The 57,671-nt window shown below is 45.5% G+C and carries 57 protein-coding genes and 2 pseudogenes (2 of these 59 cut by a window edge); 20 read left to right on the forward strand and 39 right to left on the reverse strand.

From position 1 onward, the window contains the following. The 19 genes and pseudogenes from B853_RS10770 to B853_RS10865 form a co-directional block, all read right to left on the reverse strand. Positions 1 to 547: the start of a flagellar hook-length control protein FliK gene (locus tag B853_RS10770; RefSeq protein ID WP_038884886.1), read on the reverse strand. Its footprint begins 1,565 nt before the window's first position; 547 of the gene's 2,112 nt are visible here — the first part of the coding sequence; the start codon lies at positions 545 to 547; the stop codon falls past the left edge of the window. A 387-nt stretch (positions 548 to 934) separates the two neighbouring features. Then, positions 935 to 1,378, reverse strand: coding sequence for a flagellar export protein FliJ (fliJ, locus tag B853_RS10775; protein WP_010449614.1), 444 nt, complete (start codon positions 1,376 to 1,378; stop codon positions 935 to 937). Positions 1,379 to 1,384: 6 nt separating this feature from the next. Continuing rightward, positions 1,385 to 2,704, reverse strand: a complete 1,320-nt coding sequence (gene fliI / locus B853_RS10780; RefSeq protein ID WP_038884877.1) for a flagellar protein export ATPase FliI — start codon at positions 2,702 to 2,704, stop codon at positions 1,385 to 1,387. 3 nt (positions 2,705 to 2,707) lie between these two features. Beyond that, complete coding sequence (gene fliH / locus B853_RS10785) at positions 2,708 to 3,508, reverse strand: flagellar assembly protein FliH (RefSeq protein ID WP_010449618.1); 801 nt, start codon at positions 3,506 to 3,508, stop codon at positions 2,708 to 2,710. Positions 3,509 to 3,577: 69 nt separating this feature from the next. Continuing rightward, positions 3,578 to 4,630, reverse strand: a complete 1,053-nt coding sequence (fliG, locus tag B853_RS10790; protein ID WP_010449620.1) for a flagellar motor switch protein FliG — start codon at positions 4,628 to 4,630, stop codon at positions 3,578 to 3,580. Next, a complete protein-coding gene (fliF, locus tag B853_RS10795) occupies positions 4,623 to 6,365 on the reverse strand; it encodes a flagellar basal-body MS-ring/collar protein FliF (protein WP_010449622.1) in 1,743 nt (580 codons plus the stop codon). The genes fliG and fliF overlap by 8 nt, the downstream gene beginning before the upstream one ends. 15 nt (positions 6,366 to 6,380) lie before the next feature. Then, complete coding sequence (gene fliE / locus B853_RS10800) at positions 6,381 to 6,692, reverse strand: flagellar hook-basal body complex protein FliE (RefSeq protein ID WP_010449625.1); 312 nt, start codon at positions 6,690 to 6,692, stop codon at positions 6,381 to 6,383. Positions 6,693 to 6,820: 128 nt separating this feature from the next. Next, positions 6,821 to 8,226: pseudogene (locus B853_RS10805) on the reverse strand (sigma-54-dependent transcriptional regulator). Positions 8,227 to 8,263: 37 nt separating this feature from the next. Continuing rightward, positions 8,264 to 9,295 carry a sensor histidine kinase gene (locus B853_RS10810; protein WP_010449629.1) on the reverse strand — a complete coding sequence of 344 codons (1,032 nt, stop codon included), beginning with the start codon at positions 9,293 to 9,295 and terminating at the stop codon, positions 8,264 to 8,266. Between the two features lie 154 nt (positions 9,296 to 9,449). Beyond that, positions 9,450 to 10,916, reverse strand: coding sequence for a sigma-54 dependent transcriptional regulator (locus B853_RS10815; protein WP_038884880.1), 1,467 nt, complete (start codon positions 10,914 to 10,916; stop codon positions 9,450 to 9,452). 282 nt (positions 10,917 to 11,198) lie between these two features. After that, positions 11,199 to 11,609 carry a flagellar export chaperone FliS gene (fliS, locus tag B853_RS10820; RefSeq protein ID WP_038884882.1) on the reverse strand — a complete coding sequence of 137 codons (411 nt, stop codon included), beginning with the start codon at positions 11,607 to 11,609 and terminating at the stop codon, positions 11,199 to 11,201. Between the two features lie 12 nt (positions 11,610 to 11,621). Then, the gene (locus B853_RS10825) at positions 11,622 to 11,927 is read right to left on the reverse strand and encodes a flagellar protein FliT (RefSeq protein WP_010449635.1); all 306 of its coding nucleotides are present in this window, start codon (positions 11,925 to 11,927) and stop codon (positions 11,622 to 11,624) included. A 3-nt stretch (positions 11,928 to 11,930) separates the two neighbouring features. Further along, positions 11,931 to 13,949 carry a flagellar filament capping protein FliD gene (gene fliD / locus B853_RS10830; RefSeq protein ID WP_038884883.1) on the reverse strand — a complete coding sequence of 673 codons (2,019 nt, stop codon included), beginning with the start codon at positions 13,947 to 13,949 and terminating at the stop codon, positions 11,931 to 11,933. Positions 13,950 to 13,969: 20 nt separating this feature from the next. Next, positions 13,970 to 14,398 carry a flagellar protein FlaG gene (gene flaG, locus B853_RS10835; protein WP_038884884.1) on the reverse strand — a complete coding sequence of 143 codons (429 nt, stop codon included), beginning with the start codon at positions 14,396 to 14,398 and terminating at the stop codon, positions 13,970 to 13,972. 81 nt (positions 14,399 to 14,479) lie between these two features. Continuing rightward, positions 14,480 to 15,610 (reverse strand): flagellin, encoded by a 1,131-nt coding sequence (locus tag B853_RS10840; RefSeq protein ID WP_010449642.1) that lies wholly within the window; start codon positions 15,608 to 15,610, stop codon positions 14,480 to 14,482. A gap of 298 nt (positions 15,611 to 15,908) precedes the next feature. Continuing rightward, complete coding sequence (locus B853_RS10845; protein WP_010446726.1) at positions 15,909 to 17,042, reverse strand: flagellin; 1,134 nt, start codon at positions 17,040 to 17,042, stop codon at positions 15,909 to 15,911. 263 nt (positions 17,043 to 17,305) lie between these two features. Then, positions 17,306 to 18,445, reverse strand: a complete 1,140-nt coding sequence (locus tag B853_RS10855) for a flagellin (protein ID WP_038886649.1) — start codon at positions 18,443 to 18,445, stop codon at positions 17,306 to 17,308. A gap of 161 nt (positions 18,446 to 18,606) precedes the next feature. Further along, the gene (locus B853_RS10860) at positions 18,607 to 19,509 is read right to left on the reverse strand and encodes a Dyp-type peroxidase (RefSeq protein ID WP_038886648.1); all 903 of its coding nucleotides are present in this window, start codon (positions 19,507 to 19,509) and stop codon (positions 18,607 to 18,609) included. 42 nt (positions 19,510 to 19,551) lie between these two features. Next, positions 19,552 to 20,037: a DUF2919 domain-containing protein gene (locus tag B853_RS10865; RefSeq protein WP_038886646.1), complete on the reverse strand. Its 486-nt coding sequence runs from the start codon at positions 20,035 to 20,037 to the stop codon at positions 19,552 to 19,554. Between the two features lie 145 nt (positions 20,038 to 20,182). Here B853_RS10865 and B853_RS10870 point away from each other — a divergent pair, with 145 nt between their 5' ends. Next, the gene (locus B853_RS10870; RefSeq protein ID WP_038886645.1) at positions 20,183 to 20,536 is read left to right on the forward strand and encodes a DUF2956 domain-containing protein; all 354 of its coding nucleotides are present in this window, start codon (positions 20,183 to 20,185) and stop codon (positions 20,534 to 20,536) included. A gap of 1 nt (position 20,537) precedes the next feature. Next, a complete protein-coding gene (locus tag B853_RS10875; RefSeq protein WP_038886643.1) occupies positions 20,538 to 20,876 on the forward strand; it encodes a DUF4156 domain-containing protein in 339 nt (112 codons plus the stop codon). A gap of 37 nt (positions 20,877 to 20,913) precedes the next feature. Here B853_RS10875 and B853_RS10880 read toward each other — a convergent pair whose 3' ends face one another. Then, the gene (locus B853_RS10880; RefSeq protein WP_010449652.1) at positions 20,914 to 21,201 is read right to left on the reverse strand and encodes a winged helix-turn-helix domain-containing protein; all 288 of its coding nucleotides are present in this window, start codon (positions 21,199 to 21,201) and stop codon (positions 20,914 to 20,916) included. 246 nt (positions 21,202 to 21,447) lie between these two features. On the opposite strand from B853_RS10880, the gene B853_RS10885 reads away from it, so the two are divergent. The 4 genes from B853_RS10885 to B853_RS10900 are packed head-to-tail and all read left to right on the forward strand — an operon-like array spanning position 21,448 to position 23,891. Further along, entirely contained in the window at positions 21,448 to 21,798 is a 351-nt protein-coding gene (locus tag B853_RS10885) for an ArsC family reductase (RefSeq protein WP_038886641.1), read from the forward strand. Between the two features lie 18 nt (positions 21,799 to 21,816). Then, the gene (gene dapE, locus B853_RS10890; RefSeq protein WP_038886639.1) at positions 21,817 to 22,953 is read left to right on the forward strand and encodes a succinyl-diaminopimelate desuccinylase; all 1,137 of its coding nucleotides are present in this window, start codon (positions 21,817 to 21,819) and stop codon (positions 22,951 to 22,953) included. Between the two features lie 39 nt (positions 22,954 to 22,992). Further along, complete coding sequence (locus B853_RS10895; RefSeq protein ID WP_038886638.1) at positions 22,993 to 23,691, forward strand: M15 family metallopeptidase; 699 nt, start codon at positions 22,993 to 22,995, stop codon at positions 23,689 to 23,691. Then, positions 23,688 to 23,891, forward strand: a complete 204-nt coding sequence (locus B853_RS10900; RefSeq protein WP_010449659.1) for a DUF2897 family protein — start codon at positions 23,688 to 23,690, stop codon at positions 23,889 to 23,891. Before B853_RS10895 ends, B853_RS10900 begins: the two co-directional genes overlap by 4 nt. 60 nt (positions 23,892 to 23,951) lie before the next feature. On the opposite strand, the gene bamC is transcribed toward B853_RS10900, so the two are convergent. Continuing rightward, a complete protein-coding gene (gene bamC / locus B853_RS10905) occupies positions 23,952 to 24,968 on the reverse strand; it encodes an outer membrane protein assembly factor BamC (RefSeq protein WP_038886636.1) in 1,017 nt (338 codons plus the stop codon). A gap of 48 nt (positions 24,969 to 25,016) precedes the next feature. After that, the gene (dapA, locus tag B853_RS10910) at positions 25,017 to 25,895 is read right to left on the reverse strand and encodes a 4-hydroxy-tetrahydrodipicolinate synthase (protein WP_010449663.1); all 879 of its coding nucleotides are present in this window, start codon (positions 25,893 to 25,895) and stop codon (positions 25,017 to 25,019) included. Between the two features lie 406 nt (positions 25,896 to 26,301). Between dapA and B853_RS10915 the strand changes: the two genes are divergently transcribed. Together B853_RS10915 and bcp are read left to right on the forward strand one after the other, a co-directional pair. Next, the gene (locus B853_RS10915; RefSeq protein WP_010449664.1) at positions 26,302 to 26,844 is read left to right on the forward strand and encodes a glycine cleavage system transcriptional repressor; all 543 of its coding nucleotides are present in this window, start codon (positions 26,302 to 26,304) and stop codon (positions 26,842 to 26,844) included. A gap of 19 nt (positions 26,845 to 26,863) precedes the next feature. After that, on the forward strand, positions 26,864 to 27,334 hold the full coding sequence (gene bcp / locus B853_RS10920; RefSeq protein WP_010449666.1) for a thioredoxin-dependent thiol peroxidase: 471 nt from the start codon (positions 26,864 to 26,866) through the stop codon (positions 27,332 to 27,334). A 64-nt stretch (positions 27,335 to 27,398) separates the two neighbouring features. Here the strand turns inward: bcp and B853_RS10925 are convergent, their stop codons facing one another. Both B853_RS10925 and B853_RS10930 read right to left on the reverse strand, forming a co-directional pair. Then, positions 27,399 to 28,469 carry an AI-2E family transporter gene (locus tag B853_RS10925; protein WP_010449668.1) on the reverse strand — a complete coding sequence of 357 codons (1,071 nt, stop codon included), beginning with the start codon at positions 28,467 to 28,469 and terminating at the stop codon, positions 27,399 to 27,401. 1 nt (position 28,470) lies between these two features. Then, a complete protein-coding gene (locus tag B853_RS10930; RefSeq protein WP_038886635.1) occupies positions 28,471 to 28,707 on the reverse strand; it encodes a sulfurtransferase TusA family protein in 237 nt (78 codons plus the stop codon). Between the two features lie 269 nt (positions 28,708 to 28,976). Here B853_RS10930 and bepA point away from each other — a divergent pair, with 269 nt between their 5' ends. Genes bepA through B853_RS10950 form a run of 4 tightly spaced genes read left to right on the forward strand, consistent with a single transcriptional unit; the run spans position 28,977 to position 31,832 of the window. Next, positions 28,977 to 30,431 (forward strand): beta-barrel assembly-enhancing protease, encoded by a 1,455-nt coding sequence (bepA, locus tag B853_RS10935; protein WP_010449672.1) that lies wholly within the window; start codon positions 28,977 to 28,979, stop codon positions 30,429 to 30,431. A 16-nt stretch (positions 30,432 to 30,447) separates the two neighbouring features. Next, complete coding sequence (gene arsC / locus B853_RS10940; protein ID WP_038886633.1) at positions 30,448 to 30,798, forward strand: arsenate reductase (glutaredoxin); 351 nt, start codon at positions 30,448 to 30,450, stop codon at positions 30,796 to 30,798. Next, on the forward strand, positions 30,799 to 31,371 hold the full coding sequence (gene wrbA / locus B853_RS10945; protein ID WP_038886632.1) for an NAD(P)H:quinone oxidoreductase: 573 nt from the start codon (positions 30,799 to 30,801) through the stop codon (positions 31,369 to 31,371). A 20-nt stretch (positions 31,372 to 31,391) separates the two neighbouring features. Continuing rightward, entirely contained in the window at positions 31,392 to 31,832 is a 441-nt protein-coding gene (locus B853_RS10950) for a DUF2069 domain-containing protein (RefSeq protein ID WP_010449678.1), read from the forward strand. Positions 31,833 to 31,945: 113 nt separating this feature from the next. Here B853_RS10950 and B853_RS10955 read toward each other — a convergent pair whose 3' ends face one another. Further along, on the reverse strand, positions 31,946 to 33,223 hold the full coding sequence (locus tag B853_RS10955; RefSeq protein ID WP_038886651.1) for a DUF2066 domain-containing protein: 1,278 nt from the start codon (positions 33,221 to 33,223) through the stop codon (positions 31,946 to 31,948). Positions 33,224 to 33,457: 234 nt separating this feature from the next. On the opposite strand from B853_RS10955, the gene B853_RS10960 reads away from it, so the two are divergent. Then, positions 33,458 to 34,711 carry a uracil-xanthine permease family protein gene (locus tag B853_RS10960; RefSeq protein WP_038886630.1) on the forward strand — a complete coding sequence of 418 codons (1,254 nt, stop codon included), beginning with the start codon at positions 33,458 to 33,460 and terminating at the stop codon, positions 34,709 to 34,711. Positions 34,712 to 34,864: 153 nt separating this feature from the next. Here B853_RS10960 and upp read toward each other — a convergent pair whose 3' ends face one another. Further along, complete coding sequence (gene upp, locus B853_RS10965) at positions 34,865 to 35,491, reverse strand: uracil phosphoribosyltransferase (protein ID WP_005445324.1); 627 nt, start codon at positions 35,489 to 35,491, stop codon at positions 34,865 to 34,867. Positions 35,492 to 35,670: 179 nt separating this feature from the next. Between upp and purM the strand changes: the two genes are divergently transcribed. Both purM and purN read left to right on the forward strand, forming a co-directional pair. Beyond that, positions 35,671 to 36,711 carry a phosphoribosylformylglycinamidine cyclo-ligase gene (gene purM, locus B853_RS10970; RefSeq protein WP_128826878.1) on the forward strand — a complete coding sequence of 347 codons (1,041 nt, stop codon included), beginning with the start codon at positions 35,671 to 35,673 and terminating at the stop codon, positions 36,709 to 36,711. Positions 36,712 to 36,853: 142 nt separating this feature from the next. Beyond that, entirely contained in the window at positions 36,854 to 37,492 is a 639-nt protein-coding gene (gene purN, locus B853_RS10975) for a phosphoribosylglycinamide formyltransferase (protein ID WP_038882885.1), read from the forward strand. A 322-nt stretch (positions 37,493 to 37,814) separates the two neighbouring features. Here the strand turns inward: purN and B853_RS10980 are convergent, their stop codons facing one another. Together B853_RS10980 and lpcA are read right to left on the reverse strand one after the other, a co-directional pair. Beyond that, entirely contained in the window at positions 37,815 to 38,660 is an 846-nt protein-coding gene (locus tag B853_RS10980; RefSeq protein ID WP_038882884.1) for a class II glutamine amidotransferase, read from the reverse strand. Between the two features lie 61 nt (positions 38,661 to 38,721). Further along, positions 38,722 to 39,297, reverse strand: coding sequence for a D-sedoheptulose 7-phosphate isomerase (gene lpcA / locus B853_RS10985; protein ID WP_005436835.1), 576 nt, complete (start codon positions 39,295 to 39,297; stop codon positions 38,722 to 38,724). Positions 39,298 to 39,655: 358 nt separating this feature from the next. On the opposite strand from lpcA, the gene fadE reads away from it, so the two are divergent. After that, positions 39,656 to 42,100, forward strand: coding sequence for an acyl-CoA dehydrogenase FadE (gene fadE / locus B853_RS10990; RefSeq protein WP_038882883.1), 2,445 nt, complete (start codon positions 39,656 to 39,658; stop codon positions 42,098 to 42,100). A 105-nt stretch (positions 42,101 to 42,205) separates the two neighbouring features. Here the strand turns inward: fadE and B853_RS10995 are convergent, their stop codons facing one another. The 3 genes and pseudogenes from B853_RS10995 to dnaQ all read right to left on the reverse strand — a co-directional run bounded on the left by B853_RS10995 (position 42,206) and on the right by dnaQ (position 44,913). Further along, the gene (locus tag B853_RS10995; protein ID WP_038882882.1) at positions 42,206 to 42,469 is read right to left on the reverse strand and encodes a hypothetical protein; all 264 of its coding nucleotides are present in this window, start codon (positions 42,467 to 42,469) and stop codon (positions 42,206 to 42,208) included. A 465-nt stretch (positions 42,470 to 42,934) separates the two neighbouring features. Continuing rightward, a pseudogene (locus B853_RS11000) lies at positions 42,935 to 44,181 on the reverse strand (TIGR03503 family protein). A gap of 12 nt (positions 44,182 to 44,193) precedes the next feature. Further along, positions 44,194 to 44,913 (reverse strand): DNA polymerase III subunit epsilon, encoded by a 720-nt coding sequence (dnaQ, locus tag B853_RS11005; protein WP_038882880.1) that lies wholly within the window; start codon positions 44,911 to 44,913, stop codon positions 44,194 to 44,196. A 58-nt stretch (positions 44,914 to 44,971) separates the two neighbouring features. Here dnaQ and rnhA point away from each other — a divergent pair, with 58 nt between their 5' ends. Beyond that, a complete protein-coding gene (rnhA, locus tag B853_RS11010; RefSeq protein ID WP_005436823.1) occupies positions 44,972 to 45,436 on the forward strand; it encodes a ribonuclease HI in 465 nt (154 codons plus the stop codon). Here rnhA and B853_RS11015 read toward each other — a convergent pair. Then, complete coding sequence (locus B853_RS11015; protein ID WP_010449707.1) at positions 45,433 to 46,188, reverse strand: class I SAM-dependent methyltransferase; 756 nt, start codon at positions 46,186 to 46,188, stop codon at positions 45,433 to 45,435. The genes rnhA and B853_RS11015 overlap by 4 nt on opposite strands. Before the next feature lie 39 nt (positions 46,189 to 46,227). Between B853_RS11015 and gloB the strand changes: the two genes are divergently transcribed. The 3 genes from gloB (at position 46,228) to B853_RS11030 (ending at position 49,478) form a co-directional block, all read left to right on the forward strand. Further along, positions 46,228 to 46,986 carry a hydroxyacylglutathione hydrolase gene (gene gloB, locus B853_RS11020; protein ID WP_010449709.1) on the forward strand — a complete coding sequence of 253 codons (759 nt, stop codon included), beginning with the start codon at positions 46,228 to 46,230 and terminating at the stop codon, positions 46,984 to 46,986. Between the two features lie 237 nt (positions 46,987 to 47,223). Continuing rightward, complete coding sequence (locus tag B853_RS11025) at positions 47,224 to 48,795, forward strand: LysM peptidoglycan-binding domain-containing protein (protein ID WP_038882879.1); 1,572 nt, start codon at positions 47,224 to 47,226, stop codon at positions 48,793 to 48,795. Beyond that, positions 48,792 to 49,478, forward strand: a complete 687-nt coding sequence (locus tag B853_RS11030) for a YIP1 family protein (protein ID WP_010449712.1) — start codon at positions 48,792 to 48,794, stop codon at positions 49,476 to 49,478. Before B853_RS11025 ends, B853_RS11030 begins: the two co-directional genes overlap by 4 nt. Before the next feature lie 8 nt (positions 49,479 to 49,486). Here the strand turns inward: B853_RS11030 and B853_RS11035 are convergent, their stop codons facing one another. The 7 genes from B853_RS11035 to rnhB all read right to left on the reverse strand — a co-directional run. Continuing rightward, on the reverse strand, positions 49,487 to 50,332 hold the full coding sequence (locus B853_RS11035) for an endonuclease/exonuclease/phosphatase family protein (protein WP_038882878.1): 846 nt from the start codon (positions 50,330 to 50,332) through the stop codon (positions 49,487 to 49,489). 85 nt (positions 50,333 to 50,417) lie between these two features. Beyond that, the gene (gene glnB, locus B853_RS11040) at positions 50,418 to 50,756 is read right to left on the reverse strand and encodes a nitrogen regulatory protein P-II (protein ID WP_005380372.1); all 339 of its coding nucleotides are present in this window, start codon (positions 50,754 to 50,756) and stop codon (positions 50,418 to 50,420) included. A gap of 228 nt (positions 50,757 to 50,984) precedes the next feature. Further along, complete coding sequence (locus B853_RS11045) at positions 50,985 to 51,299, reverse strand: c-type cytochrome (protein WP_010449720.1); 315 nt, start codon at positions 51,297 to 51,299, stop codon at positions 50,985 to 50,987. Between the two features lie 128 nt (positions 51,300 to 51,427). Further along, positions 51,428 to 52,759, reverse strand: a complete 1,332-nt coding sequence (gene tilS, locus B853_RS11050) for a tRNA lysidine(34) synthetase TilS (RefSeq protein WP_038882877.1) — start codon at positions 52,757 to 52,759, stop codon at positions 51,428 to 51,430. A gap of 104 nt (positions 52,760 to 52,863) precedes the next feature. After that, on the reverse strand, positions 52,864 to 53,823 hold the full coding sequence (accA, locus tag B853_RS11055) for an acetyl-CoA carboxylase carboxyl transferase subunit alpha (protein ID WP_010449724.1): 960 nt from the start codon (positions 53,821 to 53,823) through the stop codon (positions 52,864 to 52,866). Positions 53,824 to 53,871: 48 nt separating this feature from the next. Next, positions 53,872 to 57,351, reverse strand: a complete 3,480-nt coding sequence (dnaE, locus tag B853_RS11060) for a DNA polymerase III subunit alpha (protein ID WP_038882876.1) — start codon at positions 57,349 to 57,351, stop codon at positions 53,872 to 53,874. A 92-nt stretch (positions 57,352 to 57,443) separates the two neighbouring features. Then, positions 57,444 to 57,671, reverse strand: the end of a protein-coding gene (rnhB, locus tag B853_RS11065) for a ribonuclease HII (protein ID WP_038882875.1). The gene runs 411 nt beyond the window's last position; 228 of the gene's 639 nt are visible here — the last part of the coding sequence; its start codon lies off the right edge, out of view; it ends in the stop codon at positions 57,444 to 57,446.

Consider the following 57,671-nt stretch of genomic DNA (forward strand, 5'->3'; position numbering starts at 1 on the left):
CTTGCTCGGTCTGTGGTTGCTCGGAAGATTTGGTTTGGGCAATGTTCGTTTGAGAGTCTTGAGTTGGCTTCGCAGCCAATGAAGCGGATTCAGAACCAGTCGACGTCGCCTCCGCTCCCTTTGTCATTTCGCTAGAGTCTGGAGAGGTGGAACGACTTGCGGTATCTAATTCAGCTTTAATTGATTTACTTTCGTGGTCGCCACTTTGTGCACCTGCTGCTTTGGATTCACTCTGCTCAAGCAGTTCATCGGTCGACTCTGTGGAAGCGACTTTATCAGCTTCACCACCTTCCGCAGAGACTTTTGCTTGGCTTTCAGCTTCTGAGTCTGCTGAAGCATCGTTAACCACTTCGTCTTTGGTCTCTACCGAAGCGTCAGGTGCATCAGATTTTGCCACCGCCTTCTCTGCTTTTTGTGAATCACTAAACACCCCAGCTAAGGTTTCAAAAAAACCTTTGCTTTCAGGGTTATCTTCAACAACCTTACTAGAAGAATCGGTGACCGACACCTTATTGGTTGCAGAAACATTCGATAAATTCACATTCATATAAACACTCTCATCATCGGCAGCGTTGAGCATATCGCTGTCGGATTGCACTTTGGCGGCAAACTTAGGTCACAAGACCCGATATTGATAGCTAATCTGCAAAAATCACGCCAACAGCAGATAAAAAGAGACCAAACTGAACTGTGGTTAACCTGGTTGAAAGAAGAACGAAATTTTCACTCGTGCTCGAAGGGAGACAAATGTTAGGTAGCTGTGTTCATGTTGGTGCACACAATTATGATGACATTGTTTAGCGAATAGATTCGCCGCGCCCTTGGGCACTGACTCAAAGAATGGTAGTAATGGGACTCGATTCACTTACGGGTTTGAAGGAAATAACCAAGGCGCTATCTACGCACCTTGCTTGAAACCGTCGAGTGATAAAACTCAGAAACGTTGTGGCTTTCGACTATAGAGCAAGGTAGAAAACTCATCCATTTGCTTCTGCTCTCGCTTCGCTTCCGCCGCTTGTTTTTCTTTCTCGCGCTTTTCAATCATCCACTCGTAAGACATGCGCTCTTTACGCATGTTTAACCAGTAATCTTGGCAGTTCGTTACTTGTTCCTTGAAGTGGGTTTCTGCTTGCTTCTGCTTAGATAGTGTTTCATCTAATTGCGTGAGGAATCGATTCAAATGCCCGTATTGACTTGCAGTAAGCCCCGCCATACCACGGTCTACGAGCTGCTGGCAGTAATCAAGACGATACTTTTCGATTTGTTCTACTTGGCGGTAGTAATCTTCTAGCTCAGTGCGCGCTTTGTTGAGTGCAAGCACTGCTTGGTCTTCACGCTCTTTTGCCTGCTCAAGCAAGAATTCCATCGCATTATTCATAGGTTATTACCCACCCAAGAGGCTTTTCAACATATTCACACACATGTCGTAAGGAACCGACTCTTTCATCCGCTGTTGTAGGTATTCATCCAGTTTTGGTTTGATGGTAAATGCACCATCAATAGCTGGATCGGTGCCCGGCTTGTAGGCTCCGATTGACACCAAGTCTTGGTTCTTGCGACAAATCGACAATACCTGACGTACCGCTTTTGACATCAGAACGTGCTCCTCAGTCGTAATTTGCGGCATAACTCGACTGACTGACTTCTCTACATCAATAGCAGGGTAATGACCGGCATCCGCCATTTCACGAGAAAGTACAATGTGACCATCAAGAATCGCTCGTGATGCATCAGCAATTGGGTCTTGAAGGTCATCACCTTCTGTTAATACTGTAAAAAATGCCGTAATTGACCCTTGCTCTGGACTGCCATTACCAGCACGTTCCACGAGCGCAGGAAGCTTAGCAAAAACACTCGGTGGATAGCCTTTAGTTGCTGGCGGTTCACCGACCGACAAAGCTATTTCACGCTGAGCTTGAGCAAAACGGGTTAGTGAGTCCATTAGAAGCAAGACATCTAAGCCTTGGTCTCGAAAGTATTCGGCAATCGTTAGCGCCGTTTGACAACCTTTCAAACGCATCAGAGGTGACGAGTCAGCAGGGGCGGCGACAACAACAGAACGACGTCGTCCATCTTCGCCAAGAATCTCCTCAATAAACTCTTTTACTTCTCGGCCACGCTCACCAATCAGGCCAACCACCACAACTTGAGCAGTAGTTCCTCGAGTCATCATGCCTAGAGTTACCGATTTACCAACACCAGAACCTGCAAACAGACCGATACGCTGACCTTTACCAACCGTCAACAAACCGTTAATCGCTTTTAAGCCAACATCGAGTGGTTCAGAGATCGGTTTACGTGACAGAGGGTTGATGGGTTCGGCATTGAAAGATGCACGTTGCTCTGTGTACAGAGGACCCAATCCATCAAGCGGGTTACCAACGCCATCAATAACGCGCCCCAAAAGCTCCATGCCTACCGGCAGGCCTGCTTCGCTGGTCAGTGGCGTCACTCTCGCGCCAGGAAGAATGCCTGTGATTTGCTCACTCGGCATCAAAAATAGATTGTCACCAGAGAAACCTACGACTTCTGCTTCCATATGTCCGGAAATAGTTTCAACCAAGCACAAACTACCAATTGGAGCACGACAGCCTGTTGCTTCTAGTGTTAAGCCCACAACTCTAACGAGCTTCCCTGAGGCAACTGGTCTCGTGGTAAGCCCTTCGATTTTGTAGCTTTTGAGGCGCTCAGCTAACGCAAGCATGGCTTACTCACCTCCTTGATGGCGATTAGCTCCACAAAAACTCTGAATCACTTGCTTGATGCGCTCTTCCATTCGGTAGTTAATACTCGACTCTCCCGCGGCAATCTGTACATCACCACGATTTAACGCAGGCTCTGCTACAAGCGTCCAGTTACGGAACTCCAACTCACTTTCCCCGTAAGAAGAGCGAATAATAGAGACATCATCGGGGTTAAGATGCAAAGTGATCGGGTGTCCACTGATTGGAAGTGCTTCCACCGATTGTTTCACCGTATCAAGGATGACTTGAGGATTCGTTTGAACTTCTACATGAACCACTTCTTTTACAAGGCACAACACCATGTCTACCAATTGCTTTTCGACCTGAGCATTCATCAACTCAAGCGGCTGAGCAAATTGGTTAGCAAGGTTAATAAAGGTCTCAACTTGTTGCTGAATGTACTCTTGACCTGCAGTCACGCCTTCGACTTTACCGAGTTCTAAGCCCTCTGCATGGCCTGCTTGTAGGCCTTCATCTTTACCTTTTTCGTAGCCTTGCTTAAAACCAGCTTCTTGGCCTTGATGCAAGCCTTCTTGATACGCTCCTTGCTTAATTAACTCGATTTGCTCTTCTGTTAATTCAAGAACTTGCTCTTCTTCAGGCTCATCAAAATTAGGCACCCACCCTGGGTCATAATTAAAGGCGGTCTCTTTCGCCTGCTTAGAGCTGGCATCGGCATAGTCTGGTAACCCCCAGCGCTGAGGTTCAACCATCGAATCCTCTTCGTCAGGGCGAATAAAGCCACGTTTTCTATCACCGACCATGGGGCACCTACTGTGTACTTAGCTTTGAAGATAATTCGCCCTGCGGAGAATGGTGCAGGGCTGTAGTGATTATAGGAATTCGTCCGCGCCGCCTGATAGCATGATTTCTCCGCTATCAGCCATTCGTCTTGCAATTGCCAGAATTTCTTTCTGCGCCGCTTCCACATCTGCAACACGTACTGGTGGCATTGCTTCAATGTCATCGCGCATCATCTCAGCGGCACGCTTAGACATGTTCTTGAAGATCTTCTCACGTAGAGAGTCATCGGCACCTTTAAGCGCTTTCTGCAGAACGTCTTGAGGTACATCACGCAGCAATTTTTGAATACCTTGATCGTCCACTTCGACAAGGTTTTCGAATACAAACATAAGGTCTTGAATTTGCGTCGCCATGTCTTCGTCTTGATCTCGAATCTGCTCCATGAGCAAACCTTCGACGTTGTTGTCGAGGTAGTTCATGATCTCTGCTGCTGCCTTCAAACCGCCAATCTTTGCGGCTTGCGCACCAGCCTGACCAGCAAACTGCTTCTCCATGATTTCATTTAGCTCAGCCAATGCAGAAGGTTGAACTTCTTCTAGGTTGGCAATTCGCATCATCAGGTCGAGACGTACACGTTCAGGGAACTGAGAAAGAATTTCTGCCGATTGATCCGCTTCTAGGTATGACAATACGATAGTTTGAATTTGCGGGTGCTCGTTAACAATGATGCTGGCAACCTGACGAGGATCCATCCATTTCAATGAATCAAGACCTTTAGAACCAGTACCAAGTAGAATTTGGTCTACAAGGTTGTTCGCTTTGTCCTCACCTAGTGCAGCCACAAGCGCATTACGCATAAAGTCTTCACTGCCCATACCGATGTTAGTGTACTTCTGAATGTCTTCCAGAAATGCACGATGTACCGCAGAAACTTTATCCTGGCTAAGATCCTTCGCTCTCGCCATCGAACTACCAACACGCTGAACCTGCTTTGGTTCAAGGTGGCGAATTATCCCTGCCGCATCTTGTTCATTGAGACTCAACAGCAAAATTGCCGCTTTCTCTTCACCAGAAATGGTTGATGGGTCAATTTCTGCAGGTACACCCGCATTTTCTTCTTGAGGAACAATATCGTTAGCCATTATCCAACATCCAGTTCTTAACTACTTGAGCGGCAAGCTCTGGTTCGTTTGCGACTAACGCACGAACCGCTTTCAACACATCTTCATCTTTATGAAGGTTTGGTAGATCGATGCTTGAACCAAATTCAAACAGTTCACTACTCTCGATATCACTGCCAATCAGGCTGGTCTCACCATCTGCACCAATTGGTAGACCATCAGGTCCATACATTTCGTCTTCATCATCCGCCGCAGGGTTGAGAAGTTTCTTCATAGCAGGGCGAACAAGAACAAGAACGACCACGATAATGACAAGTGCACTTGCGAACCAGCGAACCCAGTCATTAAAGTTAGGGTGCTCCCAAATTGGCGTATCGGCCAACTGTTCCATTTCAGGTTCTGCAAACTTAACGCTCAGAACATTCAATAAGTCTCCACGCGCTTCACTAAATCCGACGGCACCAATCAAAACTTGACGGATGGCGTTAATTTCAGATTCACTGAGCGGTGTATACGTCACCTCACCAGTGTCAGGGTTAACATTGCGATGTTCTTTGATAGCTACGGAAACGGTTTGGCGGTTAATCACCCCTGTTTGCATACGTTCATGTCGAATGGTCGTATCCAACTCGAAGTTACGAGTTGACTCTTTGCGTACTGAGCCCTGGCCTAGCACCGAACCGTCTTTCATTTGCGCAACATCTTGCGGGATAGATGCATCTGCAGGAGGCTGATTACTGAGAGCACCCGGCACCCCTGCAACCATGTTGCCATTGTTATAATCTTCAAGTGCATATTCACTGCGTGTCGCTGGCGTATTCGGATCAAACTGCTTACGTGTTTGTTCGATGGCACTGAAGTCCATTTGAATATCAACCTGCGCGGTATAGTTTCCGTACCCCAAAATAGGCAAAAGAACAGAATCAATTTTTTCTCGCAAAGATTGCTCTTGGCTGCGTTCAAGCTCTTGCTCTTTACGGCGAGCGGCGGAAACTGGGTCTTGTGAGCCAGAGTTAAGCAGACGTCCATGCTGATCCGTCACTGTAATTCGAGACGTTTTCATCCCAGGTACGGCGCTTGCCACCATGTCGACAATAGAGTCGACTTCCTGCTGCTTCAGGTTTGCCCCAGTCGATAAAGTTAAAAATACCGATGCCGAAGCTTCTTGGTTGTGACGGACAAAAACGCTGTGCTTTGGTAATGCAAGTAAGACACGAGCCTTGCGAACTTGCTTCATTTCTTCAATTGCTTGGGCAAGCTGCCTTTCACGGCTGAGTTTCAAGCGCTCTTGCTCCAAACGCTGAGACACACCAAAACCCATATCTTGCAAAAGGATATCGTCGCCAGCCTCAGTCGCTTGATTGACACCTGCACGAACCATTCCCAACTTAATTGAGTTGTAGTCGCTCGCTTCGACGGAAATCGTATTACCATCAAGTTTATAATTGATTTTTTGCTGATCTAAGTAGTCTAAAACTGGGATAAGTTCTTCAGTTTCATACGCGCCAAGTGGTCGCATTTCTGGTTCTTTGACCCAGAAAAACAACATCACAATTAACGCAACACAGATAGAGATAGAAAGTACAAGTACGACTTGTCGCAGTAGATCGAGATCACCTACTGCCATATCAAACTTTGATGCACTGCGCTCTTCTAGATCTGGATTTTGACCTTCAACATCTATATCCGAACTAGAGACAAGAGCGCCATCGGTTCCGCCATCAGAGACGGTTAAATCTGTAGACTGTTCTGCCACACTTGTTACCTAAAATTAAACTGGCATGTTCATGAGGTCTTTATAAGACTCAATGAGTTTATTTCGAATTTGGACAGTTGCATCGAATGCGACGCTAGATTTGTTTCGTGCAATCATAACGTCAGAAAGGGATACGTCAGCGTCACCGCGATCAAAGCGAGTTTGTAGATCTCCAGACGCTTTTTGCAATGAGTTAACGTTATTGATGGCTTTAGTTAAAAGATCACCAAAATCTGCGCCCACTTTTGCACCAGTTGCAACGGGAGCAGTATTGCTCGCCTCTACCATCATGGCACGCATTTGTGATTGAAGACCATCAATTTTCATTGTCACCTCTAAGCCAAAAGTTTGACGACTAATATAAATCTATTTATTGACGCAGCAAGTAGCGTGCCATAAGACAATAGGCTCAATAGTGTAGCTACTCTTTTGTCTCATGGCTATTTACCCATGCATTAACCCGGAATTTCTATACCCGCGTCACGCATTTTGGCAAGTTTATAACGCAAAGTACGTGGCTGATGCCCAACTTTTCTGCCATTTCTTTGCGGCGTCCATTACATTCGATAAGGGTTTCAAGAATAATCGCGTACTCCTGGTCTCGCAGTTCACCACCTAAACCTTCGCTACTTGTCGTGCCACGCAGTGGTTCCACTTCCGCGATAGGTTTAACATCTGGTACAACTACATTGCCACTTTGAACTACGCTTTGCAGGCTACTCGCATCCTGCCAATCAACGCCTTCCAGAAGAATATGCTCAGCTTCGATATCGCCATTGTCACTTAAAATCAGGGCACGCTGAACAACGTTATCTAACTCACGCACATTCCCTGGCCACGGGTAACACAATAGTTTTTCGATTGAAGCGTAAGAGAAACTTGGTACTGGCATTCCCATTTTTCCACAATGCCTTTCAGCAAGATGTTTAGCTAACGGTTCGATATCCCCTTTTCTATCGCATAATGCAGGCCATGAAATTGGGAACACATTGAGGCGGTAATACAAGTCTTCACGGAAGTTGCCTTCTGACACATACTGTTTAAGGTCGCGGTTACTGGTTGCAAGTACACGCACATCTAGCTTAATGCTCTTGCGGCTACCTAAGCGCTCCACTTCACGCTCTTGTAATACGCGCAGCAGTTTTGCTTGTAGGTTTAAGTCCATCTCACTGATTTCATCCAATAAGATAGTGCCACCTTGTGCTTGCTCGAACTTACCCGGGCACGCTTGTACCGCGCCAGTGAAGGCACCTTTCTCATAACCAAACAACGTTGCTTCAAGCATATTATCCGGAATTGCAGCGCAGTTGATGGCAACAAACGGACCGTCTTTACGGTTTGACGCATTGTGGATGTAGCGCGACATCACCTCTTTACCCGAACCGCTTGGTCCAAGGATCATCACGTTTGCATCAGTACGAGCAACTTTATCTGCAAGAGCGAGTAATTGAAGGCTCTTTTCATCAGCAACAACGGCATCGCCATTATCGTCCGATTTGATAGGTGCGTAACGACTCACCATGTTGAGCAGCACTTCAGGCGCAAAAGGTTTCGCCATGTAATCAATGGCGCCATCTTTCATCGCTGATACCGCATCTTCAATATTGGCATACGCTGTCATCAACAAAACAGGTAAGTTTGGCCAATTTTGCTTAATGTTACGCAGTAAAGCGAGCCCACCCATCCCTGCCATTTGGACATCAGAGACAACAATATCAACTGCATTGGATTTCAATTTAACCAATGCGTCTTCTGCACAATCTGCTTCTAACCACTCATAGCCAGCTAGAGCAAGTGTATCTACTAATGCTTCACGAAGACCTTCATCGTCTTCAACGATAAGCACTTTGCTTTGCGCCATTACGATTCTCCAGTAATTCTTGTTCGCAGTGTCAGCATTATTCAGACTCTGCTTGCACTCGCTCGAGTGGAATGCAAATAGTAAAGCAGGCTCCATCACCCTGCTCTGAAAGAAGTTCAAGTCTGCCATCATGGGCACGACAGACCATTTGCACAACGGCTAGCCCTAGACCAGTACCTTGGGAACGTGTTGTAAAAAACGGTTCCATAATCTTGGTTTGTAGTTCGTCAGGAACGCCAGGACCGTTGTCCTGAACCGAGATTCGCAGCTCTCCATTCACTGGTCGGAAGAAAACATCAATTTGGGATTCTTTACCGCCAATCTGGATCGCGTTCATTACTAAGTTACTAAGAGCTGATGCGATAGCGTTGGCATTCCCAAGCAATACCGTATCCTCTTGCTCGACCTCTTGGAAATAATCGATTTGATTGTTCTTGAGAGCGGTTTCAACCATGGGCTGAAATTCGGCCACTAACTGTGCAATCGTGAAAGGCTTAATAACCTTATTATCACCACCTTTAGCAAAAAGCAGCATATCATTGACCTGCTTTTCCAAATCGTGCAGTCGATCCATTAATTTGCTTTGAAAACGCTCTTTTGTCGCAGGTGGTAGATTTGGAGCAGCAAGGTTAGAGGCATAAAGCATCGCACTTGAAAGCGGCGTTCTAACCTGATGCGCTAAAGACGCCACCATTCGACCTAAAGACGATAAACGCTGTAAATCACTCACACGTGATTGAAGTAAGCGTGTTTCTGTTAGGTCAGTGATCAATATCAATTGCCCCGTTGTCGAGGCCGAAATCGCAAGTCTCACCTTACGTCCGTTTCTTAGAGAGATCTCATGCCCATCATCTTCACGAGGGTCAAAAGCCGCCTGAATGATGTTAAACCACTTTTCGTTGACGAGTGGTACTTCAAGAATACGATGCGCTTCTGGGTTTGCCTCTCTGACGACACCCTGTGTATCGAGCAAGATGACACCGGCAGGCATTACGTCCAGAACTTGCTTGTACTGCTCAACTTGGTTTTCTACCGAGTCTAAGTGGGACTGGTTTGCTTTATTGTCCATTTGCTGCCTGTCGAGATATCGCCATTTAAATACTAAAATAGCTTGGTACGCAATTAACGTGCCAAGCTATTCTTTATATTTATCATGAAGTTAACCCTTCGACAAGAAGTTGACACTCATAAAAGTGTGGTTTTATTGTCGATTTTAACTAGGGCTAGCGCTGTAAATTGTATTTACGCATCTTCTCAACCAGTGTTGTACGGCGCATGCCCAACATATCAGCAGCACGGGCAACTACCCCACCTTGCGCTTCTAATGCTTGGCTAATCATATTGACTTCCAAATCAGCTAGAAGCTCTTTTAGGTTCACACCTTCTGGTGGTAAAGCTTGCGGAGCATTGTGGTTGTGGTCCAAATCACTCTGTTCATCAAAATTGAAGTCTTCAGAGAAGATGTCTTGGAACACATCTCTCTCTTGCTCTTCTACAGAAGTAAATGGATTTCCTTCTGGCTGGAACTCTGGAATATCACTGTAGCGATATTTGGTTGGTAAGTGATTAACGTCCACCAAACTATTCGGGTAAAGGATAACCATTCGCTCAACCAGGTTTGCCAATTCCCTCACGTTGCCAGGCCAATGATGCTCCATCAGTGAATTAATTGCTCGTGGTGTAAAACATATTGGCAATCCACCTTCAGCTTCTAAACGCGCCATCAGTTCTTGTAGAAGCAAAGGGATGTCTTGCTTACGAGATTTTAAAGCGGGCATTTCAATTGGGAAAACGTTTAGGCGGTAGTATAGGTCTTCGCGGAACGAACCCTCTTCAATCATGCGCTCTAAATTGCGGTGGGTTGCTGCAACAACACGAACATTAACTTTAATCGTCGTGTTACCGCCAACGCGTTCAAAGCATCGCTCTTGGAGAACACGTAGCAATTTTACTTGCATCGGCATTGGCATATCGCCGATCTCATCAAGGAAAATCGTGCCGCCTTCTGCGAGCTCAAAGCGGCCTTTTCGAGATGTTAAAGCCCCCGTGAATGCCCCTTTCTCATGACCAAAGAGTTCACTTTCTAATAGCTCAGGCGGGATAGCACCGCAGTTAATCGGTACGAATGGGCCATTGCGATGTGCTGAATGGTAGTGAATATTGCGAGCAACAACTTCTTTACCTGTGCCAGATTCACCAAGGATCAATACGTTTGCTTCCGTACCCGATACTTGCTCAATCAGATGACGAACTTCTTGGATACCACGACTTTGGCCTACAAGGCTTCTAAAAAGCGTATTCTTTCGCGCCGACGCAACGACGTTGACACCTTTTCGTCCCAAAAAGTCTTTGCAATGTCGCAGCGCTTCGCTCAGTTGAGGAAAGTTAAGAGGCAGCTCTAACTCTCCAACATAGTTCGGAAGCTCATCAACAGAAAGAGGTAACGGTCCCATGACAAGCAAAGGAATATGGTGCGCTTGGCTCAAATAAGCAATAACTTGCGTCATCGTTTGAGCATTGGATATATTGCCGACAATACAACCAGACCAAACACCAGACCAATCCACTTCGTCCAGTTGTTTAGAGCTGACAGCATCGCAACTCTCTCCAACAAATTCCAATATATTGCTTATATTCAAGCGACTCGGGGCGTCGTCATCGATTACAAGCAGCTTTGCCAAACCTTGCATAAGTAAGAATAATTGCCTTTGTTTTTGGTGTGTTGCGGCCAAACCTTGATAAGCGAATTTGAGTGAACGAATAAGAGACCGTCTCAAATAACGATAGACAAAATAAGAAAATCAGCAACAAAAAAAGCCATTAGGGCCACTAATGACTTCTATTTTATTTGAATAAAAAAATAAGGCAACCAAGCAATAAAGAGGTGTGAGCTCGATTGAAACTTTAATGCACCAACTGTTGTGCAATCAGTAGCAATACATTATGTCTGTCATAAAGTATTGTTTTCGATATTAAATACCAACTTCAGCCGCAGTTAGGTTGTGGAACTCTTGTGGAATCTGGTCCCATGCTGATTTGATCTCTCGAATAATATCGATCACATCATCAATAGGCTGAGGATCATTTTGATGGTTAGCCGCTGAAATCCGAGTAATCATAAACTCATACAAAGAATCTAAGTTTGAAGCAATGTCACCACCGTCATCCATAGATAAGCAACTACGCAGTGCAATAATGATGTCTAACGCTTTACCAAGACGCTCACCTTTTGCAGGAATGTTGCCTGCTTGCATCGCTGCTTTGCCTTGAATCAAACGTTCAATTGCACCAGCCATCAGCATTTGAATTACTTTGTGCGGAGACGCAGCACTTAGTTGGCTGTCAACTGAAACCTTTTTATATGCCTGTAATGAACCGCGCATAGTATTCCTCTTTTATGTAAATTTTTTGTACTGCTGAAGAGAACGTTGGCCGTAACGAAGCTTATGAAGCTGCTTCCCTAGTTGGCTCGTTTCACACTGCATCAGCTCAACAATTTCTTTAGTTCGAGTGACCACTGCTTGCCACTCCGCATCCTGCTTCAAATCAGTATTGCCTTCGACAATAGGCAGCAGGTTTTGCAACATCTGTTCCCTAATATCGACCAAACGCAAAATTTCTTCAGTATTTAGTTCAACTTTTTCTAATTCTTGAGAAATTAGTTGATCGAGGTCACGCAAGCTTGCTAGTTCAGATTCCATTTATTAACCCAACGCGCTCATTAATGCACCGAGTTGCCCCTGCATTTTGCCTGTGGCGTCTTGCATGGCTGTAAACTTGTCATGAGTACGCTTTTCAAGCCCCTCTATGCGGCGATCTAATGCCGCCTGATCGTCATTTAAACGATAGTTTTGTTCTGTAAGGCTTTTTTCTCTGGTTCTGATAGAACCCGTGATTCCGGTAATACCATGAATGGCATCTTCTATCCGCTTAGCAAAACCTGTATTGCCGCCAAAAAATTTTTCCAGTTCGTTGAAGTTATTGTTGAGCTGCTTATCAAGCATCTCATAGTTTATCTCTAGAGTACCTTGTCGAGTGGTGGTGACCCCAAACTCAGTGAGTGACTTGAGGTTTTCTGGCGCTTTTTCAATGCGACTCGAAAACACTGACTTCAATCTAGAATCAGCACTCCTAACGGTGCTATCACCAGCTAAGGGGCCTTTTTGTCCAGTCATCGGGTCAACACCAGACAAAGCTTTGGAGGTTTGATAGAAGTTGTTATATGCCGAAACAAACGTCTCTATATCTTGGCGCACACTCTGCCTGTCATATTCAACGCCAATTTCTGCGGCAGGCTTGTCCTTAGGTGTCGTACCTTTCAAGCTCAAGCTTACACCTTCAACTGCATCTTCTATGACGTTGTTGTGGCTAGAAAGTTGAGCAACGCCATCAAGTACGACTAGAGAGTCTTGACCCGCTTGAACCTGAGCCATCCCCATGTAAGTCTCAAACGATTTTTGTGCTTTTTCTAATTTAGCTTCAGCGACGTCAATCTTTTCAAGCTTTTCACGTTCTTTGGGATCAAGCTTTGCCCTGTGCATCTGAGTAGCTTGATCTTGAGTGAGTTCACCACGAGCTACTTTTTCGTCCAGCTCCTGCTTCTCGTCAGCGATTTTTTGTTCAATCTCCGCTTTTTCTTGCTCTAGCTGTTGCTGCGCTTCTTTCGCAGTAACATAAGAGTCAGTCAACGTGCCTGATGCGGTGTTTGTCCAGCCAGGGATATCAGGAGCTTTTCCTATCGCTTTTTCATCGAGTTCAAGCTCGGGCGTGCGATAAGAGTCCAGCAAAGTTCCAGATGCCGCTTCTGACCATCCGCCGATGCTATCTTCAGGCATCATGCCGGCTTTCTTCTGCGCTTGATCTATCGCCGCTTGACCAGCTTTTGCCGCTTCTGCACCAAATGATGAAATAGGTTCATTTTTATCAGCGTCAGAGGCGTTTTCCTGCGGAGATGAGGCTTCTTCAGGAGGAATAGGATTACCTTGCTCATCAAGCTCTTGAGGAGCATTTGGATCAGCGAGTTTGTCATTTTCTGGAGAGGTTAGCGGACCAATGATCTCTTCCGCTGCATTGCGAGCGTCTTCGAGCGCTTTTACTCGCTCTTCTAACGTTTTGTATTCAAATTTCTTAAGTGGGTTTCCCACTTCAGAATCAACATTGATATGAAGTTGATGGTCCTTGCCTGATTGGTTCGAGGCAAGGATCAGACGTGGCCCTTCTACATCGTTAATGATGGAGGCACGGACACCAGGGTTACCCTTGGCCCCATTTATTCCACGAACAACATCGGCTAGTTTGGTACCAGCACTGACATTAACTTCAAAGTCTTTGTCACCTAATGAAATCTGCAGCTTACCAGGACCAAATTTTGCGTCTTCAGGAACAACATCCGACGCCAATTTATGGCTCTGTGCAAGCTGCAACACATCGATAGCATACTTACCAGCTATAGCATCAGTGGTTGCAGTTGCTGACACGACAGCATCGTCCGTTGTATCAACTTTACGAACGGCAAATGCTTTCTCTTGACGAAAATTCGCCATGAGATTTTTCATCGTATCCAATGATTCTCTGAGTCGCCCATAGGCACTAATGCTGGTGTCTATCTTCATTCGCTCATTGTCGATGCGTTGCTGTTTTGGCACACGCTCCGCATCCACAATTTTGCTGACCATGGAATTAATATCCATGCCACCAGACATACCCAAAGGGCCTAAACTCATCAAATCACCTCAAAAACGACTTACACCTTTTCTACTAACAAACCTGTGTTAGCAGAATGTGCGGCTAGACGACGTAATATCTCTAGCATTTCTTCATCAGGTATCTGGCGAATTACATCACCAGTGGTGGCTTCATAAATCGTCACTACATCTCTACCTGATTCTTCATCCACACGAAATGCGACGCCTTTATTGATGGATGTAACAAACTCATTCATTTGATCCACAATCTTTTGTCGCTCTTCTCTGTTCAGCTCTTTTTGCTGTTCAGCAATTTCTAATGCCGCTTGAACAGAGAAGTCATGTTCAGGTTCTTGCACTGAATTTACAGTGCTAGCCCCTGCCGGACTTGAAATTCTAGCTTCGTCTCCGCCATTTTCTTTAGCAACTTTTATGCCACTAGGTGAGCCGTAAGGCTGGATGTTCGATGCGTAAGAGGATATTTCCATCACACTCTCCCTTCCACCTTAATAGCTAGCGATAGAGTTCTATCGCTATGGTGACCTAAAACTTAGGCTTAGTCGACCCAATTAGCCCAGTAGACTTAGCGCTGCAGAAGGAGACTGCTTTGCTTGAGCTAAAATAGAAGTACTCGCTTGCTGAAGAATTTGCGACTTCGTCATCGAAGTTGTTTCTTTAGCGTAGTCTGTATCTTTAATGCGGCTCTTAGATGCATTAACGTTTTCATTAATGTTATCTAAGTTGCTGATCGCATGGTCGAATCGGTTTTGGAATGCACCTAGAGAAGCACGTTGGCTGTCTACAGATTTAAGTGCGCCATCAATCACAGCAACCGCTTCCTGAGCGCCAGCAACTGAAGTCACGTCAATATCTTTTACAGATACGTCTTTCGCGTCACCAAAGCCGATCTCACCAGCTAGGCCGCCAGAGAACTCAACATCACCAGTTACTTTCTGAGTCGCAGCAAATACTTGCAGTTTACCGTCTTCGCCAACAGAAGCTTTTACATCTTCATTTTGACCATTGATATAAGTCGCAAGTTGCTCGATATCATCGCCTTTCTTCGCTTGAATAGTAACTTCTTTCTCTTCACCAAGCTTAGTTGTGTACTTCATGCTTAGTTCAGTGTTGTCGCCTACTTTCCAAGACGCATCTTTGCCTTCTTCAGCAGCATAGCTCTTACCACCCATTTCTGTTGTGTCTGAGCGTAGACTTCCCATAGAAAGCTTAACGGCTTCACCAGAGTCTGCACCGATTTGGAAAGATTGAGTACCGTAAGTACCGTTTAGAAGTTTGTTACCACCGAACGAAGTTGTCTCAGCAATACGGTTTAGCTCATCGTTTAACGCTGTTACTTCTTCTTGGATCGCTACACGTTCAGCTTTAGAGTTTGAACCATTCGCAGATTGCAGTGACAGGTCACGCATACGTTGTAGGATGTTGGTAGACTCATTCATTGCACCTTCAGCTACTTGTGCAATAGAAATACCGTCGTTTGCATTTTTTACCGCCATATCTAGGCCGCGGCTCTGTGCATTTAAACGGTTTGAAATCTGTAGACCTGCAGCATCATCTTTCGCGCTATTGATTTTGTAGCCCGAAGACAAACGCTCCATTGATTTTTGTTGACCTTCAGCTGCGTGGTTTAGGTAACGCTGTGCGGTCATTGCAGAGACGTTAGTATTAACGTTAATCGCCATAATTGATCTCCTTAAGGCTTTTGCTAATGCACCCTCGTGTCTCTCACCTCACTTAGGTACATCTCATTTCTCTCAGTCCCTTTAACGGCGACCTTTGGATATCCTTTAGGAGAAAATTATTTTTTTTTGCGATTTTTTTGTTCGACATTCTTAACTGTGATTTACATCCCACCTTCACACTGTTTTTGGTTACTGCTTAGCCACTTGGGCATTAAAACGAAAAAAACCCAGCCGAAGCTGGGTTTACTCGCTCATCTCTCACCACGAGCCAATGAGGGTCTTGTCTTAAGTTAATGAATTAACCTAGTAGACTTAGCGCTGAGTTAGGCGCTTGTTTCGCTTGCGCAAGGATTGAGCTTGACGCTTGCGATAGAATTTGTGACTTGGTCATTTGAGTCGTTTCTTTCGCGAAGTCTGTATCTTTGATACGGCTCTTCGATGCGTTCACGTTCTCGTTAATGTTATCCAAGTTGCTGATTGCATGGTTGAAACGGTTTTGAAAAGCACCTAGCTCTGCACGGTGGCTGTCTACGTATTTCAGTGCCGCATCAACAATAGCTACAGACTCTTGTGCACCTGCAACCGATGTTACGTCGATCGTATCTACTGTTACCGCTTTAGCTTCACTTAAGTTCAGCTCACCAGCCAGACCACCAGAGAATGACACTTCGCCGTCAACTTTGTTGTTACCCGCAAATACTTGTAGCTTACCGTCTTCACCTACAGATGCTTTCACTAGGTCAGTTTGACCGTTGATGTAAGTTGCTACTTCTTCAATATCATCGCCAGCTTTTGCGTTGATAGTGAACTCTTGCTCTTCACCAAAGCTGTCTTTTAGCGAGATAGTCAGGTCTGCTTTGTCGCCAGCAACCGACCAGTCTTTACCTTTACCGTTTTCAGCGACGTAGCTGCTGCCACCCATCATTTTGTTGTCTGAGCGCATGTCTTTTAGCTCAAGCATTACTGCTTCGCCATTATCTGCACCAATTTGGAAAGATTTCGAACCATGCGTGCCGTTTAGCAGCTTGTTACCACCGAATGATGTCGTTTCAGCGATACGGTTAAGCTCATCGTTTAGTGCCGTTACTTCTTCCTGGATCGCAACACGCTCTGCTTTTGAGTTAGAGCCGTTTGCAGATTGTAGAGATAGGTCACGCATACGTTGTAGGATGTTGGTTGTCTCATTCATTGCACCTTCAGCCGTCTGTGCAATAGAAATACCATCATTCGCGTTACGTACCGCAACGTCTAAACCACGGCTTTGAACGTTCAAGCGGTTCGAGATTTGTAGACCCGCAGCGTCATCTTTTGCGCTGTTGATTTTAAAGCCTGAAGACAAACGCTCCATTGAAGTTTGTTGAGCTGAGTTTGCGTTGTTTAGGTAACGCTGAGCGGTCATCGCCGATACGTTTGTATTTACATTCACTGCCATGGTGATTTCTCCAATTGATTTTCCGATGTAGCGGTTTCCGACGTCTCGGAAAACCAAGTAGTTCTCTCAAAGTTACTTTTATTAACGGCGCTGCTTCTGATTTCTTGAGGAAAAAAATACGTTTTTTTGAAAAAAAGTTCGTTTGGGAGGGAAATAGTGATGAAGTAAATAAAAAAGCAAAAAAACTTTAAAATTTCACTAAAGCTTCTTTTATTACTGTCGATACAAGCTGGTTTTGCGTTAAATTCGCGCGTTACGAACCATTAACCAAGCAGCGTCAAAGCAAGGTTTGGTGCTTGCTTTGCTTGTGCCAAAATCGAAGTGCTGACTTGTTGTAAGATCTGCTGCTTCACCATTTGCGTGGTTTCTTTGGCGTAGTCAGTATCTTGGATACGGCTGTTCGAAGCCGCTAGGTTTTCATGGATGTTATCCAGATTATTGATCGCATGATTAAAGCGGTTTTGATACGCGCCTAGCTCAGCACGACTGCTGTCCACTGTTTTCATGGCGTCATCTAGAATACCAACCGCCATTTGAGCACCACCCACCGTACTGATATCAATTTTATCTACCGTTCGTTTTACGGTGACATACTTGTCAAGTTCTAACTCATCGCCCAAACCACCACTGAAGGTTGGTCCAGGGTATCCTATGGCATCTTTATAGGACATCAGTAACTGCAGTTGCCCCTCTTCATTAACAGACGCTTTTACTTTATCGGTTTGCCCATTAATGTAAGTAGCGAGTTCTTCTATATCATCACCTGCTTTAGCTTCAATACGGATCTCCTGCTCTTCAAAATTGTTATCACGATAGTGGATAACAATATCGTTGTTTCCGCTTTGAACCGTCCAATCGGAGCCGACCCTTTGAGATGATCTCATAGAAAAGCTAGTAAAAGATTCCGGCTGCATAGTCCGTAGGCCAATTTGTACCGCTTCACCAGCAGTTGCACCGATTTGAAAAGACGATGTGCCAAATGTGCCATTCAATAGTTTACGCCCACCAAATGAGGTGGTTTCCGCAATACGACTTAACTCATCATTTAAAGCAGAGACCTCTTCTTGCAGCGCAGTACGTTCCGCTTTGCTGTTTGAACCGTTAGCAGACTGTAGCGACAAATCACGCATGCGCTGCATGATATTGGTCACTTCATTCATTGCCCCTTCTGCGGTTTGCATAATAGAAATGCCATCGTTCGCATTGCGTACCGCAACATCCAAACCACGCATTTGCGATTGGAGACGGTTGGAGATTTGTAGACCTGCAGCGTCATCCTTTGCGCTGTTAATACGCTTCCCTGAAGACAAACGCTCCATGGATTGGTTCAGCATGTCTGTTGCACTGGTCAAATGACGCTGTGCGACAAGTGCTGCCACATTGGTATTAACGGTGATCGCCACGAATAAAGGTCCTGAAATTAAGGCTTTGGATACTTATCGACCAAATTGCAGAAAGGTTTAGTGTTTTTTGGAAAAGAGCCAGCGCTAAAAGTAATGGAAAGGGACGAAAGACGAAAAAGCCCTCCGAGCGGAGGGCTTTAGTAAAAGTTGCTTCTAGGAAATTACTTAATCGCCAATTCCGCTAGCATTTCTTGTGATGGAGCGAAGAAGTACGCGCCTGTTACCGCTTTAGTGAAACGAAGCAGTTGGTCTGTCTTACCATCCGTCACGCCGTACATGCTTTCAAGCATCACTTTGATGTTGTAGATAGTGTTGCAGTAAGAGATAAACAGCAGACCATGTGCGCCAGTCGCTGTGCCGTATGGCAAGCTGTGGCGAACGATCTTAAGACCTTTACCTTCTTCTTTAATGTCTACGCGACCTACGTGAGAAGCAGCTGGAACGTCTTCTAGCTCAATAGAATCTGGTTTAGTACGGCCAATCACTTTCTCTTGAGCAGATACATTCAAACGGTTCCATGCAGGAAGGTTGTGCTCAAAGCGTTGAACCATCACGTAGCTACCACCAGCGAAAGCGCCGTCTTTGATCAATGCAACGTCGGCACGAGCGTCACCTTTCGGGTTTTCAGTGCCATCAACGAAATCCGTCATGTCACGAGCATCTAGGTAACGGTAACCGTAAGTTTCGTCGACGACTGTTACATCTTCTGCTGTATCCACTAGGAATTTACGCAGTACATAGAAGTGCAAATCGTGACGAGTTGAGTGGCAGTGAATCAGTACATCAACATCAGATGCGGGCGCAATCACGTCGCCTTCACCCAGCTCAGGGAAGTCGATCAACTCTTCTGGCATTTGCATGTTTAGGTGCTGCCAAAAAGACTTAGTGAATGCGATAGAAATCGTTAGGTCTGCACCTGGTTGGCTCGCATTTAGCTCATTTACTAGCTCAGGTAGCGCTTTCAGTTTCGCCAGTACGTTTTCACGGTTTTGGTTCACTTTTAACTGAGTGTAAAGTGCAAATGGTCCTGCTTCAGGCACAATCGCCGTTTGAGCTTGTGACATTGAGATATCCTCTTTATAGCCCCGTGCGGGAAATTTTTGTTCTTAATTTTTTGATGGCTGTTCTTCTTTGTGCTCAATCTGTGGCACGTTGAAGCAGTCTTTCACCCATCTTCCATTTAGAAGATAGATCATAAACCAAGTTAACAGGGTAATTGTGAGCGCGTTTGCCCAGTTGAATACACCATGTTCGAGGTAGACATGATACATGGTCTGAGCCAATTGAATACCGCACAAGATCAAAGTCATAGCACGACCATGTTGGGTAATTTGATTCACCCAGCCTCTATCCGGATGGCGCAAGCCCATCAGCCACATCAGTAACAAGCTTGGAATACCCATCGAGAGGCCGAGATATAACGTATTAGAGTCAGGGTAAACAATCGCTAATATCTTGCTACCACTGTCTCTACTTACTCCTGCCATGGCAAACACCACCCAAGAGCGTGCTAGGAACATCCAACCTAGCCATAACATAATTGGCGCTTTCAAAAATCCATGAGCGTCGTACTGATCAAATGAGTAACGCACAATATCGTCTTCTTAGTTTCATAAAAACGCCACTTTAACCGATCGCTTAAGAGTTGCAACCCGGCAAAGATGAGAACTAAAGTTCATTTCGTCATCTTACGCAGGTAAACTAGGTTAAGATTTACAGTGACGTCGATAAAAAAGCATGAAAAAGAAAAACACAGCAGCACCCGTTCCTTCTCAAGAAACCCAAACTGAAGCGATGAAAATAGCTAAATCAACCCAAAAGCCTGGCCAGACCAAAGAGCAGACTAAACTGATCGCTCAAGGGATTGAAAAAGGCATTGCTCAGTACAAGAAACAACAGAAAGAACGCAATCGACAAGCCGATAAAGCAAAGAAAAAGCAACAGAGAGAAAAACAGCGTCAACTCGATGACGTCGTTGAACAAGAATCAGCAAGTATTGAAGCGCCAACGAGCAAACCTACCGTATTACCTTGGGCATTATTGGTACTCAGCTGGATTGGTTTTGCCACTTACATCGTGATGGGGAAATAATATGCGGCATTATGTGATGATAGGGTGCATCGCATTGGCATTAACAGGCTGCTCTGCACCCTCAACCTTGCCAAGTGAAACAAGCTTTGACGTGGAAATTCGCATCGACAACCAATTTAACCCTGAGCAATGCGAGTATTTAGGTGAGCTCACCGGCAGTGAAGGTCACTGGTACAGTTACCTGTTTTTTACCAATGACGCCATGATGCAAGGCGCGATGATCGATCTTAAAAACAAGGCGGCAAAACTCAATGCCGATACGGTTTATATGATATCACCGCAAGACTTTACCACTTCATTTAGCGTCTTAGGGACTGCATATCAGTGCCAAAATAGATAAGATTGTTTAGATACAAAAAAAGCCAGCTGTTGCTGGCTTATGCACGAAATCCAAGACTAGTAGCGATATCTTTCTCTCGCTCAAGAACCCATTGACTATCAAAAGGCCCCCAGTCAGAAAGCTGGTAATAACCGTCATTGTGACGTCGGCCATCTTGAACAAAAATCAGTTCAATGCCGATCCCCGGTAAAGCCTTAAGTACATCTTGAATAGTACGACGAGGCCACCCCGTTTTTTCGATTAACCTAGGCACATTTGGCCTTTCTAGACTTTCGACCAGTAAGGCTAAATACAGCCGCCTTGCAAAAACAGGACTCAATTCCATTGACACCTCCTAAAATTGTGCTGATTCATTATTTCTTTTTTGCACAGTAATTTGTTGAGGTTGATCAATAACTCGCCCTTTCCCAGCAATTTCTGCCTTATTTTTTTCAAGAAGTAAATTATTCATCTCATCATTTTGTCAGTTTCGTTGCTTCTTGGTAGGATGCGTTAACAACTCAATGAATAAATAAGCCACATTCAAGTAATTGGCTCGGAAAGAAGAAAGTAAGACTCAAAAGGACACATTATGACGATCACCATGTTCGGCATCCCAAACTGCGACACGATTAAAAAAGCGAAGAAATGGTTAGAAGCAGAAAATGTTGCTTTTAATTTCCATGATTACCGCAAACAAGGTGTCGATGCAGCAATGGTTACCGAATTTTGCAACACACTAGGTTGGGAGCAAGTACTAAACAAACGTGGTACAACTTTCCGTCAGCTGACTCAAGAACAAAAAGATTCTCTTAATGAAGAAAACGCAATCGCGCTATTAGTAGAAAACCCAGCGATGATTAAACGCCCAATCTTGAAAGTTGAAGACCAACTACATATTGGTTTCAAAGCAGACCAATACGCGACCATTTTTAACTCTTAATTAAAGGAACAATCAAGGATGACAGACAGTCCAGTACTGGCACTCGCTAAAGACCTGATCAGCCGCCAGTCTGTAACGCCTGAAGATGCAGGCTGTCAGGAAGTGATGATCGAGCGATTAAAAGCGCTTGGTTTTGAAATCGAAGTGATGGTGTTTGAAGACACAACAAACTTCTGGGCTCGCCGAGGCACACAAGCGCCGCTGTTTGCTTTCGCTGGTCACACTGATGTTGTGCCTGCGGGCAAGTTAGAGCAATGGGATACGCACCCATTTGAACCAACGATTGTAGATGGTTACCTTCACGGTCGTGGCGCCGCTGACATGAAAGGCTCACTCGCTTGTATGGTGGTGGCAGTTGAACGGTTTATTGCAGATAACCCAGACCACAAAGGCTCGATCGGCTTTTTAATCACCTCTGACGAAGAAGGCCCATTCATCAACGGCACCGTTCGCGTAGTCGAAACCTTAATGGAACGCGGCGAGAACATCGATATGTGCATCGTTGGTGAACCTTCAAGTACTGAAGTGGTTGGTGACGTAGTCAAAAATGGCCGTCGTGGTTCAATCACTGGTGACCTAACCGTACACGGAACACAAGGCCACGTTGCCTACCCTCATCTTGCTAACAACCCGGTTCATCAATCTCTATTGGCAATCCACGAGTTAGCCACCACAGAGTGGGACCAAGGGAATGATTACTTCCCGCCGACAAGCTTCCAGATCCCGAACGTTTCAGCAGGTACTGGCGCGTCTAATGTGATTCCAGGCGAGTTTAACGTTCAATTTAACCTTCGTTTCAGTACTGAATTGAGCAACGAAGTGATTGTTCAACGCATCACTGAGACTCTGGATAAACACGAGCTAGACTACGATCTAAAGTGGACATTCAATGGCGACCCGTTCCTAACCGACACTGGCGCACTACTTGATGCGGTTGTCGCAGCAGTTGATGAAGTGAACAGCACTAAGCCCGCACTTCTCACAACTGGCGGTACGTCTGATGGTCGCTTTATCGCGCGTATGGGCGGTCAAGTGGTTGAGCTTGGGCCAGTTAACGCGACGATTCATAAAGTAAACGAGTGCGTGAAAGTCGATGACCTAGAGAAATTGACCGACATGTACGAGAACACGCTGAAGCACTTATTAGCCAAATAACGCTTATATATGTAGTAAGTAGTATTTAACGAGAGCACCATGACACCAGAGCAACTTACCGGAATCACCGATTCGCATCTTCAATCCACGTTGGTGGGGCAAAAGGCGTTTATGCTTCACCCAGAAGTCGTCGATGATTTGTTGAAGATGATTGAAGCCGCAACCGAGGCTGGCTTTAAGATGGAAATTGCCAGTGGCTTTCGCGACTTTCACCGTCAAAAAGCCATTTGGAACGGTAAGTTTTCTGGTGACTTAAAGATCTTAGATTCCCACTCTCAGCTTTTAGAAAAAGCGATGCTCAGTGATGAAGAAAAGCTAATGGCGATTCTACGTTGGTCTGCCCTACCCGGTGGCAGTCGCCATCATTGGGGGTGTGATTTTGATGTCTATGCGCGTAACTTGTTGCCGCCAGAAACGAAATTACAGCTAGAACCGTGGGAATACTTCGAAGGTCATCAACTAGCTTTCTATCAATGGTTAGAAGCCAACCTAGATCGCTTTGGGTTTTTCTTCCCTTACCAACAAGATTTGGGTGGTGTGGCTATCGAACCTTGGCACATCAGCCATAAATCGGTTGGGCAACAATGCTTGGCTCATCTGACACCTGAAGTACTGAGAAAGCAGTTAATTGAGCAAAATCAGATCGACAGCATTGCAGGGATTGACGTCATATTGAATAATTTGAATAAGGTCACTACCAAATTCATTCACAATATCACTCTGCCGGAGGCTCTATGATAGAAATACTAACCAACCCTTGGGTCATTATCATCATAGTGGTCAGCATAGTGGTTGGTAATATAGCTGCGTTAAAATACACCGCAAAAATGAAGTTTGGTCAGATGGATAAGGGCCGTAAGAACGATTTAGACAAGTTGAACGAACTTGATAAACAACGTTACGGAGACCAAAAGAAAGAAAACGATGAATCTCGTTGAATTTACACGTTGTGGACAGAAATAAAAAAGGGACCTTCAGGTCCCTTTTCTTTGTTCGAGTTATTGCTTCGCGACTGCAGCTAAAACTGGAGCTAAAGACTTCAAAAACTCTTCTTCAACAGGTTTGCCTGACGAATTAGTAACATTAATTGACGTTCGGTTTCCTAAGTCACCAAATAGGAAAGTATATTTACCTGCATCTAAATCGATTGGTTTCACACCAATGTCGTTCCAAAATACATCATCAGGTGATGCATATTTTGCCTCAACCGTGCCTTGAGATTGACTACGACTTTCAATCGTGAAGCCAATTTTTGGAAGTAGCTCAGGCAATCGTTGCCATAATACGTTGTACTGTGCACGAGCGATAATAACAGGCAGACCACTACGATCGGTTCCCATCGTAATTGGAATTTGTTTTACCAATTCCTGTGCTTTTTTCTGTGCGTCTTCACGAACTTGTTGATCGTAACGAGCTGTAACCAAGTTGGTCATCAACACATTGTAGCGTTCACGATTAGTGCGCGAGACTTCCTTAACCTGCTCGCCTTCTCGCCAATCAACCAAGTTAACTTTAAATCCAAAGCGGTTGTTAGCTTCAAAACGAGAAATATCGTAGCGACTGCCGATTTCCATATCTTCATCGGCTGAATTCCAAGTCACCCAACCCGTTTCAATTAGATTTTCGCTCTGTTTCTCTACTGGAATCTGATTTGTCGAAATCATATTTTGGACGGTTTGCCAAACAAGATCGAGCTCGTCTTTGCGAAGTAGCCATAGGGTAACCTCACCATTGCTACGTTCCAAACGCGCACCAGGGATCAGCTCTAGCACTTCTTGTGGGGGACGAATATCAACAGCCTTACCAATGCCACCCTCAAAATTGCCCTGAGGAATGTCATAGTTTGGATAAAACTGAGGCTGAGCATCGGCAGGCATATTCCATTCTGATAACGACTCAGTATTCAAATATTCGAAGTCATCTTTTGCTTGACGACGCTGGTTGGCACCACCTGAACAGGCAGTCAATACAAAAACAGCCAGTGAACTCATCACTAACTGGCTAGAAAGCTTCATCTATACTCCTAAAAACTGAGAGCTCTCGCCCTCAGTTATACTTCAATCCTAGTAAATACCGGCGTCTGTTAGCGCCTGTTCCAAAATCGGCTGCGACTTTTCAGAAAGTGGTGTCAAAGGAAGACGCAAACTGCCGTCACCGATCAAGCCTAGCTTAGTGGCTGCCCATTTTACCGGGATAGGGCTTGATTCGATAAATAAGTTCTTGTGCAAAGTCATCAAACGCTGGTTGATTACTTCAGCCTCTTCAAACTTACCGTCTCGTGCTAAGTGGAACATATCTGCCATGTCTTTCGCAGCGATATTATTCGTTACAGAGATAACACCATGACCGCCCAGCTTCACAAACTCTAAGCCAGTCGCATCATCACCACTTAGTAAGATAAAATCTTCGCCACAAAGTTCACGGTGAAGTGCAATTCGGTTCAAATCACCCGTCGCGTCTTTCAATGCGACGATATTATCAAGCTTTGACAAGCGTGCCACTGTCTCAGGCAACAAATCTACCGCTGTACGCCCAGGTACATTGTATAAAATTAGAGGTACATCACTTGCTTCAGAGATCGCTTTGTAATGTTGGAACAAACCTTCTTGAGTTGGCTTATTATAATAAGGCGTAACACTTAAGAAGCCTGTAATACCTGAATCTGCAAGTAACTTACTGAATGTGACTGCCTCATGAGTTGCATTTGCACCTGTGCCAGCAATCACTGGGATGCGACCGTCGGCAAACTCTACCGTTTTATTTACGACCTTCACATGCTCTTCAATCGTTAGAGTCGAAGACTCTCCCGTTGTGCCTACCGCAACAATACCGTCAGTACCCGCCTCAACGTGATACTCAACCAGCTTTTGCAGACCATCGAAATCTACTTCACCATCTGGCTTAAATGGCGTGATCAACGCTACGATACTTCCTGAAAACATGTCTATCTCCCTCATTTAACTCTTTCTGCATGGTACTGTAATGCGATTAACAAACACAAGTGTGTATAGACGCTTACAAAGTACAAATGAATGAATAATTATCAGTTGTTAGAGGTTTAGCAAGATTCTTTTGCTCAACTCTGGGGGTTCGCTCAATTCTCGAGCTTCAACGATAATCGTTGCAGCCTTTATCCCCTATGGGATCGGCACCTATTTAGCCCGCGGAATATACTCGCAGTTTTCTTCGTCACGTCAGAGTTGAGTGAAATTATCTCGTCCAGAAAGTAGACGATAATATTTCGCTTACAAAGCAAACAGTCGCGCCTAAAAAAGGAACCAACTCGACATTTCTAATGCTTATCTGTGCTAACATCACTCTATTGAAGAAAGGACAAGAAGCTCATATATGACGCAACATCTGGTACTTACAGCAGTTGGAACGGATCGCCCAGGCATTTGTAATCAAGTAGTCAAACTGGTCACACAAGCTGGCTGTAACATCGCTGATAGCCGAATCGCTATCTTTGGTAATGAATTTACATTGATCATGCTGTTGACAGGCAACACCAACAATATCACTCGAGTCGAAACGCAATTACCTCTACTCGGGCAAGAGCATGACCTTATCACTATCATGAAGCGAACATCCGCACATGAGTTATTAGACAACTCATATGATCTTGAGGTCTTCATCGAATCAGAAGACCGAATGGGTTTGACGGAAAAGTTCACCCAGTTTTTTGCCGATCAAAACATTGGTCTTAACTCACTAAGCGCTCAAACTATTAGTAAGTCTAAAGTTCAACTAGATGCTGACCAATTCCATATTGCAATTACAGCGTCTGTCCAAGCCGACTGTAACCTTATGCAGCTTCAAGAAGATTTCGATGAACTTTGTAATACGCTCAACGTACAAGGTTCTCTGAATTTCATAAAAAACAATCTATAAATAAGTAAAGGACATAACAATGAATACGCTGACAGCAGGCACGCCAGCGCCAGCCTTCTCTTTGCTCGACCAAGACGGTAACACTGTTACTCTCGATGATTTTAAAGGTAAGAAAGTTCTGTTCTACTTCTACCCGAAAGCGATGACACCGGGCTGTACCACTCAGGCAAAAGGTCTGCGTGATGTAAAAGCAGAGCTAGACGCACACAACGTTGTAGTATTGGGCGTAAGTATCGACCCAGTGAAACGACTTGGTAAATTCATCGAACGTGACGAACTAAACTTCACACTACTGTCTGACGAAGACCATGCAGCTGCTGACCAGTTCGGTGTGTGGGGCGAGAAAAAGTTCATGGGTAAAGTCTACGATGGTCTTCACCGTATTAGCTTCCTAATCAACGAGGAAGGTGTGATCGAACACGTTTTCAACAAGTTCAAAACCAAAGACCATCACGAAGTGGTTGTGAACTACTTGAAAGAAAACGCGTAAGCCTAGCTTTCAATCAAACATCAAAAAGCCCAGCAGTCGCTGGGCTTTTTATTGGATTCGATTTCTATTCTTGTATTGGTTCGCTTTCTTCTGTACTTGGCAGTGCGTTCCACACGGCTTTGACAAGTGTCGCCAAAGGAATTGCAAAGAATACGCCCCAGAAGCCCCATAAACCACCAAACACCAATACCGCAACAATAATTGCTACTGGGTGAAGGTTCACCGCTTCGGAGAATAGTACCGGTACTAAAACGTTGCCATCAAGCGCCTGAATAATACCGTACGCCACCAGCAACCAGTAAAACTGTGGAGATAATCCCCACTGGAACAAACCAACAATCGCAACGGGCACAGTGACCGCTGCCGCACCGATGTATGGGATCAGAACCGATAGCCCAACCGCTACCGCTAACAATGCAGAATAACGCAGGTCTAAAACCGCAAACGTAACGTAGCTCACTCCACCGACAATAAGAATTTCTAGCACTTTACCGCGAATGTAATTCGAGATCTGTTCATTCATCTCGTGCCAGACTTTATTCGCCAACTTGCGGTTCTTTGGCAGGATGCCACTGGCCATACTCATCATCTCTTCTTTGTCTTTTAACAAGAAGAAAACTAATAGAGGTACAAGGATCAAGTAAACCGCTAAGGTTGCAATGCTCACAAGTGACGCAAGTGAGCCCTTCACAACACTTTCACCTAAGCCGATTGCTTGGTTTTTAGCGTTGGTTACAACCGTCTCAACAATTTGCAAGTTTGCTAGCTCTGGGTAACGCTCCGGTAATGTGGAGATGAACTTCTGCAACCCTGTATACATGTTCGGAATATCATTGATTAGGTTGCCAACCTGAGTCCAAATAGTCGGTACCAATCCGAAAACCGCAATGAGCATCAAGCCGATAAAGACAAGTATCACCGTGATAACTGAAAAGGTTCGCGGAATACCAAAACGGCACATTTGTGTGACAGGCCATTCAAGGAGATATGCAAGAACGATCGCAACCAGTAATGGTGCAATTAAGTGCCCGAAAAAATAAATAGTGATAAAGCCGAACAATAAAATCGCGACTAGGCTCACGGCATGTGGGTCTGAAAAACGTCGCTTATACCAACGACTTATCATCTCAAGCATCTTATGATGATTCCTTATTAAATACGGTCAAAGTGAAGTACTCTGGTAATGCGTGACACTGCACTTCATACCCTTGATTGCGTAAATACGTCACTATGTCTCGTTTAGAGCTATTATCCACAACTTGAATCATAAGCTGTTGATACTGGGAAGATTCTCCCTGAAATACTTCAGCAGCGTGACGTTTAGCAAGTAACAGCGCCATAGGGCAGCGTTGCTCACGCAAATCAAGTAACATGGATTCCATTGTATTGCTCTGCACTTATGATAGGGTTGTATTGTAACGGCTTTTTGAGCTGGTGCTAGTGATTTAAGCCTAAACGGCAATGACTTCTAATTAACAATTAAAAGTTATGTATGTGACAATTTACGAAACCAATTCGTTTATCTTCGGTCTTATTGCTAGCATATTCATCCGACACGGATGACCATAAAACATGGTGGCGTTGCAGAGAGGAACTCAGCTCCCAACCCATGTTTCGGTATTTTGGAGAATCTTTAAACCGTATGTTAAAACGCACTCGCTCGCTAGTTTGTTTATGCCTTGCTGCTGCATTAAGTACACCAACGCCTATTTACGCCAATAGTCTCGACCTCCCTGATATTGGTACCGCAGCCGGTGGCACTCTGACGATAGATCAAGAGTTGATTTATGGTGACGCTTACATGCGTATGCTCAGAGCCAGCAGTCCGATCGTTAGTGATCCTGTGATCAACGAGTATATTGATACGCTAGGACACCGACTGGTCGCTAATGCGAATGATGTAAAAACACCGTTCCACTTTTTCATGATCCGTGATCGCAATATCAACGCTTTTGCCTTCTTTGGTGGTTACGTTGCCCTGCACTCAGGGCTATTTTTACACGCTCGAACGGAGAGTGAGCTCGCATCGGTGGTTGCTCACGAGATTGCGCACGTAACACAACGTCACCTTGCACGAAGCATGGAAGAACAAGCTCGACGCTCTCCGGCAACGCTAGCTGCTTTGGCAGGTGCACTGCTCATTGCGATTGCAGCGCCAGAAGCAGGTATGGCAGCGATTACCGCAGCTACCGCAGGGAATATGCAGAGCCAGATAAACTACACGCGTTCTAACGAGAAAGAAGCGGATCGTTTCGGAATCTCAACGCTGGCGAAAGCTGGGTTTGACGTCCAAGCAATGCCACGTTTTTTTGGTCGACTTGCAGATGAGTATCGTTATGCAAGTAAACCACCACCGATGTTACTAACTCACCCATTACCTGAAGACCGAATCACCGACTCTAGGGCTCGAGCACAAGCCTACCCTCCAATGCGAGTTATGCCATCGCTCGATTATCATCTTACTAGAGCACGCATTGTGGCTCGCCACGCGGGTATAGACGGCGAAGCTGCTATGGGATGGTTTGAACGTACACAGAAGAAAGCAACGGCAGATTTGATTCCTACATTTGAATATGGAAAAGCGCTTGTCCACCTAGATAATAAGCGCTTAGACAAAGCCGAGGTATTGCTTAACAAATTACTCAAGCAAGACCCATCTAACCCTTTTTATCTTGATGCGATGACCGATTTATATATTGCTCAGAAGCACCCAGAAAAAGCGATTGATATGTTATCAAAAGCGCTAAAACGATCGCCGCACAATAAAGTTCTCACCATCAACTATGCAAACGCTTTGCTTGAAGCAGGTAAAGACAAAGAAGCAATTAAAATACTGCAGCGCTATACACATGATAACCCAGAAGATACCAATGGTTGGCACCTGCTCTCCAAAGGTAACATTGCCTTGGGGAACAGCGATGAAGATTTAGCTTCGCGTGCGGAAATTTTTGCATTGCGCGCGAATTGGAACAAAGCAATTCAATATTATAGTGAAGCAAGTAAAATTGCCGAACTGGGAAGTTTGAAACAAGCTCGATACGACGCACGTATCGACCAACTGATGATCCAAAGAGATCGATTCATGGCATTACAATAACGAAATGGAGAAAACCATGTCAGTCGTGATTTATCACAACCCTCGTTGCTCAAAGAGCCGTCAAACTCTAGAACTGCTAGAGCAAAATGGTGTGACACCGGAAGTGGTCAAATACCTTGATACACCGCTTAATGTTGAACAACTGAAAGCACTTTACGCTCAACTTGGTTTCTCTTCTGTACGCGAGATGATGCGCACAAAAGAAGACATTTACAAAGAGCTTGCGTTAGGTGAGGCATCAGTCTCAGATGAACAGCTTTTCGAAACGATGGCGCAAAATCCTAAACTGTTTGAGCGTCCTGTAGTGGTTGCCAACGGTAAAGCGAAGATCGGTCGTCCACCAGAGCAAGTGTTGGAAATTCTATAAATGGATTGCCAGATCCTCATTTTGTATTTCAGCCGTCATGGCTCAACAAAACAGCTGGCAAGACAGATAGCAAGAGGGGTCGAATCGACTCCTCATTGCGAAGCGATTTTGCGTACAGTTGAAGAATTGTCACCTCACTCACATACCCCTTCTGATCCAATTGTTACTCTAGATGAACTGAAACATTGCGATGGCCTCGCGTTTGGCAGCCCAGTCTGGTTTGGTAATATGGCAGCGCCGCTTAAGCACTTTTGGGATCAAACGACACCTTTGTGGGTGAATGGTGACCTTATCGATAAGCCAGCCTGTGTGTTTACCTCATCATCTTCAATGCACGGAGGTCAAGAGACGACTCTACAAAGCATGATGACCCCTCTTTTGCATCACGGCATGATGGTGTTAGGTATCCCTTACTCAGAGCCTGAACTGCACACCACGCAATCCGGTGGAACGCCTTACGGGGCAAGCAGTGTAGGACACGAACCAAGTCTTACAGCAGAAGAGATTCGTCTCGCTCAACAATTAGGAAAACGACTGGCGACCACAGCACAAAAGCTCAAAGGAAGTCAGTAAGCTCAAGGATAAGTAAATCGATGTCTGATATTATTGACCAACCACCTCTCAGCACACGAACCCAAACCTATCGCTACATGGCGCTATTCGGCAATTTGGCGTTGTTAGGTTGGGTCGCGATTTGGCAATTAGCACTTTCCCCTCACCCTCATCTGAGCAGCACAACACTGGCAGTTGCGTGGTGTATTCCTCTGCTCCTGCCGCTTCCGGGTATTCTTGCAGGTAAGCCTTATACGCACGCGTGGGCTAACTTTGTATTAATGCTCTACTTTCTCCATGCACTCACTATTTTATATGTGGATGATGGCGAACGATGGCTAGCTGCCGTAGAGTTAATGCTCACTTCGTTAGGTTTCGCTGGTAACATCTTATTTGCACGAGCACGTGGCAAAGAATTAGGCTTGAAACTAAAACGCCTATCTCAAGTTGAGAAGGAAGAGAAAGCTAAATTCCATAAGTAGCTCGCTTTGAAGCTCAAGCTCTCTCGTTGCATCCTCAGCAATGAAAAATAAACAATAAAAAAGAGTCGCACTGGGCGACTCTTTTTGTATTCAGCTTTGGGTGAACGTAGAGCTTAGCTTAAGTCTTCTACCACATCAGTTTCTAGTACTGGTGCAATTTCTGACTCTTGCTCTTCGGGCTCTGCTTGCGTACGAACAGGCGCGTTCCATTTATAAATCAAATCATACTGCACTGGTGCTGGCTGAACGATGACTGGTTGCTCTGGTTGAGTTACCTCAGTAGCCGTATCCAGTTCCACCACATCTGCAGCTTGACCTTCTTGCGTCTCCACTGGCAATTGTGCTGGTTGAGCAGGCTCTTCAGGCAGTTGTACTGGTGTAGCTTCTTCCATACTCACCATTGGTTCTTCTGTTATCACTAACGGGCGAATTGAAGACGCCTCTTGCTCAAACGCTTGTTGAGAGGCTAACAGGTGAATCGTTAACGTTACTTGGTTTCCTTGCACACGCTTGATTTCCGTACCTGCTACCGAATTCAGTTTGGTTAAGGCATTCTCTAGATCGAAGAAGTCCATCGCTGACTCTACATTCAACACCTTCACATCAATTGCTTTAGAGGACTTGCTTGAAACCACAACCGCACTCTTCTTCGCATAGTAATCAGCAATTCCACCGATCATCGCAGGAATCCCATTTGCACCAGATGCAGATCCACTACGTGGCGATTGTTTTGATTCAGATAGCTGAGCTGGCGATTGATCGTACAGCGTCCAACGAATCTTATCGCCTTGAACACGCATAACCAGTACCGCATCTACAGGATAGCGTTGACTTGCTTGGCTGATTGGTCCGACAAAGTCACCCCAAAGATCTGAGACGTTCACACCAGTCACGTCATCAAAATCACCCACAGGCATAGTAATAGGTAGACCACGAACCTCCGCTGCTCTACGAAGAGCTACCGCGTTCGCTGAGTCTGAATGTTCCCACGTAATCGTACGATCGTAGCCCTGCTCTTCCACCATCCACACTAAGATATTTGCTCGGTTTGGGGACCATAAAGGAAGTTGGGCTTGAGTAAGTAGTGAGCGAACTTGGCTACTATTAAACAACATCTTAAGGCTGGTTTGCCCATCAAGTTGGCCATAACTTAGCTGAGAGATATAGCGAGCGCTCGAGCCTACCGCTTTTTGGATAACTGGATTGTTAATAGAAGATTGACTGCCCGTCGCTCTGACGATGACATCTTTCATTCCTTGTTGACGAGCAAGAGACTCACCATCTTTCTGATTACTGTCTATAGCAACTTCTGCACGGTAGACATCTACCTGAGTAAGAGCATGCACAGGCAGGGACAACCAACCTATCAGTAGGAGAGCTAAATAGCGCATAGTTTTCATAATCCTCTAAACAAGAACCCGCATGATAAGCAACTATCATTCTTGAGCAAGAAGGGTACTGAGTATGTTGTCGATATTCTGACCAACTTATTACGTAAAACCGATATAAACTATTCGCTGACCTTATAAATCCATACAAAAGTTTGATCTAGACAACATTGCAATCGATTGCTAGATGATAAGATTCGCCGGATTTGTCTGCGTATCTTTGAATAGGGAATTATTATGAAAAATGCGTTACAAGGCGCTCAGATGCTCTTTGTCGCTTTTGGTGCTCTCGTACTGGTACCACTTCTTACTGGCCTAGATCCAAACGTCGCTCTGTTTGGTGCTGGTGTCGGTACTCTTCTTTTCCAACTAATTACTAAACGTTCTGTCCCAATCTTCCTTGCCTCTTCTTTCGCGTTTATTGCACCTATCATGTTTGGTATCCAAACTTGGGGTATCGGTGCAACGATGGGTGGCTTAATGGCAGCAGGTTTGGTTTACGTCGGCCTTGGTGCAATGATCAAAGTCCGCGGTGTTGGCTTTATTCATAAAATTCTTCCGCCAGTGGTTGTTGGCCCTGTAATCATGGTGATCGGCCTAGGTCTAGCACCAACGGCAGTAAACATGGCAGTAGGCAAAACAGGTGATGGTGCAATTCAGCTGATCAACGGTGATGCCGCCGTGATTATCTCAGCAGTATCGCTGCTAACAACGATAGCACTGAGTGTATTTGCGAAAGGTTTCCTAAAGCTGGTTCCTATCGTTGGCGGTATCTTAGCGGGTTACACCGTATCACTCTTCTATGGCGTAGTGGATTTCACTCCTGTCGCTCAAGCAGCGTGGCTAGCAATGCCAAACTTCACAGCACCAGAGTTCAACATCAACGCTATTTTATTCATGATCCCTGTAGCTATCGCTCCGGCAGTTGAACACGTAGGTGACATGCTAGCGATTTCTAACGTAACGGGTAAAAACTATCTTAAGAAGCCAGGCCTGCACCGCACGATCGCGGGTGACGGGGTAGCAACGATTGCCGCATCTATGGTTGGCGCACCACCAAACACCACTTACAGCGAAGTTACGGGCGCAGTGATGCTGACTAAAGCCTTTAACCCAGTGATCATGACATGGGCGGCAATCACGGCAATCGTACTTGCCTTAGTTGGTAAGCTCGGAGCCATTCTACAAACGATCCCTGTTCCGGTCATGGGCGGTATCATGATTCTACTTTTTGGTTCTATCGCGACAGTAGGTCTAAACACGCTTATCAAGAACAACGTTGATCTGCACAAGTCTCGTAACCTAGTGATCGTTGCGGTAACGCTAGTATTTGGTATCGGTGGCATGGCTTTCGGTATTGGCGAGTTCAGCCTACAAGGTGTGAGCCTGTGTGGTATTGTGGCAATCATTCTTAATCTAGTGCTGCCACACGACCTTGGTGAAAATCACGTGGTAGATAACGCACAGATGGAAGAAGAAAGCGCGAAGTAGTCCTCTGTGTGGCTCTATCGATATAAGTCGCACGACTTACTCTCGCTTCTCACATCTCGTCACTAGTTTCGAAATAAGTAGATACAAAAAAGGCTTGGTTTGCACCAAGCCTTTATTTTTTCAATTCAGTAATAATTAAGCATTAAGCTCAGATTATTTAGTACCGAAGATCTTGTCACCAGCATCACCAAGACCAGGAACGATGTAGCCTTTGTCGTTTAGCTTCTCATCGATTGCTGCTGTGTATAGCTCTACGTCTGGGTGCGCTTTCTCTAGTGCTTCGATACCTTCAGGAGCCGCTACAAGAACAAGAACTTTGATTGCCTGACAACCTTTCTCTTTCAGAAGATCGATTGTTGCGATCATAGAACCACCTGTTGCAAGCATTGGGTCAACAACTAGAGCGATACGCTCATCGATGTTAGAAGCAAGCTTGTTAAAGTATGGTACTGGCTCAAGTGTTTCTTCATCACGGTAGATACCTACAACACTGATACGTGCGCTTGGCATGTGCTCAAGAACGCCATCCATCATACCTAGACCTGCACGCAGGATTGGCACTACAGTTACTTTTTTACCCTTGATTTGATCAACTTCTACAGGACCATTCCAACCTTCAATGGTTACTTTCTCTGTTTCAAAGTCTGCAGTCGCTTCGTAAGTAAGTAGGCTACCGACTTCTGTCGCTAACTCACGAAAACGCTTTGTGCTGATGTCACCTTCTCGCATTAGACCAATTTTGTGTTTTACTAGAGGGTGTTTAACTTCAACAACTTTCATTTCCATCTCCGGCTTTTTTGGCAATATTTAAACAAACCTTCAGATTATACATGATTTTTGCAGGGATATCAGGATAGTTCACTAAAGAAAAAAACCGACGCAAACGTTTGCTATCTGTATTTAACCACTGGTAGAATAGCGCCGTTTTCATATCCAACTTAAAAACCGAGGACTTCCCTGTGAGTGGTAACAACTCTTCTCTTAGCTATAAAGACGCTGGTGTAGATATTGATGCAGGCAACGCGCTTGTAGATCGTATTAAAGGTGCGGTTAAGCGTACTCGTCGCCCTGAAGTGATGGGTGGTATCGGCGGTTTTGGCGCATTGTGTGAATTACCGACGAAATACAAACAACCTGTACTGGTTTCTGGTACGGACGGTGTAGGTACAAAACTTCGCCTAGCGCTGGATATGAACAAGCACGACACTATCGGCGTTGATCTAGTGGCAATGTGTGTAAACGACCTAATCGTTCAAGGTGCCGAGCCTCTATTCTTCCTAGACTACTACGCAACAGGCAAACTAGACGTAGACACAGCAGCAGATGTGGTTTCTGGTATTGCTGATGGCTGTGTTCAAGCTGGCTGCGCGCTTATCGGTGGCGAAACCGCTGAAATGCCGGGCATGTACGAAGGCGAAGACTACGACGTTGCTGGCTTCTGTGTTGGCGTAGTAGAAAAAGAAGACGTGATTGACGGCACCAAAGTAGCAGCAGGCGATGCATTAATCGCGGTTGGCTCAAGCGGTCCACACTCAAACGGTTACTCTCTTATCCGTAAGATCCTAGAAGTTTCTGGCGCAGATAAGAACGAAGAGCTAGCAGGTCGCACTATCGGTGAGCACCTACTAGAACCGACTAAGATTTACATCAAATCAGCACTTAAGATGATTGAGAAACACGATATTCACGCTATTTCTCACATTACAGGTGGTGGTTTCTGGGAAAACATCCCACGTGTACTGCCAGAAGGCACTAAAGCCGTGATCGACCGTAACAGCTGGGAATGGCCAATCATCTTCAAATGGCTACAAGAAAAAGGCAACGTTGAAACGCACGAAATGTACCGTACGTTCAACTGTGGTGTTGGTCTAATCGTAGCACTACCGAAAGACCAAGCAGACGCGGCGGTTGCACTTCTTAAAGAAGAAGGCGAAAACGCATGGGTGATTGGTGAAATCGCTCAAGCAGAAGCCAATGAAGAGCAAGTTGAAATCCAATAACTTGTGAGTTGCGCTACATAAAGATGTGAATGAGGACGCGATGTCCTCATTCTGCTATCTGGAACATCGAAAACCATTCTAATAGTAGGTAATTTAGTGATTACGCACGTCAAACCTACAGTATCAAGGCAGTCTCAATATCATGAAAAACATAGTGGTCCTCATTTCGGGTAACGGCAGTAACCTACAAGCGATACTTGAAGCCTGTGAAGCCAACATGCCAAACGCACAAGTGGCAGCGGTTTTTTCTAACAAAGCTGATGCCTACGGATTGGAGCGTGCAAAACAGTTTGATGTGAAGGGTCATTTTGTCGATCCAAAAGCATTCGAATCACGTGAAGACTTTGATGCTGAACTGATGAAGCAAATCGATGAATACCAACCGGACGTGATTGTTCTTGCTGGTTACATGCGCATTCTGAGCAGTAAGTTTGTTTCCCACTACCTAGGTAAAATGATCAACATCCACCCTTCTCTTCTGCCTAAATACCCAGGGCTACACACCTACCAGCGCGCGATTGATGCGGGCGACAAAGAACACGGCACCAGCGTACACTTTGTCACAGAAGAGTTAGACGGCGGCCCTGTGGTACTGCAAGCCAAAGTACCAGTATTTGAAGACGACGATGCCGATGCACTCGCTGCACGCGTTCAGACTCAAGAACACAAGATCTACCCAATGGTGACTAAGTGGTTAGTCGACGGGCGATTATCGATGACCGAAGGCAAAGCGTATCTTGATGGTTTTGAGCTTGGTGAACACGGCTACGCCGACGAGTAATTCTCAATTCCAAACGACAAACACAAAAAAGGCAGCCAACAGGCTGCCTTTTGTTATTTTAAATCTTATAAACTTAATTCAAGAAAGCCACAGTCAGACTAGAAACCTAAAACCAACCACCTAACAAGTCCCTACAACCACTTGAGCAATACCACACTCGGCTAGTAGATTCTGAATCGGGCTCGTTCCTCGCCGTTCAGAATCTACTACCAGTACACTAGGAAGTAAGAATGTTTATCCGTATCCGTCCTCGATTTAAAAGGCATAAAAATAAAGCTCGCGATTAAGCGAGCTTTGTTTAGATATTCATCGTCAAAAACCATTACTCCAACGGTTCGGTCGGTGCTTGGTTACCCGGCTTCGGCGCGGCAAATGGAACATCTTCAAGAGCTTTAGCATTGTTCAATACTAATTCACCGACATGGAACAAACCGTACTCGCCCGGCTTCATGCGATGCCATGTCTCATTACCCGTTAATGGCTGAGTCGCAATCACAGAAACCACATCGTTTGGCGTCGTCTCTTCTTGGAAGTTAATCTCAACATCTTCATCCAACAGCGCTGCCTTGCCAAATGGTGCACGACGCGTGATCCAGTACAAATGGTTGGTACAGTAAGTCATCACAAACTCACCGTCGCTAAGTAGCATGTTAAATACGCCCTTCTCTTTCAGCTTATCGCAACATTCAGCTACGTAGATAAAGATCGCTTCCATATCTTGAGGAGGTTCAGGGTACTTATCTTCCATCTGTTTTAGCAGCCAGCAAAATGCCATTTCACTGTCCGTTTGCCCAACCGGACGATGACGTCCTGTGTGCAAATCCTGATAATCAGTCAGTTGACCATTGTGTGCAAACGTCCAGTAACGTCCCCAAAGCTCGCGCGTAAACGGATGGGTATTCTCTAGATTCACACCACCGCGGTTGGCTTGACGAATATGACTAATTACCGCACGACTTTTAATCGGGTAGTTTTGCACTAATTCAGCAATCTTAGAGTCACAACTTGGGTTTGGATCTTTGAAGTTACGAAACCCCTTTCCTTCATAGAAAGTAATTCCCCAACCATCACGATGCGGGCCCGTTCGACCACCGCGCTGCATCAATCCTGTAAAACTGAAACAAATATCTGTTGGAACATTTGCGCTCATGCCGAGCAATTCACACATGGTTTAACGAACTCCTTACCTTAAAACACAACTAAGCCAGCATTCGGTTTAGTCGTAAATCTTATTCCATCTCTTTTTCAATCAACTGAATGATGATGTGAATGATCTTAATGTGCACTTCTTGAATGCGGTCTGCGTAGCCAAAGTGAGGCACGCGGATCTCGATATCAGCAAGACCTGCCATCTTACCGCCATCTTTACCCGTTAGCGCAATCGTCTTCATGCCTTTCGCTTGTGCCGCTTCAATCGCTTTTAGGATGTTGCCTGAGTTGCCAGAAGTCGACAAACCAAACAGAACGTCACCCTTGCGACCAACGGCTTCTACGTAACGAGAGAATACGAAATCATAGCCAAAGTCGTTACTTACACAAGAAAGGTGGCTTGGATCTGAAATAGCGATACCAGCGTAACCTGGGCGGTTTTCACGGTAACGACCCGTTAGCTCTTCTGCAAAGTGCATAGAGTCACAGTGAGAACCACCATTACCACACGACAACACTTTACCATCTTGCTTGAATGAGTCAGCAATCATTTTCGCTGCCGCTTCAATTTGCGCGATGTTGTGGTCATCGCTTAAAAACTTATTCAGAACTTCAGCAGCTTCGTTTAATTCACTTCTAATCAGATCTTGGTACATATGATGTTCTCTTTATTATCTCGGCCACAGCCATAAGGTTGAGCCTCTCGCTTGGCAAATTGTTCTGATGTGAAATTCACACCGGACAGTTCATTACTCTGAGTTTACCCACAAACGAGAATTAGTGTCGATAGCGAACCAACAGATTTGGATTCATCACGATAATAAACTTGATAACTTGCTTACGAAATCATCACTCACCTCCCAACTTTAGAATTTTAACTCTACATAGATCACTTTTCACTCAATCTTGTGTTTTACATTTATTTAATATTTTGATTACACTTATAGAACTGGTTAGACCTCTTACCAAAATACAGACGTACAACATAAATAAAGTCTGAAAAGGAAAAAACATATGGACATCTTGCTCTCAATCTTAGCGATGACAGTTGTGTTAGGCGTTACGCTCTACCACAGAATGTCTCTCGTGAAATCCGTCAGCCTGCTAACTGCTGCCATGCTAGCACTGACGATCGCAGACTCAGCTGGTGTAATTGGCTGGGCTCTTTATGTACTTGCTGTTGCGGTATTCGCCGTATCAGGAATTCGCCAATCACTGATCAGCCGTAAAGCGCTCGTCATGTTTAAGAAAGTCCTACCTGCTATGTCTCAAACCGAGAAAGAAGCATTGGATGCAGGTACAGTATGGTGGGAAGCCGAGCTATTCAAAGGTAAGCCTGAATGGCAAAAACTACACGCCATCAAAGCACCTAAGCTGAGCAAAGAAGAGCAAGCATTCCTAGATGGTCCAGTAAATGAAGTGTGTGCCATGGTAAGTGATTACCAAGTCACTCACGAATTGGCCGACCTACCACCAGAAGTGTGGCAATACCTGAAAGACAACAAATTCTTCGCCATGATCATCAAGAAGAAATACGGTGGCCTAGAATTCTCAGCGTACGCGCAATCTTTGGTGCTGCAAAAACTGACGGGCGTTTCTGGCGTGCTATCGTCAACCGTTGGTGTACCTAACTCGTTAGGCCCAGGTGAGCTACTGCAACACTACGGTACTGAAGAACAAAAAGATTACTACCTACCTCGCCTAGCAGAAGGTAAAGAGATCCCATGTTTCGCACTGACTAGCCCAGAAGCAGGCTCAGATGCGGGCTCTATTCCAGATTACGGCGTGGTATGTAAAGGCGAATGGCAAGGTGAAGAAGTCCTTGGCATGCGCCTCACTTGGAACAAGCGTTACATCACTCTAGCACCTGTCGCAACGGTACTTGGTCTTGCATTCAAACTTCGCGACCCAGAAGGCCTGCTTGGTGTTCAAGAAGATCTTGGTATCACTTGTGCTCTAATCCCAACTGACCTTAAAGGCGTTGAGATTGGTAACCGTCACTTCCCGCTTAACGTACCATTCCAAAATGGTCCAACTCGCGGTAAAGACATCTTCGTACCGATGGACTTCATCATCGGTGGTGAAAAAATGGCAGGCCAAGGCTGGCGTATGCTGGTTGAGTGTCTGTCAGTTGGCCGTGGTATCACGCTACCTTCAAACTCAACGGGTGGCATCAAGACAGCGGCTATGGCAACAGGCGCTTACTCACGCATTCGTCGTCAGTTCAAACAGCCTATCGGTCACATGGAAGGCGTTGAAGAGCCATTAGCACGTCTAGGTGGTAACGCCTACGTAATGGATGCAGCAAGCAACTTAACCGTGGCAGGTATCGACCTAGGTGAAAAACCTTCGGTTATCTCGGCTATCGTGAAATACCACTGTACGCACCGTGGTCAACAGAGCATCATCGACGCGATGGACATCGTAGGCGGTAAAGGTATCTGTATGGGTCCTTCTAACTTCCTAGCGCGTGGTTACCAAGGTGCACCAATCGCGGTAACGGTAGAAGGTGCCAACATCCTAACTCGTTCAATGATCATCTTCGGTCAGGGCGCGATTCGTTGTCACCCTTACGTTCTTGAAGAGATGAACGCAGCATATTCTGACGCTGGCGATGCAGTTGAGAAGTTCGACAAAGCACTAGCGGGTCACGTGAGCTTCACCATGAGTAACCTAGTTCGTAGCATCTGGTTTGGTCTAAGTGATGGTCTGGGTTCAACATCACCAACTAAAGACTCAACCAAGCGCTACTACCAACAATTGAACCGTTACAGCGCGAACCTTGCTCTGCTATCGGATATCTCAATGGCGGTATTGGGTGGTTCGTTGAAACGTAAAGAGCGCCTGTCAGCGCGCCTCGGTGACATTCTAAGTCAGCTATACCTAAGTTCTGCAACACTGAAACGCTTCGAACAGGATGGCCGCCCTGTAGAAGATTTACCATTAGTGCATTGGGGCTTGCAAGACAGCTTGAAGCAGACTGAAGCCGCGATTGATGAGTTCCTAGCGAACTTCCCGAACAAAGTGATTGGTCGTGCACTGCGCGTGTTAATCATGCCATTCGGTCGTGTACGCAAAGCGCCAAGCGATAAGCTAGACAGCAAAGTCGCTCGTATTCTACAAACACCAAGTGCAACACGTTCACGCATTGGTCGTGGTCAATACCTAGAACCAACGGAACACAATGCTGCCGGTAAGATTGAGCTTGCACTGTCTGTGATTCTTCAAGCTGAGCCTGTGTTCGACAAAGTATGTAAAGCACAAGGTAAACGCCGTCCATTTATGAATTTAGATATGATTGCTCAAGAAGGTCTAGAGCAAGGCGTGATCACGCAAGAAGAAGCGGAGCTGTTAAGAGAGGCTGAGCAGCATCGTCTAGATACTATTAACGTGGATGACTTTGAACCGGAGCTATTGGCCGCAAAGCCACTGTACCCTCAGATGGAAAACGTCGCTTGAGCGAATGATGGCTTAAACGATAAATAAGAAAGCAAAACGGGAGCCGAGGCTCCCGTTTTTTATTGAATCTCTGCTACGCACAACACGGTGTTAACAAAGAAGCGTTTATTCTTCGTTATCTTCTTCAACAATAAACGACTGCTCAATTCTGCGTAGTTCTTCCTGCTCTTTCTGCTTAAGTTCTTCTTGAAGCGTCGCTTTACGTTCGTTCAATGCTTTCTTTTCTGACTTAGTTAAGAACTTAACCGCTTTTTTATTCGCCAATGCATACGCGACGACATCTTCACCTTTTTCACGGCGTTCACTCACGCGTTGCGAAAAACGTTCATTGTCGCGTGCTTTACGTTCAGCTGAACTTAATTTGCTCATTTTTATGCCTTTAATAAGAATACAGCAGCCCAATTGCTGCCCTCAGGTAAACAAATGAGAAGTCATTCATATAGCTGATGGCGTGAGTGTAGCATAGATACTGAAAGGAACAGCTAAGCGATTGAGAACACGGTCCAAAGCCTGCTTGCCAAGCATTCTGTAGAGGATGAAGAAACAAACGCCCTAGCGCGCTGACAATAGATTCTTAGTCTCGCTGGAGCTCGCCAGAATGACGATTTATTTTGAGTTATCAGACTACTACACGCGCAGAGCTACCAGAACACCGTCATTCTGAACAGTGAGGGACGAACGTGATTCAGAATCTACTATCCAAATGCTCCGTAGAGGATGAAGGCACAAACCTCTCAACACGCTGATAGCAGATTCTTAGTCTCGCTAGATTGAACAAAGTATTTAAACAAAAAACGGAGCTAATCAGCTCCGTTTTCTAATATTTCTTTCGCCCTACTTCTTAGGTACTTCCAGCTGCATTTCTGGCATTGCATCTCGTTTCGCTTTCAGTTTACGCCACACAAACCAAACAATTAACCCCAAAATTATGGCAATCACGTTGCTACGGCAATAATTATCATGCTGCGCTTACGATCGGCTTCCCGCTGGGCAATCAATTGCTTTTCGAGCTTAATCTTACGTTGTTGCTCTAGCTCGGCCTCTTTCGCCAAACGTGCTGCTTCTATATCAACTTCTTCTACCACGCTAAACGACTGCTCGTTAATAGGAAATACTAACGCTCTCTCTGTAGCAAAATCCGTCGCGAAGATCCCACCTTTCCATGAGTACTTTCCTATCTCAGGGTCGTTATCCATCGTTAGGGTCGTGGTTAAGCCATCCGCACTAACCACACCCTGACTAAAAGTAGTAAAGCCATCAGGTGCAATTTGCTCAACACTTACCGCGAGTGACCCCGGCAGAACCATGCCTTGCTCCCCTCGCACGACGAGTTGATGGGCTTTGTTCGCATCACGGGATTGAATAAAAGTCTTGGAAACGGGTGTTGGATAGACAAGAACGATCTGTTCTTGTGCACGCAAAAATACGCCGTTGCCAGAGGTAATGCGCGCTCGATATTTTCCGGGAGCAACATCAATGGGTAACTGCACGGTAAACACACCATCTGCGGCTTTTTCATCAAGGTTATGTCCATCATCGGCAAACTCACCGATGACAATAGGTACAGGACGAGCTTCTTTAATCAACTCATCTTCATTTTCCACATATTTGGTCAGTGTCACGCGCAAATTGACGCGGTCTAAGAAATCACGCAAAGCCAATAACTTATCATCGGAAGTCAGGCGAGCCGTAAACTTAAGCGCTTCACTTTGATATAAACGATTTGGAAAAGTGTCTGTAGTGAGCTTTAGGTGTGAGATTAAGCGAATGTTGTTTTTAGGCGTGACTTTACCGACGGCCTGCCAAGGACCGGACATCGGTTTATCAATAGAAATGATGTCGAGAGAGGGTTCTTGATACCAACGAACATTGTCATACTCACCCCATGAATAGTATTTTTTACCATCAGGGCGAACTAACACAACTGGTTGAGAACTTTGTTCACGATAAACCAAAAAGGTAATCTGCTCGATACTTGGATCGACACGAAAGCGGTTATCTAACAAAGACATGACGGACTCATTTGCAAAAGCGAAACAACTCCAGAACGCTAAAATAGCGACGGACAAAGCCCTCAACATAGTCTCTCCCTATTACTGCCAAATACTATCGTTCACCAGTTCTAGTCTTTTCTGGTGCGCTTCTACTTCATCGGCAGTTGCACGCAAAACCTTTAGCGCTTTTCTTCCTTCAACACGACGAATGCCTTCTGTGCCACCATCGCTTTTGTTGGCATTGAATTCTAGACTTGTTTGTCCACCGGTCATCAGTAGGTAAACGTCGGCTAGAATCTCCGCATCGAGCAATGCCCCGTGGAGCGTACGGTGTGAGTTATCAATGCCGTAACGTTCACACAGTACGTCAAGGTTATTTCGCTTGCCCGGGAAGATTTTCTTCGCCATGGCAAGGGTATCGGTCACCTTACAGAAATCATCCGTTTTACCGATGGTTGGATCGAGCATTTCAAACTCGTAATCCATAAAGCCGGTATCGAAGGGCGCGTTGTGGGCAACCAGCTCGGCACCTTTGATGAAATCTAAAAACTCTTGGTGGACATTCGCATAGTCAGGCTTGTCGACGAGGAACTCATCCGTAATACCGTGAACCTCAATCGCGTCAGGCTGAATTTCACGGTCCGGTTTTAAGTAAACGTGGAAGTGACGACCAGTCAGCTTACGGTTGATGATTTCTACGGCACCGATCTCGATAATACGGTGACCCATGTAGTGCGGGCCGCCCTCGAGGTTCATACCCGTGGTTTCAGTATCGAGTACGACAATACGATTATGTTCAGAATTGCTGCTGGTATTCATAAGGTTATGTGTGTCAGACTATGCTTTATTAAATGTTTCGGCTAATAGTACCAAAAATATGACCAAACACGTTGAGATTTTCACTGACGGATCTTGTTTAGGCAATCCGGGACCAGGTGGTTACGGCATTGTTCTGCGTTACAAACAAACGGAAAAGACCCTAGCGAAAGGCTACACTCTGACAACCAATAACCGCATGGAAATGTTGGCTGCAGTGGTAGCACTGCAAACGTTAAAAGAGCCATGCCAAGTGACGTTAACAACGGACAGCCAGTACGTGCGTCAAGGTATTACGCAATGGATTCACAACTGGAAAAAACGTGGTTGGAAAACGGCAGATAAAAAACCAGTGAAGAATGCCGACTTATGGCAAGCTCTGGACAAAGAAACTGCTCGCCATCAAGTTGATTGGCATTGGGTGAAGGGCCACGCAGGTCATCGAGAGAATGAAATCTGTGATGAGTTAGCACGTACAGCCGCTGAGAACCCAACTGAAGAAGATACGGGTTACCAAGCGTCTTAGTTTTTGCTACTGGATACCTTTTTCACTGCACTGCCCTCTCTGTTCATCACACCTAGTGGTGTTAGCTTTCTCTTCAAGCGCCAATGTGGCTTGATAGGTTTGAGAGGGTACGTTCGTTTACGAGCGACGATGTAATACAAACTTCCCGCTGGTGATGCCCAATCACCTAAACTGTTCTCTAGCCAAGTCCACATGGTTTTGTAACGCGTCATTGGAAACAGTGCGTAACGATCACAATGAATCACTTGATAGTTCAGTACGCCCAGCCAGTCTTTGATGCGGTTTGTAGTGAACATACGCCCACTCCACGGCAAATTATTTCTTCGCCAAGGCAGTAAACTTGCTAAGCCAGTGAGACTGATCGGATTAAAACCCGTAATAATAAGATAACCATCATCCATCATGACGCGATCAACTTCACGTAGCAGTCGATGGGGATCACTTGCATAGTCAAGCTGATGAGCAAGCACGACAACATCAAAGCTTTTTTCTAAAAAGGGCAATTCGTAACCATCTGCGATGACATTATGCAACGGGTTCTGGATATCTACGTTGACTTGGTGTTGAATGTTACAACTACAGCTGGTTAGCTCACAGCTCAAGCCACCCAATTTCAGCATGTGGTAACCGAACAACTTCGGACACCATTCATCAAGTCGGGTTTGGATTGACTCAAGTACCCACGGCCCATTGTTCATCTCTGACCAAGTCGACGGGTACTGTATAGTTTTGTTGCTGAGTGCTGGTTTCATTAACCACCTGACTATTAAAAGGGTGACGGAGAACGAATCGTGTTAGAGATCAAAAGCATACCCGCATTTAATGATAATTACATCTGGCTGATACAAAATAGCGACAAGCGTTGTGCTGTGGTCGATCCGGGCGATGCTAAGCCAGTATTAGAATATTTGCAGGCTAATGAATTAACTTTAGAAGCGATCTTAATTACACACCACCACAACGATCACATTGGTGGCGTTCCAGATTTAGTTCGTGCTTTTCCTGACGTTTCTGTTGTGGGCCCGAAAGCAGAACCGATTCCAACCTTAACCAACGCCATGGAAGAAGGCGACAAACTCGACCTGTTTGGTGAAATTTTCATGGTGCTTGGCTTACCTGGCCACACTTTGGGCCACATTGGTTATGTAGGTGACAGCAAATTGTTCTGTGGTGACGTGCTATTTTCTGCAGGTTGTGGGCGTATATTTGAAGGTTCTCCAGCACAAATGTTTGAGTCTTTGAGTAAAATCGCTGCTCTTCCTGAAGAAACGGAAGTTTTTTGTGCTCATGAGTACACTGCAAGTAACGTGGCATTTGCACTCGCCGTCGAGCCAGACAACGAGCAGTTGCGCCAATACAGAGATGATGTAAACCGCCTACGCGCACTTAATATACCGACGCTTCCAACCACACTACGTAGAGAAAAATGGATCAACCCATTCTTGCGTACAAACAATCCTGAAGTGGTTAAATCAGTCGCCAATCGCATTGAAAATAGCGATCCAGTCTCGGTTTTTACAGCTTTACGTGAGTGGAAGAACGAGTTTTAACCTTTTTCTGCTTGTAACCTCCAAAAACGCAAGTATTATCATCTGCTGTTTGAGAAGCGCCTTGTGCGCTTCTATTGTTTTGGAGGGAGCGCATATCATTGCAATTCGCTCCAATGCATAGGTGAGACCTTCTCATCCATTTGTAAGTAATAAATTGTCTATTATCTTGTGACTGCCACGTACAGAAGCTGCGCGACAGGCAGGAGAAGATAAACAGGCCCTAAATAGGCTGAATCCATGCGTTTGAAGTACAGTTGGGTGTTGGCGGTATTACTATCTGGCTGTCAACTAACTCAGTCAGACTCGACTACCACATCGACACCTGAAACCAACAAAACACAAGCAACAGACTCCCAGCAGGTTGCCAATAGTCAACAAAAGGTTGAACCTGAGGAAAAAGCTGCACCTAAAGTTATCACTCCCCAAGAGCAACAAGATGTATGGCGTCGTATCGGCATGCAACTTGAGATGGACATTCCTCAAAGTAAAAAAATCGACTACTACCGAACTTGGTACCTGAAACACCCAGGGCATCTACGTACTGTATCTCAACGAGCAGAACCGTTTTTGTATCTCATTACAGAAAAAATCGAGGCTCGTAATTTACCGCTGGAGCTTGCGCTTCTACCAGTAGTCGAAAGCTCATTTGATGCATTTGCCTATTCACACGGCAGTGCTGCTGGCCTTTGGCAGTTTGTTCCTGGCACAGGAAAAATGATGGGCCTAGAGCAAAACTTTTGGTATGACGGCCGTCGTGACGTGGACGCATCTACCGATGCTGCGTTGGAATACCTTGTTAAACTAAACCAGCGCTTCGACGGCAACTGGAATCACGCGATTGCTGCTTACAACAGTGGCGGTGGACGTGTAAACAGCGCTATTCGAAAAAATAAGAAACTGGGCAAGCCAACGGACTTTTTCTCTCTAGATTTACCGAAAGAAACCAGTAGTTACGTACCAAAACTGCTTGCGCTTGCAGATATTATTGCGAACCAAGACAAGTACGGCATCGAGATCCCACCTATCGCCAATAAGCCGGTCTTGGCTCTTGTTGACCCAAAAGAGCAGCTCGATTTAGCCATCGCAGCCAAGTACGCAGATATCAGTGTAAAAGAGTTGCAAAGCTACAACCCTGCCTACAACCAATGGTCTACTGCTCCTGAAGGTCCGCACCAACTTCTTATCCCTATCGAGAAGAAAACGGCATTTTTAGAAGATGTCGATAAGAACCGTGGAAAAGGGATGAAAGTGGTCCGCTATAAAGTGAAGTCAGGTGACTCCCTTAGCGTACTCGCTCAAAAGTACAGCACCACAACCAAGGTGATTCGTCGCGCGAATGGAATGAGCAATAATAACATTCGTGTTGGTCAACACTTGATGATCCCAACATCAACTAAGGACGAAAATAGTTACGTTCTTTCAGCCCAAAATCGCTTGTCTAAAACGCAAGCCAAAGCTCGCGGTAAGTATAAACTGACTCATGTAGTGCAATCAGGAGAAAGCTTATGGTCTATCGCACGAGCAAATAAGGTATCGCACCAATCTCTGGCAAAATGGAATGGTATGGGCCCAAGAGATACCTTACGTGTTGGACAGAAACTGGTGATATGGAAAAGTGGTGATCAAGGCGCTGTGATTCGTACCGTGTTCTACCAAGTGCGTTCCGGCGATACCATTAGTGGCATTGCCAGCAAATTTAAAGTAAAGAGTAATGACATTGTGAAATGGAACTCTCTACAAAAACAGAAGTACTTGAAGCCAGGACAGAAGCTCAAGTTGTACGTTGATGTAACGAAGGTGAGCGTATGAATTCCTCCAGTAACCCTCTCGTAATGTTGTTGGATATCTTTCGAGCACCAACAGCTTGTTTCTTAGCTCTTTACCAACGTGGCGGTTGGGGCTGGCAACCTTTTATTGTTCTGATGATTAGCCCATTTTTATTCTGGGGAGCCTACTTTTCGAATGTTGACTTTACTTGGCTAAGTGAGCAACTTTCTATTCAGTTCCAGCAAATTGACCCTACACAGGTCGAGTTGCTTGAACCAAATACGCTTATGGCTAGTGCCATCATCAATGATGTATTCAATCGCTTTGCAACATTATTGTTGTTAGCTCTATGGTTTTTCCTTGCAACCAAAGCGAGTAAGCAGCAATACGGTTACTGGAAGTGGTTTGCCGCATCAAGTGCAATACTTTTCCCAGCAGTACTAGGGGACATTGCAAGCTATGCGAGCCTGCTCCTTAAGCATGGTCAAGTAATGACGTACGCAGCCGACCTTAACAGCCTAAACGGTTTGTTGAAGTTGCCGTTGACCAGCGAATGGTCTCACTTTGCTAGCTCATTGCCGTTACTTCTGCCTTGGTACATCGTACTTGGTTACGGTGCCGTCCTGACTTGGACAGAGTTTGAACGCGGTCAGGCTCTTGTGATTGCAAGTCTACCATGGGTCGCGTTTTACGTAATTTGGGCACTATACATTGTCGTGGTGTAACTCGCTTTTCAATTGAGAAGTGAAAACGACACCAACAATGGATTATGATCAGAAGCGTCGCTCAGCGGCGCTTTTGAGTATTTTAGCTTTAAACCTCGATAAAACACATGGTCAAGCGGTAAGCCTGTAATAAACTGGGTACGCTGATCGGGTGAAAACCGAACTTCTTTGAGGTCGATATCTGCCAATGCGACTTTCATTGCCGAAACCCTCTCTGCACTCCAGCTATTAAAATCCCCCGCAAAAATGATTGGACCTTGGTGCGCTTTCAACGCCTTTTCTAGCGTTGCCAACTGAGACAAATATTCATCCGTGCCCACTGTAAAGTTGATAGCATGAATATTGATAACCGCCAGTTGCTGACCATTACTTAGCTGGTATTCACTATAAAGTGCAGATTTAGGCAAACGTAGCCATGGCTCTTTAGATGTATAAGCACAAGCTCGAATTGGCGCTTTATGAGCAATACTAATGACACCTGCATCGCTGCCCAGGGCCTTAAACGCTGACACTTGGTTACTGATCCACTGACCATCAATCAGCCAACGCTTCAGCTCGCTCGTTAGACTGGCTTCTTGCAATAACAGTAATTGACTCTGCTGCGATAGATGATTTAGAGCAACTTCCCAACTCGGCTTATTCTGCTTGTAGATATTCCAAACCAAAATGTTTAATACTCCCTCATTATCAATCGCTTGAGGAGTATCAAAGTCGACACATTTTACCGTTTGAGTTACGTTTTCTCCCGATTGAGAGATAAGCTGCGGCTGTTCCGAAACGGTAAACACCCACTGAAAAGCGAGTAATACTGATAAACCAAGAAAGATAAGAATAGCAATAAAACGTTTAAGCATGACAACACCTGAGCTGACAACAAAAAAGGAGCCCAAGGCTCCCTTTTAGTTTAATCATATTTCGAAAAGAAATCGCACTATGAACTTAGATTGCGTCTTCGTCTTCTTCACCAGTACGAATACGTACGACACGCTCGATATCAGTTACGAAGATCTTACCGTCACCGATCTTACCAGTTTGCGCTGTTTCGATGATGGTTTCTACACACTTGTCTGCAACGTCTTCCGTCACAACGATTTCTAACTTCACTTTAGGAAGGAAATCCACCATGTACTCCGCACCGCGGTACAATTCTGTGTGACCTTTCTGGCGACCAAAACCTTTCACTTCAGAGACGGTCATCCCTGTAATGCCTACTTCAGCCAATGCTTCTCGAACATCATCCAATTTGAATGGCTTGATAATCGCTTCAATCTTTTTCATGTTCATCCCTTAAGCTTCAATCGTTTGCGCATATTATCGGTTAGCGCCTCACAACATTCAATCCTTGTTGTTACCAAGCAACTGAAAATCCTGATACTGATGGATTTTATTTGATGAAGAATGTAACAAAATCACGAAGTCAGCAAGCCCGTACGCCCTAAAAGAAAAAGCCAGAGTGTTGGCTCTGACTTGATTTGAATATTTCGCTGAGTCTATTTAAAACCGCATTTACTTCAAACTTGCATAAAACGCCGCTAAGTTTGCGATATCTTCGTCAGACAGCAAGTTTGCTTGTGCCTGCATAACTGGAGCTAAACCGCCTGTACGCTGGCCTTGTTTGTAAGCCTTTATGGACGTGGCGATGTACTGCTCATTTTGGCCTTTCAGATTCGGGTAACCTGGAATCACAGCGATACCATCTGCACCATGACATGCCGCACACACTGCCGCTTTAGCTTGTCCTGCTGCCACGTCACCTGCAGCCAATACTTGTCCACTTAACATACCCAAGGCAACCACTGCCCCTACCATCATTTTCTTCATTGCTTCACCTAATCATTTGTTATTAACCACCAATATACGCTTGCCTTCAGATTGCGGAACATCTGCACAAAGCAGAGGCAACTTCTATCGGGGTATTTTTTAAGTATTCATTGGCATTGTGACATGAATTACAACGACTTGCGCCATATCAGCTCACAATCTTGACCGCTAAAAGCTCGATCAACAAATAAACCAGCAACGGCTACTACTTGGTTTTGATACATCAAAATTGGTATTTGACGACGTAACCAACTCGGTACATTGTACTCTTGAAACAGCTTCTTGAGCTTGCGGCTGTGATTGCGTGTGGTTGGGTGCGCTGATAATCCTTCGGGATTAAACGTCACCCTCAGAAGCTCTGGCTGAGGCGGTAAGGCAATGGTGGCTTGTTCTGAACTGGTATTCAAAGTGAGCTCTCCGAGTCGCTCAGGCAATACCAACGCCGTATCGGTTTGAATGTCACTCTGCCACGTCGTGACATCGGCAGTTTCAGTTACCCAATAAAGGCGATTTTGAAAACGGCGAACTTCACCCTGCTTAAGTTGCAGCTTAGGATTGGCATCTTGCTGTGCCAATCCGACTTCATTCCAAATTAAATTGAGTTGCACTTGAGTTGGCATGTTTGCATTCAACTTCGCTAACCACATCCGGATTAATCGTGCCCGTGCAAGGTCACTGTGGGTGACTAGCTCATCAATGCTCAAGCTCAGATCGCTTTGCAGAGCACGTTCAAACACCGCGCCAAGCAGCTCATCCAACAAGGCTTCTTGCTGAGCGCACAAGCTAGCACTCCGCTGCACTGCTTGATGAATACTCGGCCAACGTTCAGAGAGGTCTGGAACAATACGGTGTCGAAGGAAATTGCGATCGTAACGCGTATCTTGATTACTCTCGTCTTCCACCCAATCTAGGCCTTCTTCCTTCGCTGCAGCTTCGATTTGCTCACGCTTAATTGCCAATAGTGGGCGAACCAACATACCACCAGCGAAAGGCATACTCTCTGCCATCGAAGATAAACCTTTCGGGCCACTACCGCGTTTAAGTGCTAGTAAGAAGGTTTCCACTTGGTCATCAGCATGTTGTCCAGTCAGCAATAAGTCACCCGCTTGGATATGCTTAGACAACACTTGATAGCGCGCTTCACGAGCCAACAACTCAATACTATCGCCACTGTTAATGTCTAAGCTCACTTGCTCAACAGAACACGTGATTCCTACCTGCTCAGCCCACATTAAACATTTGTCTGCCCAGTCGTCTGCGTTCGAGCTCAAACCGTGATGCACGTATACGGCGTGGCATTTGATTGGGTTATTACCTGTAGAATTCACTTGCTGATAACGACTAAGCAGTTCCAGCAACAGACGCGAATCCACTCCACCACTAAACGCCAAGACAATCTTGGAGCCTGATTGGTAGTAGCGGTCGAGAACTTGAGTAAATTGCGAATAAAGCGATTCCATAAGCCATCCAGTAGAAACAAAAAAAGGGCTGGACGTTTGCCCAACCCTTTCTATTTTATCTGTTATCTTACGAGAGATCAGCTAGCGCCTAGCAACAGCTGTAATTAGCAGTAACCGTAGTTCATTAGACGCTGGTAACGGCGCTCAAGTAGCGTTTCCTGGTCTAGTTGCTCAAGATCTTCTAGCTGACGAAGTAGATTTGCTTTCATGTTTGCAGCCATTTGAACATGATCGCGGTGTGCGCCACCTAGTGGCTCTTCGATGATTTCATCGATAAGCTCAAGTTCTTTTAGACGTGGTGCTGTTAGACCCATTGCGTCTGCCGCTTGAGGTGCTTTGTCTGAATCACGCCATAGGATTGAGGCACAACCTTCTGGAGAGATTACTGAGTACGTAGAGTACTGAAGCATGTTCACGTAGTCGCCAACACCAATTGCTAGTGCACCACCAGAACCGCCTTCACCAACAACGTTACAAATCACTGGCACTTTAAGACCAGACATCACTTTAAGGTTGGTTGCGATCGCTTCAGATTGGCCACGCTCTTCCGCGCCAACACCTGGGTACGCACCTGCTGTGTCGATAAAAGTGATGATTGGCATGTTGAAACGCTCAGCCATTTCCATCAAACGCAGTGCTTTACGGTAACCTTCTGGTTTAGGCATACCGAAGTTACGCTTCACTTTCTCTTTAGTTTCACGACCTTTTTGGTGACCGATGATCATCACTGGACGACCTTCAAGGCGTGCAATACCGCCAACAATTGCTTTGTCGTCTGCGAACGCACGGTCACCCGCTAGCTCATCAAATTCATCAAATGCGTGCTTGATGTAATCTAATGTGTATGGACGTAAAGGGTGACGAGCCAGTTGAGCCGTTTCCCATGCACCTAAGTTGCTGAAGGTTTTCTTCTTCAGTTCTAGGCTCTTTTTCTCAAGCTGTTCGATTTCTTTATCAAGGTCAACCGCAGAATCACCACCATGACGAGATACGTCACGTAGTGCTTCAATTTTCGCTTCTAGTTCTGCGATTGGCTTTTCAAATTCAAGAAAGTTTAGGCTCATCTATGAATCCTTTTTTACTCAACGTCTTACATATTGCGCTGAATTTTTTTAGTTAAATTCGAGTTCTACCTGGCCTTTGCCAAGCAACTGTTTTAAATCATCGAGTAATGTATCACTTGGCGTTACTCGCCACTCGGTGCCCAAAGTTAACCGCGCTCTGGCGTCGGCACGCTGATAGTATACATTGACAGGTACGGTCCCGGCTTTATGTGGCTCTAGAATACGAGTAAATTGCTCAAAGAATTTGTCATTTACCTGCTGAGCATCAATTGATACTGACAAACCTCGTGCATACTTTTCACGAGCACTGCCGAGATCCATAACTTCACGCGCCGACATTTTAAGGCCACCATTGAAGTCATCAAAGCTGACCTGTCCAGAAACGACCAAAATTTTATCTTTTTCGAGAAGTTCCGCATATCTATCAAGCGCATCTGAGAACAACATCACCTCCATTCGACCACTTCGATCATCCAAAGTCATCAAACCGATGCGCGTACCACGTTTAGTTGTCATTACGCGAGCTGCAATTACCAAGCCCGCCACGGTCACGGATTGATCACGGCGAGTTGGAGTGGCGTCTTTTAGTCGACAACTAACGTACTTATTTAGTTCCTTTATGTATGCGTTAACTGGGTGCCCGGTCAAATATAAACCGAGCGTCTCACGTTCACCCTCTAACCATACTTTCTCAGGCCAAGCTGGCACCTGAGTATATTTATGTTCTACTTCTTCCGGCGCATCAGTCAGTACACCGAACATGTCGGTTTGACCAAATGCTTCAGCTTGGTGGTGTTGGCTTGCCGCTTTTACTGCGTCATTGAGCGAGGCCATCAACGCTGCTCGGTGTGGGCCTAGCCTATCTAGCGCTCCAGCATAAATCAGTTTTTCGATAACACGTTTGTTGACCTTTTTCAGATCGATGCGTGCACAGAAGTCAAATAAGTCGATGAAGTGACCGCCTTTATTACGCGCTTCTAATATCGCATCAATGGGGCCTTCACCCACGCCTTTTATCGCACCGATACCATAAACAATTGCGCCATTTTCATCCACGTTAAAGCGATATAAGCCCGAGTTAATATCAGGTGGCAAGACGGTCAGTTTCATGCGGAAACACTCGTCCACAAGACCAACGACCTTTTCGGTGTTATCCATATCGGCGGTCATCACCGCTGCCATAAATTCTGCAGGATAGTGCGTTTTTAACCATAACGTTTGGTAAGAAACCAACGCATAAGCAGCAGAGTGTGATTTGTTAAAGCCGTAACCCGCGAATTTTTCTACCAAGTCGAAGATCTTCATCGCCAATTCGCCATCGACGCCGTTAGCAACTGCGCCCTCTTCGAAGGTAGCACGCTGCTTCGCCATCTCTTCCGGCTTTTTCTTACCCATCGCACGACGAAGCATGTCCGCACCACCAAGGGTGTAGCCAGACAGTACCTGTGCGATCTGCATTACCTGTTCCTGATACAGAATGATGCCGTAAGTTGGATCGAGAATTTCTTTTAGCGATTCATGTTGCCACTTTTCATCAGGATAAGAGATCGCTTCTCGGCCGTGCTTACGGTCGATAAAGTTGTCTACCATGCCCGACTGTAGCGGGCCAGGGCGGAAAAGGGCAACCAATGCGATGATATCTTCGAAACAGTCTGGTTGCAGACGTTTGATTAGCTCTTTCATACCGCGTGATTCAAGCTGGAATACCGCGGTGGTTTCAGAGTTTTGCAACAGTCGGAAAGATGCCGGGTCCACCAATGGGATAGACTCAATCTGAACTGGCTCTTTACCTTCACGCTCTAGGCGCGGGTTAATCAGTCCCAATGCCCAATCGATAATAGTTAGGGTACGTAGCCCCAAGAAGTCAAACTTAACCAGACCCGCAGTTTCTACGTCGTTCTTATCGAACTGTGTCACCGGGAAGTGGCCTTCAGCATCGGCATAAATCGGAGCAAAGTCTGTGATCGTGGTTGGCGAGATTACAACACCACCCGCGTGCTTACCGGCATTTCGTGTACAACCTTCAAGGATACGACACTTGTCGATCAGCTCTTTTACTTCTTCATCGGCGTCGTAAAGTTCTGGCAATGCAGGTTCAGCTTTAAACGCTTTCTCTAGCGTCATGCCTGGGTCAGGCGGAACCAATTTGGAAATACGATCAACGAAACCAAATGGATGGCCAAGTACACGGCCAACATCTCGAATTACCGCTTTTGCTGCCATGGTACCGAAAGTGATGATCTGCGATACCGCATCACGACCATACATTTCCGCAACGTGGTCAATTACTTGGTCACGCTTATCCATACAGAAGTCGACATCGAAATCGGGCATGGAGACACGTTCTGGGTTCAAGAAACGTTCGAAAAGAAGGTCATATTCCAGTGGATCAAGGTCGGTGATTTTTAGTGCGTATGCCACCAAAGAACCGGCACCCGAACCACGACCCGGCCCCACCGGAATCGCGTTGTCTTTCGACCACTGGATAAACTCCATTACGATCAAGAAGTAACCAGGGAATCCCATTTGGTTGATTACATCGAGTTCGATTTGCAGGCGGTCATCGTATTCTGGTCGACGTTCTTTACGCTCAGCTTCGTCTGGGAATAAGAATTCAAGACGCTCTTCCAAGCCTTCACGGGATTTCATTACCAAGAATTCGGTTTCTTCCATCCCTTCGGTTGGGAAGGCAGGTAGGAAGTATTCGCCAAGACGTACCGTCACGTTACAGCGTTTAGCAATTTCGACACTGTTTTCCAGCGCTTCAGGAATGTCGGCAAACAGCTCACACATTTCCTCTTCAGTACGTAAATACTGTTCTGGACTGTAGTTCTTTGGACGACGCGGATCTTCTAGCGTGTAACCATCGTGAATCGCCACACGGATTTCGTGCGCGTCAAATAGGTCTTCACTGATGAAAACGACTTCGTTGGTCGCTACAACCGGTAGTTGAGTTTCTTCAGCTAACTCAACGGCAAAATGCAGGTACGTTTCTTCGTCTGAACGACCAGTACGAACCAGTTCTAGATAGAAACGATCTGGGAAATACTCTTGGTAGAAAGCCACACAGCTTTCCACCACTTTGCGGTTACCTTTAAGTAACGCTTTACCGATTTCACCGTTTTTTGCACCAGAAAGCACAATCAAGCCTTCTGACAACTCTGCCAACCAAGCTTTATCGATAACTGGTTGATGCTGTACGTGACCACGAAGGTAAGCTTTTGAAATCAGCAACGTAAGGTTTTTGTAACCTTCATTGTTTGCTGCTAGTAGCGTTAATTGCGTCAGCTCCTCGCCAAACTCATCCGATTGCATTTTGAAATCAGCACCGATGATTGGCTTCACACCACTGCCGTGCGCAGTGCCGTAGTACTTCACCAAACCACATAGGTTAGTGAAATCGGTCAATGCCATTGCAGGCATGCCGAGTTCGGCGACTTTCTTAACGAGCGGTGGAACTTTATTGATACCATCCACCATAGAGAAATCACTGTGGATTCTTAGGTGAATGAACTTGGGATCTGACATTAACAGGTACCGTAAAACTAAATCTTATTTGGGATTCTAACCTAAAGCGGGCGTGGTTTATAACACCGATACGCCCATTCTAATACTTTGCTCTATTCTTCGATGCCGAGCGCTTTCTTCACAGGTTTGAAGCTCTTACGGTGCTCGCTGATCACACCGTGTTGCTCAATCGCTTCGAAGTGCGCTTTGGTTGGGTAACCTTTGTGCTTAGCAAAGCCAAACTGTGGGTGTTGTTTATCCAACTCTTCCATTTCTTGGTCACGTACCACTTTGGCAATGATCGACGCCGCGCTGATTTCCGCCACGCGCAAATCGCCTTT

This window comes from Vibrio rotiferianus CAIM 577 = LMG 21460 (genome assembly GCF_002741985.1).
In the GTDB taxonomy this organism is placed as follows: Bacteria; Pseudomonadota; Gammaproteobacteria; order Enterobacterales; family Vibrionaceae; genus Vibrio; species Vibrio rotiferianus.

Bases quoted from the DNA above. Each gene is read 5' to 3' on its own strand.
- fliJ (WP_010449614.1), bottom strand. From the start codon at position 1,378: ATGAATAATGCGATGGAATTCTTGCTTGAGCAGGCAAAAGAGCGTGAA.
- fliI (WP_038884877.1), bottom strand. From the start codon at position 2,704: ATGCTTGCGTTAGCTGAGCGCCTCAAAAGCTACAAAATCGAAGGGCTT.
- fliH (WP_010449618.1), bottom strand. From the start codon at position 3,508: ATGGTCGGTGATAGAAAACGTGGCTTTATTCGCCCTGACGAAGAGGAT.
- fliG (WP_010449620.1), bottom strand. From the start codon at position 4,630: ATGGCTAACGATATTGTTCCTCAAGAAGAAAATGCGGGTGTACCTGCA.
- fliE (WP_010449625.1), bottom strand. From the start codon at position 6,692: ATGAAAATTGATGGTCTTCAATCACAAATGCGTGCCATGATGGTAGAG.
- B853_RS10810 (WP_010449629.1), bottom strand. From the start codon at position 9,295: ATGGACAATAAAGCAAACCAGTCCCACTTAGACTCGGTAGAAAACCAA.
- B853_RS10815 (WP_038884880.1), bottom strand. From the start codon at position 10,916: ATGCAAGGTTTGGCAAAGCTGCTTGTAATCGATGACGACGCCCCGAGT.
- fliS (WP_038884882.1), bottom strand. From the start codon at position 11,609: ATGCGCGGTTCATTACAGGCATATAAAAAGGTTTCAGTTGACAGCCAA.
- B853_RS10825 (WP_010449635.1), bottom strand. From the start codon at position 11,927: ATGGAATCTGAACTAGCAAGCTTGCGTGACCTCGATCAACTAATTTCT.
- fliD (WP_038884883.1), bottom strand. From the start codon at position 13,949: ATGAGTTTAGGCCCTTTGGGTATGTCTGGTGGCATGGATATTAATTCC.
- flaG (WP_038884884.1), bottom strand. From the start codon at position 14,398: ATGGAAATATCCTCTTACGCATCGAACATCCAGCCTTACGGCTCACCT.
- B853_RS10840 (WP_010449642.1), bottom strand. From the start codon at position 15,610: ATGGCGATTAACGTTAATACTAACGTCTCTGCAATGACCGCACAGCGT.
- B853_RS10845 (WP_010446726.1), bottom strand. From the start codon at position 17,042: ATGGCAGTGAATGTAAATACAAACGTATCGGCGATGACCGCTCAGCGT.
- B853_RS10860 (WP_038886648.1), bottom strand. From the start codon at position 19,509: ATGTCACAAGCTCAAACGGCGATTGTGCCTGAAGCAGGACCATTTGCA.
- B853_RS10870 (WP_038886645.1), top strand. From the start codon at position 20,183: ATGAAAAAGAAAAACACAGCAGCACCCGTTCCTTCTCAAGAAACCCAA.
- B853_RS10875 (WP_038886643.1), top strand. From the start codon at position 20,538: ATGCGGCATTATGTGATGATAGGGTGCATCGCATTGGCATTAACAGGC.
- B853_RS10880 (WP_010449652.1), bottom strand. From the start codon at position 21,201: ATGGAATTGAGTCCTGTTTTTGCAAGGCGGCTGTATTTAGCCTTACTG.
- B853_RS10885 (WP_038886641.1), top strand. From the start codon at position 21,448: ATGACGATCACCATGTTCGGCATCCCAAACTGCGACACGATTAAAAAA.
- dapE (WP_038886639.1), top strand. From the start codon at position 21,817: ATGACAGACAGTCCAGTACTGGCACTCGCTAAAGACCTGATCAGCCGC.
- B853_RS10895 (WP_038886638.1), top strand. From the start codon at position 22,993: ATGACACCAGAGCAACTTACCGGAATCACCGATTCGCATCTTCAATCC.
- B853_RS10900 (WP_010449659.1), top strand. From the start codon at position 23,688: ATGATAGAAATACTAACCAACCCTTGGGTCATTATCATCATAGTGGTC.
- bamC (WP_038886636.1), bottom strand. From the start codon at position 24,968: ATGAAGCTTTCTAGCCAGTTAGTGATGAGTTCACTGGCTGTTTTTGTA.
- dapA (WP_010449663.1), bottom strand. From the start codon at position 25,895: ATGTTTTCAGGAAGTATCGTAGCGTTGATCACGCCATTTAAGCCAGAT.
- B853_RS10915 (WP_010449664.1), top strand. From the start codon at position 26,302: ATGACGCAACATCTGGTACTTACAGCAGTTGGAACGGATCGCCCAGGC.
- bcp (WP_010449666.1), top strand. From the start codon at position 26,864: ATGAATACGCTGACAGCAGGCACGCCAGCGCCAGCCTTCTCTTTGCTC.
- B853_RS10925 (WP_010449668.1), bottom strand. From the start codon at position 28,469: ATGCTTGAGATGATAAGTCGTTGGTATAAGCGACGTTTTTCAGACCCA.
- B853_RS10930 (WP_038886635.1), bottom strand. From the start codon at position 28,707: ATGTTACTTGATTTGCGTGAGCAACGCTGCCCTATGGCGCTGTTACTT.
- bepA (WP_010449672.1), top strand. From the start codon at position 28,977: ATGTTAAAACGCACTCGCTCGCTAGTTTGTTTATGCCTTGCTGCTGCA.
- arsC (WP_038886633.1), top strand. From the start codon at position 30,448: ATGTCAGTCGTGATTTATCACAACCCTCGTTGCTCAAAGAGCCGTCAA.
- wrbA (WP_038886632.1), top strand. From the start codon at position 30,799: ATGGATTGCCAGATCCTCATTTTGTATTTCAGCCGTCATGGCTCAACA.
- B853_RS10950 (WP_010449678.1), top strand. From the start codon at position 31,392: ATGTCTGATATTATTGACCAACCACCTCTCAGCACACGAACCCAAACC.
- B853_RS10955 (WP_038886651.1), bottom strand. From the start codon at position 33,223: ATGCGCTATTTAGCTCTCCTACTGATAGGTTGGTTGTCCCTGCCTGTG.
- B853_RS10960 (WP_038886630.1), top strand. From the start codon at position 33,458: ATGAAAAATGCGTTACAAGGCGCTCAGATGCTCTTTGTCGCTTTTGGT.
- upp (WP_005445324.1), bottom strand. From the start codon at position 35,491: ATGAAAGTTGTTGAAGTTAAACACCCTCTAGTAAAACACAAAATTGGT.
- purN (WP_038882885.1), top strand. From the start codon at position 36,854: ATGAAAAACATAGTGGTCCTCATTTCGGGTAACGGCAGTAACCTACAA.
- B853_RS10980 (WP_038882884.1), bottom strand. From the start codon at position 38,660: ATGTGTGAATTGCTCGGCATGAGCGCAAATGTTCCAACAGATATTTGT.
- lpcA (WP_005436835.1), bottom strand. From the start codon at position 39,297: ATGTACCAAGATCTGATTAGAAGTGAATTAAACGAAGCTGCTGAAGTT.
- fadE (WP_038882883.1), top strand. From the start codon at position 39,656: ATGGACATCTTGCTCTCAATCTTAGCGATGACAGTTGTGTTAGGCGTT.
- B853_RS10995 (WP_038882882.1), bottom strand. From the start codon at position 42,469: ATGAGCAAATTAAGTTCAGCTGAACGTAAAGCACGCGACAATGAACGT.
- dnaQ (WP_038882880.1), bottom strand. From the start codon at position 44,913: ATGAATACCAGCAGCAATTCTGAACATAATCGTATTGTCGTACTCGAT.
- rnhA (WP_005436823.1), top strand. From the start codon at position 44,972: ATGACCAAACACGTTGAGATTTTCACTGACGGATCTTGTTTAGGCAAT.
- B853_RS11015 (WP_010449707.1), bottom strand. From the start codon at position 46,188: ATGAAACCAGCACTCAGCAACAAAACTATACAGTACCCGTCGACTTGG.
- B853_RS11025 (WP_038882879.1), top strand. From the start codon at position 47,224: ATGCGTTTGAAGTACAGTTGGGTGTTGGCGGTATTACTATCTGGCTGT.
- B853_RS11030 (WP_010449712.1), top strand. From the start codon at position 48,792: ATGAATTCCTCCAGTAACCCTCTCGTAATGTTGTTGGATATCTTTCGA.
- B853_RS11035 (WP_038882878.1), bottom strand. From the start codon at position 50,332: ATGCTTAAACGTTTTATTGCTATTCTTATCTTTCTTGGTTTATCAGTA.
- glnB (WP_005380372.1), bottom strand. From the start codon at position 50,756: ATGAAAAAGATTGAAGCGATTATCAAGCCATTCAAATTGGATGATGTT.
- B853_RS11045 (WP_010449720.1), bottom strand. From the start codon at position 51,299: ATGAAGAAAATGATGGTAGGGGCAGTGGTTGCCTTGGGTATGTTAAGT.
- tilS (WP_038882877.1), bottom strand. From the start codon at position 52,759: ATGGAATCGCTTTATTCGCAATTTACTCAAGTTCTCGACCGCTACTAC.
- accA (WP_010449724.1), bottom strand. From the start codon at position 53,823: ATGAGCCTAAACTTTCTTGAATTTGAAAAGCCAATCGCAGAACTAGAA.
- dnaE (WP_038882876.1), bottom strand. From the start codon at position 57,351: ATGTCAGATCCCAAGTTCATTCACCTAAGAATCCACAGTGATTTCTCT.